Source organism: Pseudomonas sp. RA_105y_Pfl2_P56 (assembly GCF_963970845.1).
Classification (GTDB): domain Bacteria; phylum Pseudomonadota; class Gammaproteobacteria; order Pseudomonadales; family Pseudomonadaceae; genus Aquipseudomonas; species Aquipseudomonas baetica_A.
Genome location: NZ_CAXAPL010000047.1, coordinates 1 through 45,540, shown reverse-complemented (window position 1 = coordinate 45,540; position 45,540 = coordinate 1). Strand labels below are relative to the sequence as shown.

General features: G+C 57.6%; 36 protein-coding genes and 1 pseudogene. 9 read left to right on the top strand and 28 right to left on the bottom strand.

What is annotated here, in order from left to right; all coding sequences use genetic code 11:
• Positions 1-187: 187 nt before the first annotated feature.
• Positions 188-400, bottom strand: a complete 213-nt coding sequence (locus tag AACY11_RS24450; protein WP_339495906.1) for a hypothetical protein — start codon at positions 398-400, stop codon at positions 188-190.
• 193 nt (positions 401-593) lie between these two features.
• A complete protein-coding gene (locus tag AACY11_RS24445) occupies positions 594-905 on the bottom strand; it encodes a hypothetical protein (protein ID WP_339495904.1) in 312 nt (103 codons plus the stop codon).
• A 216-nt stretch (positions 906-1,121) separates the two neighbouring features.
• Between AACY11_RS24445 and AACY11_RS24440 the strand changes: the two are divergent.
• Positions 1,122-1,379 (top strand): annotated as a pseudogene (locus AACY11_RS24440) (AAA family ATPase); the annotation flags it as partial.
• 701 nt (positions 1,380-2,080) lie between these two features.
• Here AACY11_RS24440 and AACY11_RS24435 read toward each other — a convergent pair.
• The 9 genes from AACY11_RS24435 to AACY11_RS24395 all read right to left on the bottom strand — a co-directional run bounded on the left by AACY11_RS24435 (position 2,081) and on the right by AACY11_RS24395 (position 15,521).
• The gene (locus AACY11_RS24435; RefSeq protein ID WP_339495903.1) at positions 2,081-2,599 is read right to left on the bottom strand and encodes a DUF4303 domain-containing protein; all 519 of its coding nucleotides are present in this window, start codon (positions 2,597-2,599) and stop codon (positions 2,081-2,083) included.
• Between the two features lie 10 nt (positions 2,600-2,609).
• Positions 2,610-6,821: an RHS repeat-associated core domain-containing protein gene (locus tag AACY11_RS24430; RefSeq protein ID WP_339495901.1), complete on the bottom strand. Its 4,212-nt coding sequence runs from the start codon at positions 6,819-6,821 to the stop codon at positions 2,610-2,612.
• 42 nt (positions 6,822-6,863) lie between these two features.
• Positions 6,864-7,313, bottom strand: coding sequence for a DUF1795 domain-containing protein (locus AACY11_RS24425; RefSeq protein WP_339495899.1), 450 nt, complete (start codon positions 7,311-7,313; stop codon positions 6,864-6,866).
• A gap of 31 nt (positions 7,314-7,344) precedes the next feature.
• Positions 7,345-9,300: a type VI secretion system Vgr family protein gene (locus AACY11_RS24420; protein WP_339495897.1), complete on the bottom strand. Its 1,956-nt coding sequence runs from the start codon at positions 9,298-9,300 to the stop codon at positions 7,345-7,347.
• Positions 9,301-9,416: 116 nt separating this feature from the next.
• On the bottom strand, positions 9,417-9,932 hold the full coding sequence (locus AACY11_RS24415) for an Hcp family type VI secretion system effector (protein WP_007918282.1): 516 nt from the start codon (positions 9,930-9,932) through the stop codon (positions 9,417-9,419).
• Between the two features lie 994 nt (positions 9,933-10,926).
• The gene (locus tag AACY11_RS24410) at positions 10,927-12,081 is read right to left on the bottom strand and encodes a TniQ family protein (protein WP_339495895.1); all 1,155 of its coding nucleotides are present in this window, start codon (positions 12,079-12,081) and stop codon (positions 10,927-10,929) included.
• Positions 12,081-12,971, bottom strand: coding sequence for a TniB family NTP-binding protein (locus AACY11_RS24405; protein WP_339495894.1), 891 nt, complete (start codon positions 12,969-12,971; stop codon positions 12,081-12,083). The genes AACY11_RS24410 and AACY11_RS24405 overlap by 1 nt, the downstream gene beginning before the upstream one ends.
• Positions 12,968-14,860 carry a Mu transposase C-terminal domain-containing protein gene (locus AACY11_RS24400; RefSeq protein WP_339495893.1) on the bottom strand — a complete coding sequence of 631 codons (1,893 nt, stop codon included), beginning with the start codon at positions 14,858-14,860 and terminating at the stop codon, positions 12,968-12,970. Before AACY11_RS24400 ends, AACY11_RS24405 begins: the two co-directional genes overlap by 4 nt.
• A 1-nt stretch (position 14,861) precedes the next feature.
• Positions 14,862-15,521 (bottom strand): TnsA endonuclease N-terminal domain-containing protein, encoded by a 660-nt coding sequence (locus tag AACY11_RS24395; RefSeq protein WP_339495892.1) that lies wholly within the window; start codon positions 15,519-15,521, stop codon positions 14,862-14,864.
• A gap of 8 nt (positions 15,522-15,529) precedes the next feature.
• On the opposite strand from AACY11_RS24395, the gene AACY11_RS24390 reads away from it, so the two are divergent.
• Positions 15,530-16,231: an ATP-binding protein gene (locus AACY11_RS24390; protein WP_339495907.1), complete on the top strand. Its 702-nt coding sequence runs from the start codon at positions 15,530-15,532 to the stop codon at positions 16,229-16,231.
• On the opposite strand, the gene AACY11_RS24385 is transcribed toward AACY11_RS24390, so the two are convergent.
• The 3 genes from AACY11_RS24385 to AACY11_RS24375 form a co-directional block, all read right to left on the bottom strand.
• A complete protein-coding gene (locus AACY11_RS24385) occupies positions 16,228-17,442 on the bottom strand; it encodes an aldose 1-epimerase family protein (protein ID WP_339495891.1) in 1,215 nt (404 codons plus the stop codon). The genes AACY11_RS24390 and AACY11_RS24385 overlap by 4 nt on opposite strands.
• 210 nt (positions 17,443-17,652) lie before the next feature.
• Positions 17,653-19,629, bottom strand: coding sequence for a methyl-accepting chemotaxis protein (locus AACY11_RS24380; RefSeq protein WP_339495890.1), 1,977 nt, complete (start codon positions 19,627-19,629; stop codon positions 17,653-17,655).
• Positions 19,630-19,816: 187 nt separating this feature from the next.
• Positions 19,817-20,737 carry a LysR substrate-binding domain-containing protein gene (locus AACY11_RS24375; RefSeq protein WP_339434281.1) on the bottom strand — a complete coding sequence of 307 codons (921 nt, stop codon included), beginning with the start codon at positions 20,735-20,737 and terminating at the stop codon, positions 19,817-19,819.
• Between the two features lie 159 nt (positions 20,738-20,896).
• Here AACY11_RS24375 and AACY11_RS24370 point away from each other — a divergent pair, with 159 nt between their 5' ends.
• Positions 20,897-22,291 carry a NorM family multidrug efflux MATE transporter gene (locus tag AACY11_RS24370; protein WP_339464694.1) on the top strand — a complete coding sequence of 465 codons (1,395 nt, stop codon included), beginning with the start codon at positions 20,897-20,899 and terminating at the stop codon, positions 22,289-22,291.
• Positions 22,292-22,340: 49 nt separating this feature from the next.
• Here the strand turns inward: AACY11_RS24370 and AACY11_RS24365 are convergent, their stop codons facing one another.
• Positions 22,341-24,014 (bottom strand): putative bifunctional diguanylate cyclase/phosphodiesterase, encoded by a 1,674-nt coding sequence (locus AACY11_RS24365; RefSeq protein ID WP_339433768.1) that lies wholly within the window; start codon positions 24,012-24,014, stop codon positions 22,341-22,343.
• 262 nt (positions 24,015-24,276) lie between these two features.
• Between AACY11_RS24365 and rep the strand changes: the two genes are divergently transcribed.
• Together rep and AACY11_RS24355 are read left to right on the top strand one after the other, a co-directional pair.
• Complete coding sequence (gene rep / locus AACY11_RS24360) at positions 24,277-26,286, top strand: DNA helicase Rep (protein WP_339433769.1); 2,010 nt, start codon at positions 24,277-24,279, stop codon at positions 26,284-26,286.
• A gap of 59 nt (positions 26,287-26,345) precedes the next feature.
• Entirely contained in the window at positions 26,346-26,918 is a 573-nt protein-coding gene (locus tag AACY11_RS24355; RefSeq protein ID WP_003229440.1) for a xanthine phosphoribosyltransferase, read from the top strand.
• A gap of 125 nt (positions 26,919-27,043) precedes the next feature.
• On the opposite strand, the gene AACY11_RS24350 is transcribed toward AACY11_RS24355, so the two are convergent.
• The 6 genes from AACY11_RS24350 to dadA all read right to left on the bottom strand — a co-directional run bounded on the left by AACY11_RS24350 (position 27,044) and on the right by dadA (position 33,135).
• Positions 27,044-28,966 carry an acetyl-CoA hydrolase/transferase C-terminal domain-containing protein gene (locus tag AACY11_RS24350; protein WP_339433770.1) on the bottom strand — a complete coding sequence of 641 codons (1,923 nt, stop codon included), beginning with the start codon at positions 28,964-28,966 and terminating at the stop codon, positions 27,044-27,046.
• 135 nt (positions 28,967-29,101) lie between these two features.
• Positions 29,102-29,518 (bottom strand): c-type cytochrome, encoded by a 417-nt coding sequence (locus tag AACY11_RS24345; RefSeq protein WP_221730929.1) that lies wholly within the window; start codon positions 29,516-29,518, stop codon positions 29,102-29,104.
• A 182-nt stretch (positions 29,519-29,700) separates the two neighbouring features.
• Positions 29,701-30,249, bottom strand: a complete 549-nt coding sequence (locus AACY11_RS24340) for a cupin domain-containing protein (RefSeq protein WP_221730870.1) — start codon at positions 30,247-30,249, stop codon at positions 29,701-29,703.
• Between the two features lie 88 nt (positions 30,250-30,337).
• Positions 30,338-31,411, bottom strand: a complete 1,074-nt coding sequence (alr, locus tag AACY11_RS24335; RefSeq protein ID WP_339495888.1) for an alanine racemase — start codon at positions 31,409-31,411, stop codon at positions 30,338-30,340.
• Between the two features lie 94 nt (positions 31,412-31,505).
• Complete coding sequence (locus tag AACY11_RS24330; protein WP_339433772.1) at positions 31,506-31,859, bottom strand: RidA family protein; 354 nt, start codon at positions 31,857-31,859, stop codon at positions 31,506-31,508.
• A complete protein-coding gene (dadA, locus tag AACY11_RS24325; protein ID WP_339495887.1) occupies positions 31,831-33,135 on the bottom strand; it encodes a D-amino acid dehydrogenase in 1,305 nt (434 codons plus the stop codon). Before dadA ends, AACY11_RS24330 begins: the two co-directional genes overlap by 29 nt.
• 153 nt (positions 33,136-33,288) lie before the next feature.
• On the opposite strand from dadA, the gene AACY11_RS24320 reads away from it, so the two are divergent.
• Positions 33,289-33,777, top strand: a complete 489-nt coding sequence (locus AACY11_RS24320; protein WP_221730874.1) for an Lrp/AsnC ligand binding domain-containing protein — start codon at positions 33,289-33,291, stop codon at positions 33,775-33,777.
• 101 nt (positions 33,778-33,878) lie between these two features.
• Here the strand turns inward: AACY11_RS24320 and AACY11_RS24315 are convergent, their stop codons facing one another.
• On the bottom strand, positions 33,879-34,232 hold the full coding sequence (locus tag AACY11_RS24315) for a YkgJ family cysteine cluster protein (protein ID WP_221730875.1): 354 nt from the start codon (positions 34,230-34,232) through the stop codon (positions 33,879-33,881).
• 147 nt (positions 34,233-34,379) lie between these two features.
• Here AACY11_RS24315 and AACY11_RS24310 point away from each other — a divergent pair, with 147 nt between their 5' ends.
• Positions 34,380-35,690: an NAD(P)/FAD-dependent oxidoreductase gene (locus AACY11_RS24310; protein ID WP_339433774.1), complete on the top strand. Its 1,311-nt coding sequence runs from the start codon at positions 34,380-34,382 to the stop codon at positions 35,688-35,690.
• 104 nt (positions 35,691-35,794) lie between these two features.
• Here the strand turns inward: AACY11_RS24310 and AACY11_RS24305 are convergent, their stop codons facing one another.
• Positions 35,795-36,040, bottom strand: coding sequence for a DUF1127 domain-containing protein (locus AACY11_RS24305; RefSeq protein ID WP_339433775.1), 246 nt, complete (start codon positions 36,038-36,040; stop codon positions 35,795-35,797).
• 179 nt (positions 36,041-36,219) lie between these two features.
• Here AACY11_RS24305 and AACY11_RS24300 point away from each other — a divergent pair, with 179 nt between their 5' ends.
• The gene (locus AACY11_RS24300) at positions 36,220-37,644 is read left to right on the top strand and encodes an aminotransferase-like domain-containing protein (RefSeq protein ID WP_339433776.1); all 1,425 of its coding nucleotides are present in this window, start codon (positions 36,220-36,222) and stop codon (positions 37,642-37,644) included.
• Between the two features lie 126 nt (positions 37,645-37,770).
• Here the strand turns inward: AACY11_RS24300 and AACY11_RS24295 are convergent, their stop codons facing one another.
• From AACY11_RS24295 to AACY11_RS24280, 4 genes are all read right to left on the bottom strand, one after another.
• Complete coding sequence (locus tag AACY11_RS24295; RefSeq protein ID WP_339466467.1) at positions 37,771-38,310, bottom strand: hypothetical protein; 540 nt, start codon at positions 38,308-38,310, stop codon at positions 37,771-37,773.
• Positions 38,311-38,324: 14 nt separating this feature from the next.
• A complete protein-coding gene (locus AACY11_RS24290) occupies positions 38,325-40,766 on the bottom strand; it encodes a fimbria/pilus outer membrane usher protein (protein ID WP_339495886.1) in 2,442 nt (813 codons plus the stop codon).
• The gene (locus AACY11_RS24285) at positions 40,766-41,473 is read right to left on the bottom strand and encodes a fimbria/pilus chaperone family protein (protein ID WP_339433779.1); all 708 of its coding nucleotides are present in this window, start codon (positions 41,471-41,473) and stop codon (positions 40,766-40,768) included. Before AACY11_RS24285 ends, AACY11_RS24290 begins: the two co-directional genes overlap by 1 nt.
• Positions 41,474-41,636: 163 nt before the next feature.
• Positions 41,637-42,239 (bottom strand): DUF1120 domain-containing protein, encoded by a 603-nt coding sequence (locus AACY11_RS24280; protein WP_339466465.1) that lies wholly within the window; start codon positions 42,237-42,239, stop codon positions 41,637-41,639.
• A 388-nt stretch (positions 42,240-42,627) separates the two neighbouring features.
• Here AACY11_RS24280 and AACY11_RS24275 point away from each other — a divergent pair, with 388 nt between their 5' ends.
• Positions 42,628-44,196 carry a phospholipase D family protein gene (locus AACY11_RS24275; protein ID WP_339466463.1) on the top strand — a complete coding sequence of 523 codons (1,569 nt, stop codon included), beginning with the start codon at positions 42,628-42,630 and terminating at the stop codon, positions 44,194-44,196.
• Between the two features lie 29 nt (positions 44,197-44,225).
• On the opposite strand, the gene AACY11_RS24270 is transcribed toward AACY11_RS24275, so the two are convergent.
• Entirely contained in the window at positions 44,226-45,371 is a 1,146-nt protein-coding gene (locus tag AACY11_RS24270) for an MFS transporter (protein ID WP_339433782.1), read from the bottom strand.
• Between the last annotated feature and the right edge of the window lie 169 nt (positions 45,372-45,540).

Genomic DNA, 45,540 nt, shown 5'->3' with positions numbered 1-45,540 from the left:
GCCCGATGCGTCGTCAACCGGAACACTGCTGCTAAGCTTATCCACAATTGCTGTGGCAAAAATCAGCAATCCGTCCTGGGTCATTTTTCAATCGGCAGGGTGGGTCAGTTTTCAATCAGCGCCAACATCACGGGGACATCATCGTCACTCACCTGCATGCAGATGAATTGAGGCGACAATAGAAGGCTCAGAGCTTTTTGCTCCGCAGCTTCGCCAAGCCTTGCTTGATAAAGCCTGCATTTTCTCCAACCGTCCACATGGCTCCGCGAATGTTCTCGCCGACCTCGGTCGCACCTTGCTTTTCAACTTGAAGCGCCAGTTCCATGACTGCTGCTTCTAGCGCCAACTGATTTTTGTACATTCTCTCCAACACGTCGGATATTGAATATTCGTGAGACATGGCGCGACTCCATCCGCAAATACCTAGCATAGCAGCGCCTGAGGCGTGGTTTTATGTCCCAATTAATTTCCAAAATCCACAGAAATCATGCGCCGCTCAGGGTGAGGAACGGAGCGTTCTACAAAATATAGAGCTTGCGCTTCAGTTCTCCAAAACAGCCTCGCAGGCCGCGATCCAAGGTGAAGCTACCTTTTTATCGCGCAGAACATTGAGCCACTGACTTGTAAATGGGCGTCGCAATCGAGAGTCCTATCATTTCAAGGCTCATATTCGGAATGTGATTTGCGCTGGCTAGATAATCTTGCAAATTACTCAGCACCAGCTGTTTTGCCTGCTCCTTTGACACTGCTTGTCGATGAACCAACTCTGCAGATCTTGAAGCCAGAAATAGAACCACCCATTCATGCACGCAGCGAGTAGCAAAATCGAAAGCGCTTTCATCATCCAGTAATACTGACGTTCCGAGCGTGCCCAAGAGCTGCTGAACCAAATCGTTAACTGCCAAAACGAAGCCCTCGAACGACCTTTCCTGAAAGCTCACCTGCTCCCAAAATGCCTACGCTGCTCATGCCTAGTGTCACACAGCTGAAGCACACCAGAGTGGTTAATCAGATCTTGCAAGCATTCGAGCGTCAACGAGCTAAACCAAAAAAAACAGCGAGTGAAAGAGGGGCTTTTGTCTCATTAATTTCGAAAACGTCTCAATAATTTTGAAAGCCTACACATGATGCGCAACATTCTGGAGTACTACTTTAGCTTCGTGCATCAGGCGCCCACGCTGCGCCATGCGTTGATGGAGCTCAGTGAGGACAAGCCGGAGTTCAGAGCGCTTTACCGTTATATCAATCGCGAGTCACACACTGACTCGGTTAATCTCACTGACTTCGGCGAGATTGATCCGGCGACCTTCATCGATCGGTTCAGGGATGTTTTCGTCAAAACGAAATTCGAAGCCCATTTCGACAAGATGATGTCGTAAACAGGAGCAACTCAGGCTGGACGTGCCTTGAGGGATACGGTCAAAGGGGCGTGTTACGGGCTAGCCTTTCCATACTCGGCATCCGCTGATAGCATTGCGCCTGCAGCTACCACCCAAGGACTCTCCTTCCTGCCTGGCACTCAACTGCTCGCTTTGCACGTGGCGTGTAAAGGCTATCAGCGGCCCGCTGAGATCAGTTGGAGACTACGCCATGACCGATCATGGGAAAGTTGTCCTGGTTCGCCAGTACAACCGTTTCCGGTTTGGGCAATGGGAAACCGTGTGCATGCACATGCGCTCCCTTCCGCGCCGGTAATTGAACGTACCTAGGTGGTAGCTGTACTTCTTCAAATTCGCCTCTGCTTCTAGCCCCTCCCAACTGCCTATCCAGCGTTCCTTTCGAGTTGTCTCCAATGTCCTGCAGGCAAGCAAAACACTATAGGCGGCAGTCTCTCCAGAGAGCAACGCTCTCCGTGCGACGTCCCTTTTGATGCCAATCAACGCACCTAAGGATTCGGTGGTGACATCAATGTTAGTGGCGATTCACAGTTTACAATCAGCGCCCACAATGAGGGGGCTCGGAGTATCTTTTGGTGTCCTCAAAGGGTATGCCTCACTCAGTAACGACAACAGATACCCGACGAGCGAGGTCCCTCTGGTGGTAACCATTTACTCTCTAACAACATAGCACATTACAAAAGCTAATTCTGGGTAAGCCAGTCCTCAAACTCAGCCGCCTCCAGCGGAGAGTTTATTGCCTTTATCCAAAAAACTTCTTCTTGAGGAGAGCTATAGTCCGTAGCAGAAAAAACAAAAATTGACTCTTTCAGTTCGCTCTTGCGTAGCTCTTTTAGGGCATTGATACATACATCAAATACATTTTTCCGATGTTTTTTGAGGGCTTCTCCTTCTGGGGTCGATTCACTCAACTGCCTCAAAGCAAAGGAAATCTCAGTGAAAAACTCCTCCCCATAGCTTTCGTGACTCCATTCGTTCGGACTCCACTTAAAATAGACTGCGTCTTCAGGATATTCAGCTTGCAAACTTTCGAGATGATTCTTGCAATTAAACGCTGGTGCTAAAGATGACGCTTCAGAGTCGGAGTACAATGCCAAACCACAAATTTCAGATTGTGGCATCTGCTCTTTAATTTTTTTTATAGCCTTGGAAGTAGCCGTTATGATTTTTATGCGAAGGTCATCAGTATTTAGAGTAGTCATAGTATTAACTTTAAGGTAACAAATTAATTGTTTCATCAGCAAAGTGCTGACCCATTTTTCTCAACGCAGATACTACATCCGAGGTGCTACCAGTCCCCCCCGCATCGGCTTTAGCCAACGCTTCGTAAACTTTTTTAGCGTTGGCAGTACTATGGTTTTTATTGGGAGCCCAAATCAAGTTTTCTTTCCCCTTAAACCAGTCTATATCATGGCGCTCTAGAATTTCCTTGCTTTTTGCAAGGAAACCTTGCATGACTTTTCCTCGCCCTTCTTTGAATACAATATGGTGGGCGTGAGGGTTAACCATTCCAGCTGGTGGTTCTCCACCTCCGATTTTACGAAGATGTTGCCCCCACTTAACGTTATCTCCGCATAACCCCAAAGGGTCTACCCAGATTGTTGGGTTAACCGCATATTGATATAAGTTTTCACCACCATATAATCCAATCGGATCCTGCGTGGTAAACCTCCCCACCGCAGGATCGTAGTACCTGAACGTGTTGTAGTACAGCCCGCTTTCCCGGTCGTGGTACTGCCCTTGAAAGCGCAGGTTCTGTTCAATCAGATTCGGCGACAATGCCTCCAGCCCACCCCATGCCTTGTAATAGGCGCGCCACACCACTTGCCCCTCAGCGTTGGTCATTTCCTGCGGCGTACCGATCTGGTCGGTGTGGAAGTAGTAGTACTTGGCTTCTCGCTCCGGCAGTTCGGGATCGCTGTCGATACGGGCCAGCGGAGCGTAGCTGCCGGGTTCGTAGAGGTACAGGCTATGTAGTTGCGAATGCTTCTCCTGGAGAAGGCGAAAGCCTTGCCAGAGGAACGTTGTTTCTTGAGTCTGGTCGTCTTGCGTGACCTGTTTACCAATACGCCGGCCGAGGGCGTCGTAGTGGTAACGAGCCTCGCTGCTCAAGGTTGTACCCTGCCAGGTTTGCGCGCGGATCAGACGGTTTTCGCTGTCGTAGTGAAAGCGTTGCATGCCTCCGGCCGCACTGCTTTTCTCGCTGAGGTTGCCCCAGGTGTCGTAGCTGAAGCGCAAGTCCTTGAAGGCAACCAAGCGGTTGTCCGGCAGACGTTCAAATTGCCAGCGACCGCTACCACTGAGGTTGCCGGCGGGGTCGAAGGAGAAGTCTTCCGTCTGCAATTGCGGATGATCGGGTTGACGACTGCGCAGTTGGCCACTGGCGTCATACGTGAAGTTAGTCACCCCACGCTGTTTGTCGGTCACGCGCTGTACTTCGCCGCCCGGGCTGTAGTGGTAGCGACGGTGCAGGGATGTGGCCGGATGCTGTGGATGGCCGAGCAAGCTGTCGGTTTTTTCCTGAAGCTGGCTGAGTTGCTCGTGAGGAAGGTGGATTGCCGCCTGCCACAACTTGCGGCCCTTGGTGTCGTAGCCATAGCGACTGGTGAGCGAGCCCTGAGTACGCAGAGTCTCGCGGTGCAAGGCGTCACGCTCGAAATCGCTGATCAGTTGACCGTCGAGGTTGATCTGGTGCAGGTGGCCGCTACCATAGTAAAGGTGATTGACCTTACGCCCGTCAGGTAACGCCAAACAGTTGAGATTACCCAATTCGTCGTAGCTGTAACCGAGGTTGCCGGTGCTGCTGTCTTCACTCAATAGTTGGCCGGCGGCGTCGTAGCTGAATGCCAGATGATCACTACTGATTCCCAGGGCCTTGCCTGCTGCACTGGGCTGACGGTCGACGGCAATCAGGCGATCGACTTCATCGTAGAGGTAGTCCAGACGCGCATCGTCGGTGATGCAACTAACCAAGCGCCCGGCGGCGTCGTGCTCGAAGTATTGCTGGCGCGAAACCTCGCTGAAGCCCTGGCGGGCCAGCTCTTCCAACTGCGTGAGGGTACCGCTGAGGTTATAGCTAAAACGCCGGCGCAGACCATCGACTCGGACTTCTTCTTTCAGACGATCGCTGGCGTCATAGCTGAAGCGATAGGCTACCTTGTTCTCGTTGAGCAAACCGATCAGGCGTTGGCATTGATCGTATTCATAATGAACGTACTGACCGCGCGGGTCTTGGCGTTTGCTGAGCAAGCCACGGGGGGTACGGGTCACGTAGGTGGTGCGATCATCAGCATCCGTGTGGCTGAGCAATTGACCAAGGACGTTGTAGCTATAACTGTCTTGGCTACCATCAGGATGCTCGATGCGAGTCACTTCACCACTGGACTTGCGGGTCAATCGAGTCGTGCGCTCTAGGGCATCCGTAATGCTCGCCAGATGCAGCCTCTCATCGTAGGCATAGTGACTGCGATGACCAGAACAATCCTGATACTGCTCAATTTGGCCTAGCCCGTTCCACCACAGGCGGGTGGTATTCCCCTTTGGGTCGATACAGCTATGGGGCAGGCCATCATTGGTGTTGAAGTACCGGGTGATCTGACCCAGCGGGTCAATACTGTCAAGCAACGTACCGCTGCGGTCGTAGACCCAGCTTTGGCTGCTGCCATCAGGGCGCTGGATACTGGCTATCAGGCTGGTGTTAAGGTGGTAGCTGTAGCAGGTACTGCGACCCAGCGGATCGATCTCCTCGACCAGGCGAGAATAGTCGTCGTAGGCAAATGCCAGTTTGTTGCCATCGGGCAACTCCAGGCCAGTCATATTGCCCGAGGCGTCCAGCTCGAAGCCGTATTGCTCGCCACCGAAATCACGACTGGCAACCACCCGACGGCCTTCGCTGTATTGAATCTGGGCGACTCGGTCGAGTACGTCACGGATTTCAGTTTGCCGCTGGGCAAGGTCGTACTGGAAATGGTAACGCTCGCCGTCGCTGGTCCAGTGCTCGACTACACGAGGCTGATGATCGTCGAAGCGTGTTGACCAACGGTAATTACAAACCAGTCCCAGCGCATTTTCGTGAGCAACCATTAACCCGTGTTCGTAGGCGAAATTACGCACCCGGTCGCCGTTGCGATTGATGACTTTCTGGAGTTGTCCCGCGGCGTCGTAATGGTACTGAACCAGGGTTTCCACTGACCGGTTGTCCACCACCCGTTCAACTCGACTCAGGCGTCGTGCATGGTGGTCGTAACACAAGTGAAGGCGAATGCCGCCGGAAGCACAGACATCGCTCAGACGATCTTGTGTGTCGTAGTGGAACGTGAGGAAGTGACCCAGTGCATTCTCGATGCGGCGCAGCGGCGAGGATTGGCCGCTTTCGGATAACTCACCGAAATAGAAGAAGGTATTGTCGAGCGTCTGAATAAGGTAGTGCCCGCCTTCGGAGCGCACCAGAAACATCTGCTCGCTGGCCAGAAAAAACCGCTCCCCAGGCTCAAGGCCTGGCAGGTTCAGATCTCTCCCCTGGTTGTCGCGCAGGTAAAGCTGGTCATCTTCCAGGCGCAGGCTTTGCTCCCACGGCAGGGTCCAGCCACGCCCTAGCAGGCCTTCGTGACTGATGTCGCTCGCATAGAAACGCGACCAGACAATAGGCATGAGGCCCGGAAGAGCAAAGTCTGTTTCGCTCTCTTCCAGGAGCAATTTGCGCCCGCTGATTGCATCCACCGGGTTACCAAACAAGCCGCCGGCCACTCGGCTAATAGCCGGGCCGATGACAAACCGAGAAGCCAATTCACCCGCCACAAAACCAGCGGCGAATTGCAGTGCGCAGGGGGCCGCTTTTTTAAGACCCACCTGGCCAGCTTTGAGCGCTAACTGCCCAAGGCTGCCGGCAAGGCCAGCTACGATCATGAGGATATCAACCGTATTGCGCAGCCATTCGGGTACCTCATCGTCGATCGGTAGGTACTGTTCCTTTTCAGCACCGATAAAGACGTTCTCTGAACCGCTGTCGATCACACTGCCACAGGTCAGCTTGTCGCCCTTACGGGCAGCTGGCAGACCGTTGATAAATACCTTGCCAGAACCCTCCGCCACCATCGGTGGCGCCGGGTGTTTTTTGCAGATACCGAAACTGCCTTGCACGTAGGCAGCCTTGAGGCCATTGATACGGACGTTACTGGAACCACTCGTGATCCCTCCGGCGGGCGCCTTGCACATTCGCCCTATGGCTTCACCCGCCATCACCAGCCCGGAACCTCCCAGGCCCGCCAAAATCCCGACCAATAACCCGGCACCGAATCCACAGGTTGCAACAACAAAGATCGATGCAACCGCGACAAGTGCCAAGCCCAAGGCGGCGCCTACCAAAAAACCCAAGAGAGCGTTGGTATGAGCAACCTCATCATCAAACCGTGCTGCTTCAAACATCGGAAACTTCCATGTCTTGCCGACCTTTTATGTCGGGAGTCCTTAGGGTGTTGCGGTGACAGGAGAGTGCTGCTCAAAGCTTGCCAGAACGTTCACCCATAGCTGATTCAACTGATCGTCGAATGGCACCTGACTGGTGGCGGTAAAAATCAGCGCCCGGTCAGGTCCGACAAAGAAAGCGGCCTGGCGCTGGTAAACCGGGCGACCATCGCTTTGGTAGTGCGCATCGACTTGCAGGCCGGGTATCGGCGATTGCGCAGAAAGTTCGACATGGACGGTGCTCTGGCGTTGGTATTTGCGCAGCTTCGCCGCAATCAAACTGACCTGACGTTCGACGTAGTCGGGCAAGGCTTCGCTCGGAAGTGTGTTATCACGTGAGACGGTCAGGCTAAATGGCGCCGGCAGGGTGACACCCGGCACAAACATATTGACGCTGCGGTCCTGAAAGCCTGTTGGCAAAGTGAGTTTGCCTTCCTGAATAAAATAATCCATTTACTCGACTCTATTTTGTTGGGTTGCGGGATCAAGAGGCTGGTTGTGGCGGATTGGAGAAAACACTTTCGACCCTGCCATCGATGGTGCCTTTTGCGCCATCAGCACCAGGGTCCGTAGCGGCAGCCCCGCCAGGCATGTTGATATCGAGATTGCCCCCGGTATTGATCTGTGCATCGCCTGTTACGGAGAAGTTGAACTTCGTGCCATACAGATTGATCTCTCCACTGGCATTCATCTCGAAAACACTCTGGCCGCAGACCAGACGCAGTTGCATCCCAGCCTCCATCAGGTATTGAGTTCCGGCGCTGTCCTGTTTGGCGCCGCCAACTTGTAGCGTGTCATTGACCTTGACGAATCTGACGCGGTTTTGGCCTATGGTGATGGTTTCGTCCTGACCAACCGAATGAACCCGATTGACTCCGACCCAATGGCTTTCATTGTTTTCGACGGTGCAGTCCTGATCGCGCTGGGCATGGATGTAGATCTGTTCCTGTCCCTTGCGGTCCTCTACCCGAACCTCGTTGGAGCCGCCGCCCCCAAGACTGCTGTTGGTTTTGAAAACGCTCCGGGTTTTGTTTGCCGGTAGCGGATATGGCACAGGTGTGATTTTGTTCGGGACACAACCAGTAATTAACGGCTTGTCAGGATCGCCTTCCACGAAGGTGATGAATACCTCCATGCCGATGCGCGGAATCACCACTTGGCCAAAGCCCGGGCCCGCCCAACTGGATGCCACACGCACCCAGCAACTGCTGTTTTCATCGAAACGTCCCTCGCGGTCCCAATGGAACTGAACCTTGACTCTGCCGTACTGATCGCAATGTATTTCCTCACCCTCAGGTCCAGTTACTTTCGCCGTTTGGCTGGCCAGAACCGGTTTTCTGAGCGTCATGGAGGGGCGGAACAACGTGTCCCAGGGAGTGGCGGAGAAAGTGTTGCGATAGCCCTGCACAAAACCATCCGCAGGCTGCGCATTACTGGTGATCGACTCCTCGAGCACTTGTGGTTGCAGACCTTCGTGGCAGACCTCGGTCAGCAGCCAGAGATCGTTCCACGCGGTACGTGGATGGTTAGCCAGTGTCAGGAAGTGACCGCTGACCAGAGCCGGCTCGTCGCTGTTACCTCTCACCAGACGGTAATCCGTGCGATGACGCTCCAGTGCACGCTGACTCAGTAACTTGCCACGTTCACGACTGATGAATTGACCTGGGTAGTCATAGTCTTCAAGGTCTGGCTGCTGCGCCTGACCTTCAGTCTGGTGCTTTGCCTCCAGCAGCATGCTCGGTTTTTCAAAGTCATAGTCACGCCGCGTAGTACGGCTGGTACGAGCCTCCACCCGCAAATCAAACCCCTTGACCACTGGCTTGTCCGCGACCATACCGGTGCCGGCCTGATACTCGGTTGGCTGACTTAACTTGGGAAACACAGTCTGATCATCACCAAACACCAACAGGTGGCCCGTTTGATTGTGCTGATGGTGATAGTGAATACCTTCCTCACTGCACAGGCGCTGGACAAACTGCAGGTCTGACTCGTCGTACTGCACGCAGTAGTCGCGTTCGGGGTAAACCGTACTTAATTGGAGCTGATAGGCATTGCTCAAAATGCCGTGCTCTTCCAGTACCTGCGCGATGATCTTGTTGACCGGCAGGTGTTGAAAAATGCGCTGGTTGATTCGGTGACTCAAATAAGCAAGTTGCGGAACCAACGTCAGGCTGTAGCGGGCCAGACGTTTGCCGCTGGCGCCTTGTTCCACTCGATGGATGATCCCGTGAATTCCGTCCCCTCTATCACTGAAAGCGAGAAAAGCGGGCTTGTGGAGCAAGCTTTCAAGGTCCAGTTCGTGTCGCTCGCTGACCAGCTCCACATCGAAGGTATAGGGTGCGCTGATAGCCTCCTTGCCGGAAAAGGAGAGCACCTGGAGATCACTCTGAACCCCTTCGATAGTCAGGCTGAAGTGAGTCTGATTGGCTGAACTGAACATCCGTTGTTCCTCGTGCAGTGCTGCGGCGCGAGCCTCATCAGCAGATCAAAGATTCTTGAAGGGCAAAGCAACATCGACCAGCAGAGCTGGCCGATGTGTGAAGCGGCCAGCCGTAATTAAACGACTGGAGCACGCCAGTCATCGGAACCCGAAGTACCGGATACTTCGTGGGTCCAGGTGATTTTGCGGTAGGTGAACTGCACTTCTTCCAGGTGGGTGAAGTGCGAGTTGCCTGGATCCTGACAGTTGTGCATTTTGTTGTTGATGGCGACGATGATCGCGTCTTCCAGTTTGGTGGTGTAGTAGTGCTCTTGGGTGCCTTGAGCCGAAGTGCGGTACCACTGGATAACGATTTCGCTCATGCGCTCGCCGGAGGTCAGGGCAGCTTGCAGCAGAGGCGAAGCCTTGTCGTAGACCTTGGTGATCACAACAGGCTTGTGCACGCGCTGACCGGTTGGCTGACCGGATTGTGGGTCACGCGGGATGATCACGTCGTGGGTGAAAGCCTGAACCATGACCTGGTCTTCGTGGCCTTCCTGGTAGGTGTTGCCAACGGAGTCGGCTGTGAAGGCGCCGGCAGTGATCAGGCCTTGTTTTTCGCCGGTAACCGACATGTACGCTGGTGTTGCCATGGGGTGCTCTCCTTGCGGATAAATTTAAGGTGCCCGGGAGGCGAAATCGCCCGGTGGGTGCCGAAGACATATCAAGTAGCGTGCCAGGTTTTGCGAAGTGCCCGGGAGCCGGGAGTTAAGCTGCACCTGATCGGGTTTTTGACTGTTTTTCGTGCGGATTTGAGGTCTCAAGTGCGCAACTTCTTGCGCAGTAGTGCGCAAGAAGTTGCGCACTCGTCTGTACAGAAGGGATTACGTGGGCTGTAGGGATGTGTCCACACGGTTATCCACATTTGAGTGCGCAAGAAGTTGCGCATAAAGGCAAAAGGCCATTATCCGATTGAATCTCAAATCTGTGGCGTGTAATGGGGAAGCCTGCAGAATTCGGAAAAACTTACACTAATACTTTGGGCCGCTAGCGGCGGGCGATATTCAAGGCTGTCATGACCGTGTCGATAGGGGCTCCAGAATTGCTTTCCTATCTTCGAAACGACCGCCGGTATAGTCAAGCCGCCCTGATGGGTGCGCTGCAACATAGTGCTTCCCGGTTCTCCACCTCGACATGGTGCAGGTGTTAAGCGACGGAGCCGTCTCTAGCTCAGCCTCAACTGCGGCGTTTTAAGCTGCCCGACGCGCGACGACAAAAGCTTTGAAATCAGGTAGTGACTCCTCTATCCTCACATCACACTCATGACTGGACGGCACATCACGCACGTCTATCAACTTCAGGTTGACCACTACAAGGCAAGCCGCCCAATCTCCGGGTGAAGAAGATTTTTAGACAAATGCGGAGCTCGGGCAGCCTAGTAACCCGATCACTGGTCAAGTCGAATGCAACTGGGTGGTCAAGTCCATGCAATTACGCAGCTGATAGCAACCGCAGACTGTACAGGCAGGCATCTTGTACACGTTCTAGTAGCGAATAGAGGGCATGAGTCCCGTCTAATTCCAATCACGCATTAAGCATTTCAATCAGACCAAGAGATCATCGTGCTTAACTGCCAAACGCCTGGAGCTAGAGGACACGTCTGTGGTTGTCCTTCCAGAGTCCAACCGCCCTACGAGCAACATCCCTTTTGATGCCCATCAATGTACCTAAGGAGTCAGTGGTGACATCAATGTTGGTGATGAGTAGGTGATTAGCAGCCGCCTCCACCTCCTCGTACGACGGAAGGTATGGCCTGGTATCCAGATGAAGTGCAACTTGACGTTGCAGCCAATACGGATACATCCGAAGGCTGTCGTCAAAGCGTGACCGAGTGAAATGCGCCTCCTTGAAAACCTCTAGAAAACGCAATGGCCAGTCCCAAATCAGCCACAAACCAGCTGCCAGCAGGTTAAAGCGTCTAATCGTGGTCTGGTACTCAAAGTCTCGATTCGACTCGATGTCGAAGCTCACGTCCAGGCGCTCACTAAGAGCCGCCCGGACCCTTTCGCCATGACGCCCTCCAATGACGCCGAGCAAAATTCGCAGTCCGTTGAAGAAAGAGAGGCTGGAGCAAATAGAAAGCGGCCACCCGCTCCACTCGTTTGCTTCGAGCATATTCAGCATGCCGCACATGAGTTCGCGGGACTGAGCATAGGGCCATTTAACTTTTGTAGGCTCGGCCGTCCCCAGATCAAAACCACAGTGGTGGCACAAACGAAGTGAAAACGGCGCAGGGGATTTGAGCCATCCCATTCCATGGCGGTGAAATGCCACTGGAGACTCACAGTAAGGGCAGTGCCGCAACATCAGACAATGATGCTCTCGGCAGATAGTGCAAAACGCGAGGCGCCAAGCACGCCGATAGTAGGGCTCCGTATCACCTAAAAGACACAAAGGACAGAATTGCATACCCTCCCGGCGTCGAGTCCGATGATAGATGCCCGCCGGCAACAACCAGATTGCATCGCCAAAGACCGGTAGCGTCTCAAACAGCATTCCCTCGTAGTAGCTAAGGGTCAGGGATTGAATAGCAAGCTCCGACTGGTGGGTGTGACTCTTCAAAACTTCCAGTAGCGCTAACGGAGGGTGCCGGTCGATATCCCGACTCCAAATCGGCGCCTTGTACTCCAGCAGACTGAAATAGAAGGTGTGTAGCGCAAATACGTTTGAAAACGCCAACCTCACCATCCAGGACGAGAGCAGTTCGCCCTGACGTGGCTGAGGATGAACAGGGAGTATCATCAGACCCTCGAAGCTAATCGGGTTCGCTCATCCGGCGGGATGTAGCGACACTCGTTCATGACCTCCATCGTAATCTGCTCGGTGCCTGTCACGATGGCATACTCAGTGGCAGCGTTAAGCAGTAATGAGAGTTCACCAATGGTGCCGCCACTCATTGCCAGCGCCTTAGCCGCTAGACGACTCTCATGCAAACCAGAAGGTTTACGCAAGGGAAGCAACCGCTCGAACGATGCCAGCAATTGCCTGAACTCTTTGTTCATTTCCCACTTTGGCAAAAATTCTGGATGAAAGCGGTTCTGGATCTGAGGATCGATACTCACAGCTCGCAGAAGATCACCCGTCCCACAACCAACAATTGAGATTTGCAGCTCATTGCTCAAATATTTAAGCATGTTGAGATATTGCTGCTGCTTTACGGACGAACCCGCTAACATATTGTGCAAGTCATCAATAATCAAAATCTTGAGCTGTACTCTTCTCATTATCCTAATTGCGCGCAGGCGTTTAACATCTAGTGATGAGCGCGGCACACTCTCAAACAAGTGAACAAGTATTTCAGAGTACACGCTTGCTTCCGACGGAGTCGACGGCGACTCAATTCTCAAAACCGGACAAATAATGTTTTCACCACCCGGGTTCTCTTGAGGGCGGTTCTGGCCATAAAAATAGTTAATTAAATTTGATTTTCCATTATTACTACCCCCAATCAAAAGCATGTTCGGCATTCGTGTTTGCCGAGGAAAGTTCAACAAGCGCTCCAACTTATTCAACGTTTCTAGCGCACGGGGATAACCAATCCAGCGAGGCTGATCAAGCCAACGAAGGCGAGACGGCGCGTCAAGCTCGATACACCCCAGAGTGTTAGGGTGTAGGTGGGAGTAAGTAGTCATCCTGAAAACTTCTCAACTTCAATATTTTCGAATGGTTTTATATTTTCTTCAGAATAATCTGATTCGATAACTTCGTCAGCTACTAAATTCACCGGTGCTCGGCCTTGCTGGACAACAGTCCAACTTTTCATCCTTTCTTTACGCCTTAAGCTTCTTTTTTCGGACGTGCGCCTCTGTTTGGCCAAACGGGTTCTTTCGATAGCCTCATCAATCATATCTCGCATGATTTTGACGCCTTTGAATATCATGTCTTCATTGATATGTGCATGCGGATTTTCCTTTTCCTTTTTTACAACCGCCTTCAACTCCCAAAGACTTATAGCCGCGTGTGCGCTATTAAGATACGGAATCTGCACATATGCATGCGTATCAGGATCAAGAAAATAAACTGAGCTAATATCCCTAGGATCGTAAGCAAATATGAATTTACGGGATCTCTTTGTAACCGGATCTATAATACCAATCCATTTGCGCAAAACAGGAGAGTAGTAATTTATATAATTGATCAAAACCCCGTTTTGCTGAACCGTCCTCTCTAAGTAAGGAGTGAAATCGAGTCGGAATTTCTCCTCATCCTGCACAGGAGCTGGCAAGCCCACTCCAAGCTGAGTATCCGTACCGTGGACAAATTGGTTATAAAGATTTATCGGAGGGATATCATTTATACCGGCGTGAGTCTTATGATGATATCGATATACGACAAATACGGCAAACCACAGCTCGAGCTCCTCTAACGTCATACAAGCGCGGCCTTCAGAATCGTACTTCAATTTCGACTGGACATTAGAGAAAGTCGTGCCCGGTATAGTATGGGCCTCTTGCATAAACGTTCTGAATGCACGCTCCACATGCGGGCCATAGTTTGGCTGTTTTTTAGGCCTAAACTCAAGGATGATATTATGTTGATCACAAGCTCGCTTGAGCATGTTACCTTGAAATTCCTTAGCATTATCTACGTGAATTTTAGTCATTTTCCCGTAAATAGGCCAATCAGCAAAGATATCTCTTTTGGCTAGCCAGTGTTCCTTTCTCAAAACAGCATGAGCAATACACAAACCAGCGGACATAGCACTTGGGCTTTCGAGGGTTAAATAAAATCCTGTAAGCATTTTAGTCGCCACATCGATCGCAATTGTTAAATACGGACGACCGATCGGCAATCGATGTTCTTCATCAACAACAATGACATCCATTGGTGAATGGTCGATTTGAACAACTGCGTTGGGATAATCCCCGCCAGGAAAACCACCGCGATGTGGTATAAGATCATCCCTAACTTTTTCGTAGCCAAAACGCTCTCGGGTCAGCGTTTCCTTGTCGATATTTTTGACTCTAAAATATATAGTATTCAAATGTGGAGACGGCAACCCAGCTGCACGACAAGCTACACCTATCTCATTACACAGATCTGGTACTCTCGGTCTTTCTTTCGTAAGGTAAAAATTCTGAATTTTATCTTGTATAACAGCTTCGACTTTTTCACCCAAACGCTGCCCGCCTTTATCCGTGCGTTCCGCACGAGCTAAGGAAGACACCAATTCTTGATCGTTATATTTTTTTAACCATCGATAAATCGTGGGAACACTGACACCGGAGGCGTCTGCAACTTTTTTAACATCCGCAGCTACTCGCCCATTACTATTCAAAAGAGGGCGTATTATCTCAAATCGTCGAACAATTCTATTCCATTCTTCATTTTTATTCAGCAACAGGGGCGACTTTACTGATCTTGCGCTTGGCAGGCTAAGTGATAAATCACTCACTCGAACTAGCTCAGTTGCTCCAGATTCTATAATGCGGACAACTGCCTCGGTGAGCCCCTTGATCTCTACCAGCACCGCTGCATCTGTAAGCCGGTACACCAGTTGCCCAGGGACGAGAGTCTTCATATCAATCCTCCAGCTTCCAAATTCTGGAAGCCATGCATAACGGCGTTTCCAGATCGCACCCTATTTTGTTTACGGAAATCAGATGCCATAGAACCGGTATTAGCTCAACTCTACGAGCTACGCTTTCTGCAAGATGGGTCAATATAGATTCAGGGGTGGCCTCTCCCAGCTTTTCTAGAGCGGAGATCAATCGGTCCGACGCGCTCGCAGAAGGAATCCGATCCAAAAATGGCCAGAGAAATTTTATGTTCGTGAGGTAGGGGGTTCTGATTTCACGTTCGGTGAAGACCTGAAAACGCCACCCTCGCAGATCACAATAAGCTTTGGCTGCGCGAAATTTGGGCATCAGGATTTTCCATTGCTTACGAAAATCACTTCTGAACTTAACTTCGTAAAGCACGGATGGCTCTAGTGATTTACCCTCTTTGAAATGGATGAGCCCATCTGGCGTAAATTTGCGTTTCTCGCCCTCAGCAGTTCTATATTCGATGGTTAGAGGCTGGGCAAGGAAGCTGTGAACGCTCGGATTAAATCGAATGAGCTCCATCAAATCGCGTTCCAACGTGGACTCATACTGTCCCATTTTAGGAACAGTACCCCTAACGCTCCGCTGCCTCACCCCGATGTCCCGTACAGGCTGATTGTTGACTTCGCGCTTCATTCGCAGATATCTCTAGAATTTCCTACATATTCTCATTTATTTATGGGTTTTACAGTGGCAGCTCCAAACCGCAGCCCGGCGAAATCACCCTCGCCCACCATGGCGTGCTGTTCCTCGATGAGTTGCCCGAGTTCGACCGAAAGGTACTGGAGGTACTGCGCGAGCCATTGGAGTCCGGGCATATCGTGATTGCGCGGGCCAAGGATCGCGTGCGTTTCCCGGCGCGGTTTCAGTTGGTGGCGGCGATGAATCCGTGCCCCTGTGGATATCTTGGCGAGCCGAGCGGCAAGTGTTCGTGCACACCGGACATGGTGCAGCGTTATCGCAATAAACTGTCGGGGCCGTTGCTGGATCGGATCGATTTGCACCTGACGGTGGCGCGGGAAGCAACGGCGCTGAACCCACAGGTGAAGCCGGGAGAGGACAGTGCCAGCGCAGCGGCGTTGGTGGCCGAGGCGCGTGAACGACAGCAAAAGCGTCAAGGCTGCGCCAATGCATTTCTTGATCTTCCGGGCCTGAAGAGGCACTGCACGTTATCCACAGCCGACGAATCCTGGCTGGAATCAGCTTGTGAACGGCTGACGCTATCGCTGCGCTCGGCCCATCGGTTACTCAAGGTCGCCAGAACCCTGGCTGACCTTGAGCAAGTCGATGCAATCAGGCGTGAACACCTCGCCGAAGCGCTGCAATACCGGCCGGCGACGCCTTAATGCTCGGTCAGATCAACCAGCGGTGTCTGCCGTACTTCGGTTGCACGCCCGGCCTGAATCTCGGTCACGCGTTTCAAGGCGTTATCCACAGCCCCTTTGTCCGCCAGCAGGCTGTAGCTGATCTGGAACTGTTTGTGTTCCTTCGGCGCAATGGTCGGCACCAGACTCAGCGGGCGCTGATAGCGGCGGTTGTAGGAGAAACTGGTGCCTGGCTCCAGCCCCGTGACATAGCCCTGCCCTTGGGTGTCAGTGTTTTTCCACAGGGAAAACACCGGCAATTGCTGGGTATTGAAGCCGACGGAGACACCAAGGCTGCCGGCCTTGTTGTGCAAAACGGCCAGGGTCTCGCCTTTGGCGTCGGCATAGGGCACGACATTGTAGACGGTTTCGTCGTAGTCCTTGGTTGGTGCGCGATACGTCTGCCAACTCGCCAATTCATCCTTGGCCTTGTCGTTGAACGGCGACACCTGTTTTACCGGCGCAGCAAAACGTGCGCCCTGTTCGAGGAACGGCGTGCTGAAGTTGCTGTGATACAGCGCCTGGTATTCCTTCGGATAATCGCCGTTGTTGGTCAGCGTATCGTTGAGTGCGAAACGCACGCTGCCGGGCTCGGTGACCAGTTCGGTGGCTACAGAGAAATCGACTTTCTTGAACGCCTGCTCTTTCAACTCGCCACGCAGGCTGATGGCGTAAGGCGGTTTTTCGTCGATGTGCAGCGTAACGGTACTGGCCGGAATGTTGGCAGCGCGTCCGTGCAGGGTCAGCAACTCACCCTTGTCCATGCCGGGATGGCCGACCCATTCGTAGCCGCAGCGGGTCACCAGTTCATTGAAACCTTCCAGCCAGCCCAATCCGCCGCGGCCATTGAGTTCGATGAATGCCGGGTTGACCACCTCCTTGACCGGCGAGTCCCACCCCATGCGCACGTTGCCAACGGAGGCGTGCAGGACATTCATGCCACGGGTCGGCACCACCGAGAGTTTCATCGTGCCATTGTCGATATCAACGATGCTGACACCTTCCTGCCGCCCGCCATGGAGGGTACGCAAGCTGACGGAGAAGGGTTTGTCGGTTTTCACACCGAGCTGTTCACTGGTGATGCTCCAGTTTTGCGCGGGCTTATTGGTATCGAGGAGCACGTAATCCCAAGCCATGGCGTGGGAAGCAGCGGACAGCGCGCCGAGTGCGGCAACGAGTTTGAGCAGGGTCATGGCAGCAGCCTTTATTGGAGTTGTGCCATTTTTATAGCGCTGCGGAAACGATTCAGCAAGTGTAATGACGGAAGTAGAGCTGCGATTGATCCGCGCAAGCAATTGCGGGCAAGTCCGCTCCCGCACGGTTCAACGGCGAGCACAATTTTTGCGCACAACCGATATACCTGTGGGAGCGGGCTTGCCCGCGATGGCTGTTTCAGAGGCGCATCAACGAAAACGATCAACCTCGGAACGCAAGTCCGCCGCCAATTTCTCAAGCTCTTTAGCCGTCACCGCAAGGTTGGAAACAACCTCACGCTGTTCACTGTTGGCCAACGCGATGCTCTGCAAGTTGCTGCTCAGCAAGGTCGCCGTGCTGCTCTGCTCCTGGGTTGCGGTGGTAATCGCGGCAAACTGTTGCCCGGCCGAGCGACTCTGCTCATCGATCCGCGCCAGTGCCGAAGCGACATTGGCGTTGCGCGACAAACCTTCCTGCATCAGCACATTGCCTTGTTCCATCGTGCTGATCGCATTACCGGTTTCCTGCTGAATGCTGTGGATCATGCTGGAAATTTCATCGGTGGCCTGACGCGTGCGCGAGGCCAGGCTACGCACTTCATCAGCCACCACGGCAAAGCCGCGACCTTGTTCACCGGCGCGGGCAGCTTCAATCGCCGCGTTGAGCGCCAGCAGGTTGGTCTGTTCGGCAATCGAGGTAATCACGCCGACAATGCCACCGATTTCCTGGGAGCGCTGGCCGAGGGTGTTGATCACCGTGGCGGTGCTGTTCAGGGCGCCCGCGATTTGCTCAAGCGACGACGAAGCCTCTTCCATCGAGCTGCGACCAATCTGCGTTTGCTGGGCATTTTCCTGAGCCAGACGCTGAGTGGCACCCATGTTGTCGGCGATGTCCAGCGAGGTTGCGCTGAACTCTTCAACCGCGCCGGCCATGCTGGTGATTTCGCCGGACTGCTGTTCCATGCCGTCGTATGCGCCACCGGACAGGCCGGAAAGTGCCTGCGCACGGCTGTTGACCTCTTCCGAGGCACGGCGGATGTGCTCGACCATGGTCGACAGCGCCTGGCTCATCTGGTTGAACGCGCGAGACAGCTGACCGATTTCATCATTGCTGGACACATTCAAACGCACGCTCAGATCACCGGCGCCCAGGGCTTCAGCCTGACGTACCAGGTCGCTCAATGGCGCGAGTTTGCTGCGCAGCAACCAGACCACGGAACCGACCGCCAACAACATCGCCAGCAGGCTGCCGATTGCCAGTTGGGTGCCGACGCTCCAGGACACCGCGCGAATCTCGGCTTTCGGCATGCTTGCCACCACCGACCACGGCCCGCCGTCGAACGGCACCGATACGCTGTAGAAGTCTTCAGCCTTGTCGCTCCAGAACTGGCCCTTGCCCGGCGTCTTGGCCAAACCGCTGATCACTGCAATCGCTTGATCCTGCGCCTGCACGCCGGCTGGCGGAACCAGCCATTTGTTATGCTCATCCAGCAATGCCAGCGAGCCCGTCTGGCCGATGCGGAAGCGCTTGAGGTTTTCAAATTGGGCGTTTTGCGCGTCGGTGTAGTCGAAACCGACGAACAGCACCGCAATCACCTTGCCGCTGCCGTCGCGCACCGGGGTGTATTGGGTCATATAGGAGCGATCGAACAGCACGGCACGACCCACGTAGCCCTGCCCTGCCATCAACTTCGCATAGGCCGGGTGAGTGTGATCAAGCAAAGTACCGATGGCGCGCGTGCCGTCCTGTTTGGTCAACGAGGTGCTGACCCGCACGAAATCTTCGCCGCTGCGCACAAACAGCGTGGCGACGCCGGCGGTCATCTGCTGGAACTCGTCAACTTCCTTGAAGTTGTTGTTCATCACTTCGCCGCCCAGGTGCAGGCCCGGCGTCTGGGTGCCGGCAACGGTCACCGGCTCACTCGGGTGAATGCTCAAACCTGTGCTGAATCGCTTTTCGAACAACCCGCTCAGGCGCTGCGTGCTTTCACGCAAGGTGCCGTGGAAAGTGCTCAGTTGGTCAGCCAGCAGGCGGGCCTCACTGGCCAGATGCTCTTCACGAGTGGCGAGGTTGGCGGTATCCAGCGAACGCAGGGCGAAAACCGTACTGCCGCTGATGACAATCGCCAATATCACAGCGAGCGCGAGGCCCAGTTGTGAGGCGATCCGGGCGCGAGGTTGAGACATGGATAGCTCCTGGCCGAGCCACCGGATCCTCCTTGATCGCAGCACTTGCTCGGAAAATTCTAAGAATGGGGTGAATCGCGGACACCGGCACGACGGTTCCACAAGCACGTATTCGGCGGAAAAACCCAATACTTGAGCAATTAGCAAGGTTATGGCACAAGGCCGGCATTGTGAGGGCTCGAACGTTTCAGCTCAAGCGAACGACGGTCGGCAATTCCATGGCGCGGACTTCACCTTGCAGAAAATCACTCAGACGGCGCAAACGTTCACCTCCCGGACGGGTTTTGGGCCAGACCAGGTAATAGTTGAGTCCACTGGCAACCGCGGTCGGCCACGGCAAACTCAAGCGACCTTGCGCGACATCTTCGGCGACCATCAGCAGATCCCCCATCGACACGCCATAACCCCGAGCCGCCGCGATCATGCCAAGCTCCAGCGTATCGAACACCTGCCCGCCCTTGAGCGACACCTGATCGGACAGCCCCATGCACTCCAGCCAACTGCGCCAATCGCGTCGATCCGGGGTCGGGTGCAATAACTCGGTGGACGCCAGTCGCGCGACGTCCCACGGCTGGTCGTTGAGAAGATTGGGGGCGCCCACCGGGATCAGCTCTTCGGGAAACAGCAGACTGGCTTCCCAGTCCGGCGGGAAATGGCCGTCGCTCAGCAGCACGGCACAGTCAAAGGGCTCATCGTTGAAATCCACCGAATCCACATCCATCCAGGCACTGGTCAGTTGCACCTCGTTGCCCGGTTGCAAATGGCGGAAGCGACTGAGCCGTGCCAGCAGCCAGCGCATGGTCAGTGTTGACGGGGCTTTCATGCGCAGGATGTCGTCCTCGGCGCGCAAGGTGTTGCAGGCCCGCTCAAGGGCGGTAAAACCTTCACGGATGCCCGGCAACAACATGCGCGCCGACTCGGTGAGTTGCAGGTGGCGCCCGCTGCGGTGAAACAAGCGGCAGGCAAAATGATCCTCAAGCGTGCGAATGTGCCGACTCACTGCACTTTGGGTGATCGACAGCTCTTCAGCGGCGCGCGTAAACGAGCTATGCCGCGCCGCCGCTTCAAATGCGCGCAGGGCATACAAAGGAGGAAGACGACGAGACATTCATAAAGCTCCTATAGCGGGACGAGAGCAACTTAGCAGAATCCGCTCAGGATGAGTTTTAATCATGCCACCCATCCTTTTTATCCCTTTGTGCAATCGCGTGCATGCGCCGAGAATCGACGGTCTCCAGTTCCCTCTGTCAATCGAGTGGTGATGACCATGCAGCATCCTGTGCGTACCGAACTCTGGGCCATCCTGCGGCTGGCAGGGCCGCTGATTGCTTCACAGTTGGCACACATGCTGATGGTGCTGACCGACACCTTGATGATGGCGCGCTTGAGTCCCGAGGCTCTGGCTGGCGGCGGTCTCGGCGCGGCGACTTACTCGTTCGTGTCGATTTTCTGCATCGGCGTTATCGCTGCGGTCGGTACGCTGGTGGCGATCCGCAAGGGCGCGGGCGACATCATCGGTGCCGCACGCCTGACCCAGGCCGGGTTATGGCTGGCGTGGCTGATGGCACTGGGCGCCGGGCTGCTGCTCTGGAACCTCAAACCGGTGCTGCTGCTGTTCGGCCAGACCGAAACCAACGTCAACGCTGCGGGCCAGTTCCTGATTGCGCTGCCATTCGCCCTGCCCGGCTATTTGAGTTTCATGGCCCTGCGCGGCTTCACCAGCGCGATTGGCCGGGCGACCCCGGTCATGGTCATCAGTCTGGCCGGCACTGTGGCCAACTTCCTGCTCAATTACGCACTGATCACTGGCATGTTCGGCCTGCCGAAACTCGGGCTGATGGGCATCGGTCTGGTCACGGCGATTGTTGCCAACTGCATGGCGCTGGCACTGGCCTGGCACATTCGTCGGCACCCGGCCTATGACGCTTATCCGTTGCGCGCCGGCCTGTCGCGGCCTAACCGCCAATACCTCAAAGAGCTGTGGCGCCTCGGCCTGCCGATTGGCGGCACCTATGCGGTGGAAGTCGGGTTGTTCGCCTTCGCAGCGCTGTGCATGGGCACCATGGGCAGTACGCAATTGGGCGCGCATCAGATCGCTCTGCAGATCGTTTCGGTGGCGTTCATGGTGCCGGCGGGATTGTCATACGCGATCACCATGCGCATCGGCCAGCATTACGGCGCCGGGCAACTGAACGATGCGCGGATGTCCGGGCGGGTCGGGATCGTGTTCGGCGCGGTGGCCATGCTCGGGTTTGCGATGGTCTTCTGGCTGCTGCCAAATCAGTTGGTGGGCCTGTTCCTGGATCACAATGATCCGGCGTTCGCCGAGGTGATCAGGCTGGCGGTGAGCCTGCTGGCAGTGGCGGCGTGGTTCGAGCTGTTCGACGGCACCCAGACGATTGCCATGGGCTGCATTCGCGGCTTGAAGGACGCGAAGACTACATTTCTGGTCGGGCTCGGTTGCTATTGGTTGATCGGTGCGCCGGCTGCGTGGTGGATGGCGTTTCACCTGAACTGGGGACCGACGGGCGTCTGGTGGGGCCTGGCGCTGGGCTTGGCGTGTGCGGCAGTGAGCCTGACACTGGCGTTTGAGTGGAAGATGAAGCGGATGATTCGGCGCGAGCCTCAATCGCAAGGCTTCAATATCGCTCAGGCTGAATAAAATTCCCCTGTGGGAGCGGGCTTGCTCGCTCCCACATTGGGTTTTGTGTTCAGCTCACGATTTCCATTACTGGCTGTTGGCTGGAACCGAACGTCAGGTACTCAACCAACTCCGCCAACGGCAGCGGCCGGCTGATCAGATAACCCTGCACCTGATCGCAAGCAAAGCCGCGCAGCAACTCCAGCTGTTCCGGGGTTTCCACCCCTTCGGCCACCACTTCCAGATGCAGGTTGTGCGCGAGGTTGATCATTGCGTGCACCAGTTTGCGGTTCTCTTCGCGCTGCTCCATGCCGCCGACAAAACTCTTGTCAATCTTCAGCAAGGTGATCGGCAGGCTGTTGAGGTGCACAAACGACGAAAAACCGGTGCCGAAATCATCCAGCGAGAAGCGCACGCCGAGGCGACCGAGGGCGTCCATGGTCTGTTTGACCAGATCGCTGCGGCGCATGACGGCCGTTTCGGTGAGTTCGAATTCCAGCCACTGCGCCTCGACACCACGTTCGGCGATCAAACGGCTGAGGGTCGGCAGCAACTGACTGTCCTGAAACTGCCGGAACGACAGATTGATCGCCATGTGCAGCGCTGGCAGTCCGCGCTCGCGCAGCGCCTGCATGTCCCGCAGCGCCCGGGAAATCACCCAGTAACCGAGCGGCACGATCAGACCGCTCTGCTCAGCCAGCGGCACGAATTCGCTGGGCGGCAACAGACCACGCTCGCCATGACGCCAGCGCACCAGAGCTTCGAGGCCGACGATCTGCCCGTCTGCAAGATTCAAACGTGGCTGGTAATGCAGCTCCAGTTCATCGCGGCGCAAAGCCCGGCGCAACTCGCTTTCCAGGTCAGCCATGCTTCGCGCGTTGCGGTTGATGCGCTCGTTGAAGATATGAAAGGTGCAGCCCTGGGTACTCTTGGCTTGCTGCATGGCGATGTGCGCGTGCCACATCAGCGGATCGGCGCCGCCCTGGGCGCGGGCATGTGCAATACCAAGGCTGGAGCCGATCAGCAGGCTTTCGCCATCGACCCAATACGGTTCGGCCAAGGCTTCGGTGATCCGTTCGGCCATCCACTCGGCGCGTTGCGGGGCCCGGCGGGTGTCGATCAATAAGGCAAATTCGTCGCTGCCCAACCGCGCCAACTGATCGCCGGCCTCCAGCTGATTCTTCAGCCGCGACACCACTTGCAGGATCAAGCGGTCGCCGGCCTGATGGCCGAGGGCGTCGTTGGCGTGGCGGAAGTTGTCGAGATCGAGATGCCCGAGCGCCAGACCACGGCCGTCGTTTTCCGCGAGGCGCGCCGCGAGCAAGGTCTGAAAACCCTGACGATTGGCGATACCGGTCAGCGGATCCTGTTCGGCGAGGCGTTGCAGGGTGTTTTCCAGCAGGCCGCGTTCGCGCACATGGCGCAGGCAACGACGCAGCATGCCGGCGTCAAGGGCATCGAACACCAGCCAGTCGCTGACGCCAACGGGCGCGGTGGCTGGCTCTTGGTCCAGCAACAATACCGTCGGCAGGCAGCAACGACCGGGGAGCGGTTGCAACGCGGGAACGGTCAACAGCACCGCGTGGCGGTTGTCTTCGAACAAACGGCGGACCGACTCCCAGCTCGGCGCGCTGATCAGCACCGCCGCGCTCCCCATCGGAGCCAGACACTCACGCAATAACGCTGTCCACGCTGGCTCTTCGGCCAGTAGCAGCAAACGCAAGGGTTCGACAGGCGTAGACAAGCTAGCTCCCTAGACTCTGCAATGATGTGGGCGGGGCATTATGCCGTTGCGCCGTTCAATGACCAAATGACAACGGTTATCAGAACGTTATTTTTTGTCACGAATGAGAACATTAGCCGCAAAATCTCCGCGCATCCTGCGTGAAAGTAACAAAACCGGCAAATTCGAATCGCGTGGTGCGTCACAAGTCGGACAGAGCAGCACAAATCGCTGAGCCTGTTAAAATGCCGGCCCATTTCGTCAACGACTCCCGAATTTTCGTATGTCCCGACTCAATCCCCGGCAGCAAGAAGCCGTGAACTACGTCGGCGGCCCTCTATTGGTGCTCGCCGGTGCTGGCTCCGGCAAGACCAGCGTGATCACGCGCAAAATTGCGCACCTGATCCAGAACTGCGGCATCCGCGCCCAGTACATCGTCGCCATGACCTTTACCAACAAGGCCGCGCGCGAGATGAAGGAACGGGTCGGCACCCTGCTGCGTGCCGGTGAAGGTCGCGGCCTGACGGTCTGCACCTTCCACAACCTGGGCCTGAATATCATCCGCAAGGAACATGCGCGGCTGGGCTACAAACCCGGTTTCTCGATTTTCGACGAGACCGACGTCAAAGCCCTGATGACCGACATCATGCAGAAGGAATACGCAGGCGACGACGGCGTCGACGAGATCAAGAACATGATCGGCGCCTGGAAAAACGACCTGATCCTGCCGCCCCAGGCGCTGGAGAACGCACGTAATCCCAAGGAGCAGACCGCCGCCATCGTCTACACCCACTATCAGCGCACGCTCAAGGCGTTCAACGCGGTGGACTTCGACGACCTGATTCTGCTGCCGGTGAAGCTCTTCGAAGAGCACGCCGACATTCTCGAAAAGTGGCAGAACAAGGTGCGTTACCTGCTGGTCGACGAATACCAGGACACCAACGCCAGCCAGTACCTGCTGGTGAAAATGCTCATCGGCAAGCGTAACCAGTTCACCGTGGTGGGCGACGACGACCAGTCGATCTACGCCTGGCGCGGTGCGCGCCCGGAAAACCTGATGCTGCTCAAGGACGACTATCCGTCCCTGAAAGTGGTGATGCTGGAGCAGAACTACCGCTCCACCAGCCGCATTCTGCGTTGCGCCAACGTGCTGATCTCGAACAACCCGCACGAATTCGAAAAACAACTGTGGAGTGAGATGGGCCACGGCGACGAGATCCGCGTAATCCGCTGCCGCAACGAGGACGCCGAGGCCGAGCGCGTGGCCATGGAAATCCTCAGCCTGCACTTGCGCACCGACCGGCCCTACAGCGATTTCGCGATCCTCTATCGCGGTAACTATCAGGCCAAACTGATCGAACTGAAGTTGCAGCACCATCAGGTGCCTTACCGCTTGAGCGGCGGCAACAGCTTCTTCGGCCGCCAGGAAGTGAAAGACCTGATGGCCTACTTCCGGCTGATCGTGAACCCGGATGACGACAACGCCTTCCTGAGGGTGATCAACGTGCCGCGCCGCGAAATCGGCTCGACCACCCTGGAAAAACTCGGCAACTACGCCACCGAACGCAAGATCTCGATGTACGCGGCCACCGACGAAATCGGTCTGGGCGAACATCTCGACAGCCGCTTCACCGATCGCCTGTCGCGTTTCAAGCGTTTCATGGACAAGGTGCGCGAGCAGTGCGCCGGCGAAGACCCGATCTCAGCCCTGCGCAGCATGGTCATGGACATCGACTACGAGAACTGGCTGCGCACCAACAGCTCCAGCGACAAGGCGGCCGACTACCGGATGGGCAACGTCTGGTTCCTGATCGAGGCGTTGAAAAACACCCTCGAGAAGGACGAAGAAGGCGAAATGACCGTCGAGGACGCCATCGGCAAACTGGTCCTGCGCGACATGCTCGAACGTCAGCAGGAAGAGGAGGATGGCGCCGAAGGCGTGCAGATGATGACGCTGCATGCGTCCAAGGGTCTGGAATTCCCTTACGTGTTCATCATGGGCATGGAAGAGGAAATCCTCCCGCACCGCTCCAGCATCGAAGCCGACACCATCGAAGAAGAACGCCGTCTGGCCTACGTGGGTATCACTCGTGCTCGTCAGACCCTGGCCTTCACCTTCGCCGCCAAGCGCAAGCAGTACGGCGAAATCATCGATTGTGCGCCCAGCCGCTTCCTCGATGAGCTGCCACCGGACGATCTGGCGTGGGAAGGCAACGACGACACACCGACCGAAGTCAAAGCCGTGCGGGGCAACAACGCATTGGCCGATATACGCGCGATGCTAAAGCGCTAGAATTGACCACTTTTTTTACTAGACCTTCGGCGCACAAAACGCCAAATGAGGACAGCTTCATGGAAGCATTGCACCAGAAAATCCGCGAACAAGGCATCGTGCTTTCCGACCAGGTCCTGAAGGTCGACGCCTTCCTGAACCACCAGATCGACCCGGCCCTGATGAAGCTGATTGGCGACGAGTTCGCCACGCTGTTCAAGGATTCGGGCATCACCAAAATCGTCACCATCGAAGCCTCGGGCATTGCCCCGGCGATCATGACCGGTCTGAACCTCGGCGTGCCGGTGATCTTCGCCCGCAAGCAACAGTCCCTGACCCTGACCGAAAACCTGCTGTCGGCGACCGTTTACTCGTTCACCAAAAAGACCGAAAGCACCGTGGCCATCTCCCCGCGTCACCTGACCAGCAGCGACCGCGTGCTGATCATCGACGACTTTTTGGCCAACGGTAAGGCGTCGCAAGCGCTGATCTCGATCATCAAGCAGGCAGGCGCCACCGTCGCCGGCCTGGGCATCGTCATCGAGAAGTCGTTCCAGGGCGGCCGTGCCGAGCTGGATTCGCAGGGCTATCGCGTTGAGTCGCTGGCTCGCGTTAAATCGCTGAAGGACGGCGTTGTAACCTTCATCGAATAAAGCCACACCGCCCCCTGTGGGAGCGGGCTTGCTCGCGAATGAGTAGTGTCAGTCGAGATCCTGGTTGACTGATTTACCGCTTTCGCGAGCAAGCCCGCTCCCACAGTTGGTTTTGCAGCAGGCCGTTAGTTCGCAGTGGCTTTGAGGCCCGTGAGCAGCAGGCGCTGGAACAGGTCATCCTTTAACCCTTCCGGATTCTTGAGCTGCATCCGCTCCAGGTGTTCAGGGAATGTTGAAGCGTCTGGCGCATCCAGCGCGGCCTTGCCCAGTTCCAGAATCTCAGTCAGCTTGAACTTGCTCTTCAACCAGTTCAGCGCCCGCAACAGATCCCGCTCGATCATCGTGAAATCACAGCCCAACGGATACTCCGGAAACAGGTTCGGGTGTCGCGCGGCAATCGCCTGCAAGCGTTGCGGCGTGTTATCGGCAAATCGTGGATCAATGCGGAAATCCTTCGGCAGTTTGCCGACTGTCTGCGCCTGTTCGATCAGCCCCGCCTGGAAGCGCGAATCGCTGATATTGAGCAACGCCTCGATCACCGCTGCGTCGGTCTTGCCGCGCAGATCGGCAATGCCGTACTCGGTGACGACGATATCGCGCAGATGCCGTGGAATCGTGCAGTGGCCGTATTCCCAGACGATGTTGGAGCTGACGTCGCCCCCCGATTCGCGCCAGCTGCGCAGGATCAGAATCGAGCGTGCATCGTGCAACGCGTGGGCCTGGGCGACAAAATTGTATTGCCCGCCGACCCCGCTGAGCACCCGTCCGTCTTCGAGCTGATCCGACACGCCGGCGCCAAGCAGGGTCATGGTGAAGACGGTGTTGATAAACCGTGCATCAAGACGCTGCAAACGCTTGAGTTCTTCCTGCCCATACAACTCGTTGATGTAGCTGATGCGGGTCATGTTGAATTCGAGGCGCTTGCTCTGCGGCAACTCGCGCAGACGCTGGTAAAAACTGCGCGGGCCAAGGAAGAAGCCGCCGTGCACCGAGATGCCGTCAGGCTGCGCGGCCTCATCGAGGGTGCCGGCGTTGGCCTGCTCTTGCGTGTGGACATCGGGGTAGACCTTGCGCCGGATAATCCCCGCATCCGCTAGCACCAGCAAGCCGTTGACGAACATTTCGCTGCAACCGTAAAGGCCTTTGGCGAACGGTGCGGTGCCGCCCTCACGTTCGATCAATTGCGCCCACTGGCTGACATTCACGTCTGCCAGCAATGCCCGATATCCTGCGTTATCCGCCTGGCGTGCCAGCAACGCAGCCGTCAGTGCATCGCCCATAGAACCAATGCCGACCTGCAACGTTCCGCCGTCACGCACCAGCGTACTGGCATGCAGGCCGATGAAATGATCCTGAAAGCCAACCGGCATGTTCGGCGTGGAAAACAACGTGGTGCTGTCCTTCTCGTCAATCAAAAAGTCGAAGGTATCGATATCAACCTCGGCATCGCCGGGCATGTACGGCAAATCGGTATGCACTTGGCCGACCAGCAAAATCGTCTCCCCCGCCGCGCGACGCTTGGCGATCATCGGCAACAGGTCGAGGGTGATGTCCGGGTTGCAACTCAGGCTCAAGCGGTCGGGATGCTCACTGCTGCTGGCGAGCAACTGCGCGACCAGGTTCAGGCCGGCGGCGTTGATGTCGCGGGCGGCGTGGCTGTAATTACTGCTGACGTAGTCCTGCTGGGCCGGGGGACTATTGAGCAGGCTGCCGGGCTGCATGAAAAACTGTTCGATGCGGATGTTGGCGGGCAGGCTGTCGCGGTGCAGGTCAGCGAGGAAATCGAATTCCGGGTAATCGCCGAAGACGCGGTCTACGAAGGGCTCGATGAAGCGTTTCTGCAAGCCATCGCCAAGGCTCGGCCGCCCCAGGCACAGGGCGGTGTAGATCGTCAGTTGCCGCTCGGGCAGCCCTTTGATTCGCCGGTATAGCGCGTTGACGAAATGATTGGGTTTGCCCAGCCCCAGCGGCAAACCCATTTGAATATGCGCCGGCAACCGCGTGAGCACGTCGTCCACTGCCTGTTCGATTGAACACAACTGCACCATCTGAAGCCTCCCGCCCTTTGCGTGAATAGAGGTAGACCGAGCTTGCCGCTACTTTGCTGCAATGAACAGCCCAGGGTCAGAATCGCAGGCACAAAAAAACCGTCCGAAGACGGTTTTTTTCATCAAAAGAGCGCCTTACTTCAGGCCGGACATCTTCTGGATAGCGCCCTTGAGCTCGTCATCCGTGCAATCAGCGCAGGTGCCTTTCGGCGGCATCGAGTTAATGCCCGTGATGGCTTTGGCCAGGATGCCGTCGAGGCCGCCCTGGTGATCGGCGCGTTCTTTCCAGGCGGCGGTGTCACCGATTTTCGGTGCGCCCAGCAGACCTGTGCCATGGCAAGCGTTGCAATGTTTGGCAATCACTTCGTCCGGGGTTTTCGCCCCGCCGCCACCGCCGGCGGTCGCTGCCACTTCCATCCCTTTGCATTCCTGACCTTGTACACACACCTGGCCTACGGGCTCCAGGCGCTTGGCAATGTCGTCATTCGTCGCAGCTTGAGCGCTGACAGCCCAGAGGGCCAGTACGGTTGCTGGTGCAGCCAGCATTTTCATAATTAGGTTCACGCGTTCACCCTCAATGGTGGCTATTCACGCCTGCGGCCACGGTTCGCAGGCGGGCGCAAGTATAGCGGGTAGCCCGCCACACTGAAACAACCCCAAAGTTAAAGGGGTCTTGTTGCACATCGCTAAAACGGTTCGGGTGCCTTCGCCATAGTGGCCTGGCGCCTCTTTGTTTAAAAATTCGCCGGCGTGGCTGCGCTGATTAGTCGCGCGGGCAAGTCGAACGGATTGCGGAAACGATGGGGCTTGGTACTTTCAAAATAGTAGCTGTCGCCGGCTTCGAGAATAAAAGTTTCGAGGCCCACCACCAGTTCCAGACGACCTTCCACCAGAATCCCGGTTTCCTCACCCTCGTGGGTGAGCATTTCTTCGCCGGTGTCGGCGCCCGGTGGGTAGATTTCGTTGAGGAATGCGATGGCCCGGCTCGGGTGTGCACGGCCGACCAGTTTCATGGTCACGGCGCCGTCGGAAATGTCGATCAGCTCGTTGGCTTTGTAGACGATCTGAGTCGGTTGTTCCTGCAGGATTTCTTCGGAGAAGAATTCGACCATCGACATGGGAATGCCGCCCAGAACCTTCCTCAGCGAACTGATCGAAGGGCTGACGCTGTTCTTTTCGATCATCGAAATGGTGCTGTTGGTGACGCCCGCGCGCTTGGCGAGTTCACGCTGGGAAAGCCCTTTGAGCTTGCGGATCGATTGCAGTCGTTCACCGACGTCCAAGGCTGGAGCCTCCTGATGTTGTAAGAATATTGAGCGTTATCATGGCGACAGCGTTCAGTATTTACAACACTTGGGCCCCGCAGCTGCCTCAACCCTCGGAATAGAGCCTTGGCACCCGACGCAGGTTGCAGAAGATCTGGTAAGGAATGGTGTCGGCCCACTTCGCGACGTCGCTGGCGAGGATGTTTTTGCCCCACAACTCGACAGTTGAACCCAGCCCGGCTTCCGGCACATCCGTCAGGTCGATGCACAGCATGTCCATCGATACCCGACCGAGTAGGCGACTGTGCTTGCCGGCCACCAGCACAGGTGTGCCGGTCGGTGCCTGACGCGGGTAGCCATCGGCGTAACCCATGGCGACCACGCCGATGCGCATCGGTTTATCCGTGACGAATTTGGCGCCGTAGCCAATGGGTTCGCCGACCGGCAATTCGCGTACGCAGATAACTTTTGATTCGAGAGTCATCACCGGTTGCAGGCGCTCGGCCACAGCGTTGGCTTCTTCGAACGGCGTGGCGCCGTAAAGCATGATGCCCGGGCGTACCCAGTCGCTGTGGATCTGCGGCCAACCGAGTACAGCGGGCGAATTGCGCAGGCTGACTTCGGCGGCGAGGCCCTGGCGCGCGGCCTCGAAGACCGCCACCTGATCAGCACTGGTCTGCGCATGCAGTTCATCGGCACGGGCGAAGTGGCTCATCAGCACGATCTTCGCGACTTTGCCGCTGGCCAGCAGTCGCTGGTAGGCCGCCGGGTAATCCTTGGGATGCAGACCGACACGGTGCATGCCCGAGTCGAGCTTCAGCCACACGGTGATCGGTTTGCTCAACGCGGCCTGCTCGATCACTTCGAGCTGCCACAGCGAATGCACCACGCACCAGAAATCATGCTCAACGATCATCGCCAGCTCATCGGCCTCGAAAATCCCTTCAAGCAACAACACCGGGGCACGAATGCCGGCGGCGCGCAGTTCCAAAGCCTCTTCGATGCACGCGACGGCAAAACCGTCAGCCTCAGCTTCCAGCGCCTGGGCGCAACGAACCGCGCCGTGGCCGTAAGCATCTGCCTTGATCACCGCGAGCGCCTTGGCGCCGGTGACTTCGCGGGCAATTCGGTAGTTGTGACGCAGGGCTTGAAGGTCGATCAGGGCACGGGCAGGACGCATGGCGGCAGACTTCTAGGCGGTCATGGGAATAAAAACCGGCGCTGGCTGACGGCGTGAACCGCCAACAACACCGGGAGAGGGATCTTTGAAACGATTACGGCAACGCAGCGACGATGGATATCTCGACCAGGATGCTCGGCTTGGCCATCTTCGCCTCGACAGTGGCACGGGCCGGGGCGGCGCCTTTGGGCAACCACTGATCCCACACGGAGTTCATTGCGGCAAAGTGTGCTTCGATGTCGTTCAGGTAGATCGTCGCCGACAGCAGATGCCGTTTGTCGGTCCCGGCCAGATCCAGCAAGCGCTCGATGTTGGCGAGGACATCGCGGGTCTGTTGTTCAATCCCGGCATCGAAATCGTCGCCGACCTGCCCGGCCAAAAACACGGTGCCGTTGTGGCTGACGATCTGACTCATGCGCTCATTGGTGAGCTGGCGATGGATTGACATGCTGGGTCGACTCCTGGGATTTGTTGCCATAACGGGAAATATCGAGGCCTTCGGCACTGATCTGCGGCTTTTTCTTCGCCATCAGGTCGGCCAACAGACGACCGGAACCGCACGCCATGGTCCAGCCGAGCGTGCCGTGACCGGTGTTGAGGAACAGGTTCTTGAACGGCGTGGCGCCCACAATCGGCGTGCCGTCCGGCGTGGTCGGACGCAGGCCGGTCCAGAAACTCGCCTCGGCCAGATTGCCGCCCTGAGGATAAAGGTCGTTGACGATCATCTCCAGGGTTTCGCGTCGACGCGGGTTCAGCGACAGGTCAAAACCGGCAATCTCGGCCATGCCGCCGACGCGGATGCGGTTGTCGAAACGGGTGATTGCGACCTTGTAGGTCTCGTCGAGAATGGTCGAGGTCGGGGCCATTGCCGGGTTGGTGATCGGCACGGTCAGCGAGTAACCCTTGAGCGGGTAAACAGGCGCCTTGATGCCCAACGGCTTGAGCAACTGCGGCGAGTAGCTGCCGAGCGCCAGAACGTAGCGGTCGGCGGTTTCCAGCTTGCCGTCGATCCACACGCCGTTGATGCGATCACCGGCGTAGTCGAGCTTCTGGATGTCCTGGTCGAAACGGAATTCAACACCCAGCTTCACAGCCATTTCGGCGAGACGGGTGGTGAACATCTGGCAGTCGCCGGTCTGGTCGTTCGGCAGGCGCAGCGCGCCGGCGAGGATGTCGGTAACGCCAGCCAGCGCTGGCTCGACCCGGGCGATGCCGGCGCGATCCAGGACTTCGAACGGCACACCGGACTCTTTCAGCACGGCGATGTCTTTGGCGGCGCCGTCGAGTTGTGCCTGGGTGCGGAACAATTGGGTGGTGCCGAGGCTTCGGCCTTCGTAAGCGATGCCGGTTTCAGCGCGTAATTCGTCGAGGCAATCGCGGCTGTACTCGGACAGACGCACCATGCGCTCTTTGTTCACCGCGTATCGGCTGGCGGTGCAGTTGCGCAGCATTTGCGCCATCCACAGGTATTGGTCGATGTCGGCGGTGGCCTTGATCGCCAGCGGTGCGTGGCGTTGCAGCAGCCATTTGATGGCCTTGAGCGGCACACCCGGCGCGGCCCACGGCGAGGCATAACCCGGCGACACCTGGCCGGCGTTGGCGAAACTGGTCTCCATGGCCGCGGCGGGCTGCCGGTCGACCACCACCACTTCAAACCCGGCACGGGCCAGATAATAAGCACTGGCGGTACCGATGACGCCGCTACCCAAGACCATGACGCGCATTTTTGTATCCCTCATCGCGGCTGACCGCCGACGTGTTGTTAGAGCAATGATGAGCGCAGTGTAAAAAATAAATGCCAGTGCTTTTCACTATATAAGCGCCTATATTTGGCGACAATTCTCGGCAAAAACCCTTTTCACGGAGGCGCATCCCCTATGCGTACCAACACTCAGACCAAACGTGAGCTGGACAAGATCGACCGCAACATCTTGCGGATCCTGCAGGCGGATGGGCGGATTTCCTTTACCGAACTCGGGGAAAAAGTCGGCCTCTCCACCACGCCGTGCACCGAACGGGTACGACGTCTGGAGCGCGAAGGGATCATCATGAGCTACAACGCCCGGCTCAATCCTCAGCACTTGAAGGGTAGTCTTTTGGTCTTCGTCGAGATCAGCCTCGACTACAAATCCGGCGATACTTTCGAAGAGTTCCGACGTGCGGTGCTGAAATTGCCCCATGTGCTGGAATGTCATTTGGTATCAGGGGATTTCGATTATCTGGTGAAAGCGCGAATTTCCGAGATGGCCTCGTATCGCAAGTTGCTCGGCGACATCCTGCTCAAGCTGCCGCATGTGCGGGAGTCGAAGAGCTATATCGTGATGGAAGAGGTGAAGGAGAGTTTGAGCCTGCCGGTTCCGGACTGAATTTGACGGTGCCTGTACCGGCCTCTTCGCGAGCAAGCCCGCGCTGGAATGCACTCCAAATGTGCGGGCGGGCTTGCTCGACCAGGTCAACAGTGAACCCGTTAAACCAGAACCTGCCGATTCGCCGCCATGTACTCGAAGATTTGCTTTTCAGCGCGCGGATGAATCAACTCGACCGGCCCCCGTCCATTCGGGCATGGCAAGGTCTTCGTCGTCCCAAACAACCGACAAATCAGCGGCCGCTCGCCATACACCGTGCAGCCATTCGGCCCCAGGTGCACACAGTTCAGTTCTTCCATCGCCGCATCCTGCTCGGCGCGGGTCTTGCGCGGCAGGCGGGCCATCTCTTCGGGTGACGTGGTCACTGGCCCGCAGCAGTCATGGCAGCCCGGCACGCACTCGAACGTGGGGATCTGCTGACGCAGGGTGCGGATTTTCTGGCTGTTGCAACTCATCGAAACAGTGACCTACGGAGAATAGGCGGCAATTGTGCCGCAAAAGCCGTGATCCAGACAGCAACGGGCGACCCGTGTTGCCCGTCTTCGGGCGGGCGGCTTATGCTCCGTCAAATTTTCTCGACACTTAGCCGTTGGATGATGCCCATGAATGCCCGCGCCCGAAACCTCGCGAGCCAACCCCACGTTGCCTCCTACTATGCCGCCAGCAGCCTGCCGCAGCCCGATCACCCAAGACTGCAAGGCGAAGTGATTGCCGACGTGTGCGTGGTGGGCGGCGGGTTTTCCGGGCTGAACACGGCGCTGGAACTGGCCGAACGCGGTCTGCGCGTGGTGTTGCTGGAGGCGCACAGGATTGGCTGGGGCGCCAGTGGTCGTAACGGCGGGCAGTTGATTCGCGGGGTCGGCCACGGTCTCGATCAATTTGCCAATGTCATCGGCGCCGACGGCGTGCGGCAGATGAAGCTCATGGGCCTGGAAGCGGTGGAAATCGTCCGCCAGCGCGTCGAGCGTTTCCAGATCCAGTGCGACCTGACCTGGGGCTACTGCGACCTCGCCAACAAACCCGCCGACCTCGAAGGCTTTGCCCAAGACGCCGAAGAACTGCGCGGTCTGGGCTATCGCTACGAAACCCGTTTGCTGCAAGCCAATGAAATGCACACCGTGGTCGGTTCCAAACGCTACGTTGGCGGGCTGATCGACATGGGTTCCGGGCATCTTCACCCATTGAATCTGGCGTTGGGTGAAGCGGCAGCGGCGCAGCAACTGGGGGTGCAACTGTTCGAGCATTCGGCGGTGACCCGCATCGACTACGGCTCTGAAGTGAAGGTGCACACAGCGCAGGGTTCGGTACGCGCGAAAACGCTGGTGCTCGGTTGCAACGCCTACCTCAACAACCTCAACCCACAACTGAGCGGCAAAGTTTTGCCCGCCGGCAGCTACATCATCGCTACCGAGCCTTTGACTGAGGAGCAGGCGCACAACTTGCTGCCGCAGAACATGGCGGTCTGTGATCAGCGGGTAGCGCTGGATTACTACCGCCTCTCGGCCGATCGCCGTCTACTGTTCGGCGGCGCCTGCCATTACTCGGGGCGCGATCCGAAGGACATCACCGCCTACATGCAGCCGAAGATGCTCGACGTCTTTCCGCAACTGGCCGGGGTGAAGATCGATTATCAGTGGGGCGGGATGATCGGCATCGGTGCCAACCGTCTGCCGCAGATTGGCCGGCTCAATGACCAGCCGAATGTGTATTACGCCCAGGCCTATTCCGGCCACGGGGTGAATGCCACGCACCTGGCGGGCAAACTGCTGGCAGAGGCGATCAGCGGGCAGCACAGCGATGGCTTCGATCTGTTTGCCAAGGTGCCGCACATCACTTTCCCGGGCGGCAAGCATCTGCGTTCGCCGCTGCTGGCGCTGGGGATGTTGTGGCATCGGCTTAAAGAGCTGGTCTGATCTTTTTATAAGCCTTCGCGAGCAAGCCCGCTCCCACACCAGGACTGCAATTCCCTGTGGGAGCGGGCTTGCTCGCGAAGAGGCCCGCAAAAACAATACAGATTTCAGATTCGCCAGAACGGCTTCAACCCTTCTTCCTGCGCCTGCTCGCGGGTCAGCCCCACATCCTTGAGTTGCTCCGGCGTCAGGCCGAGCAACACCTTGCGCGTGTGCAGACGATGCCAGAACAGACCCCAGCGACTCAGGCCTGACGGCGCGTTGCGCATGGCCGCATTCCACGTACTGTCCTCCTGCCCAGCCACCAGTTCCTGACTGTGTAACGTCAGCCGCACATCGCTCAAGCCGTTCATTTTTGTCGCTCCTGTTTACTTGGGTCGCCAGAGATTCCATGATGCGCGGGCCGGCAAAAGCATTACAGATCCAAACAACCTGCATTAAATCCATACAGATTTGCTGTTTCTGCCACTGAATTGTCGATTTACGCCGCATCTGTACTGGTTTATCGAATCATCTGCATCGAGGCAGTGTCATGACGCTATATGTGAATCTCGCCGAACTGCTCGGCACGCGCATCGAACAAGGCTTCTACCGTCCGGGTGATCGCCTGCCGTCGGTACGCGCCTTGAGCGTAGAACATGGCGTGAGTCTCAGCACGGTGCAGCAGGCTTATCGCGTGCTCGAGGACAGTGGCCTGGCCACACCAAAACCCAAGTCCGGGTATTTCGTGCCGGTCGGTCGCGAGTTGCCGGAGCTGCCCGCCGTCGGGCGTCCGGCGCAGCGCCCGGTGGAGATCTCGCAGTGGGATCAGGTGCTGGAATTGATTCGCGCGGTGCCGCGCAAGGATGTGGTGCAACTCGGACGCGGGATGCCCGACGTCACAACGCCGACCATGAAACCGCTACTGCGCGGACTGGCGCAGATCAGTCGCCGCCAGGACATGCCCGGTCTGTATTACGACAACATCCACGGCACCCTCGAACTGCGTGAACAGATCGCTCGGCTGATGCTCGACTCGGGTTGCCAGTTGAACGCCAGCGACCTCGTCATCACGACCGGTTGTCACGAGGCGCTGTCCACCAGCATCCGCGCGATCTGTGAACCCGCAGACATCGTCGCGGTGGATTCGCCGAGCTTTCACGGCGCCATGCAGACCCTCAAAGGCCTGGGCATGAAAGCCCTGGAAATCCCCACCGACCCGCTCACCGGCATCAGCCTCCAAGCCCTGGAACTGGCGCTGGAGCAATGGCCGATCAAAGCCATCCAGATCACCCCAAACTGCAACAACCCGCTGGGCTACATCATGCCGGAGTCGCGCAAACGTGCGTTGTTGACGCTGGCGCAACGCTTTGACGTGGCGATCATCGAGGACGATGTATATGGCGAACTGGCCTATACCTACCCGCGTCCGCGCACCATCAAATCCTTCGACGAAGACGGCCGCGTGCTGTTGTGCAGTTCATTTTCCAAGACACTGGCACCCGGGCTGCGTATTGGCTGGGTGGCGCCCGGTCGTTATCTGGAACGGGTGCTGCACATGAAATACATCAGCACTGGCTCCACCGCGACGCAACCACAGATTGCCATTGCCGAGTTTCTCAAAGCAGGCCACTTCGAACCGCATTTGCGCAGGATGCGTGCACAATACCAGCGCAGTCGCGACGTAATGATTGACTGGGTCACGCGCTACTTTCCGGCAGGTACTCGCGCCAGTCGCCCGCAAGGCAGCTTCATTCTTTGGGTCGAATTGCCGGAAGGTTTTGACACGCTGAAACTCAATCGTGCCTTGCATGATCAGAACGTGCAGATTGCGGTCGGCAGCATTTTTTCCGCCTCGGGCAAGTACCGCAATTGCCTGCGAATGAACTACGCTGCCAAACCAACACCGCAGATCGAAGAGGCGGTGCGCAAGGTCGGCGCAGCGGCCACCAGGCTGCTCGCCGAGGACGGCAACTGACACACAGGCTGTGGCGAGGGACCTTGCGCCCACTGGGCCCTCTGGTTCTCCGTAAAAGCGCGAGCACGCCCCCTCACCACACCTGACGTTTCACTTCCCCCCATTTTTCAACCTGACAGCATGGCCTTACTGACGAAAACTCAGCCGGGTTTCAAATCGGGTCAGGTCGCTGACCCGGGTGGCTGCCGAGGTGACGTGCGCTTCCAGTTCCAGTTCGACTTCCAGGCTTCGGCCTTCAATACCCATTCCCGCGACCGCCGGTATCAGGCTGACGCCAGGTTGCAGAGTGCGCGCATCCGCCGCGGGAGCCTGCCCGTCACTGATCCAGTCGACCGTTTTACCGTCCACCCGCACGGTCAGCACCCGCACGCTGAGCGTGCCCGCACCAAAGCGGTATTGCCCGGCATAAGCCGCTGGCGCGACCAGCGTCAGGCGCAACGGGCCTGGTTGTTCGCATTGGACGTTGGCCTGAGCACGACGCAATCCGAAACTCAATGGATCACCCGGCGGTGACTGCGCCAGCAATTGCCCGCGTGTCGTGCGGCCAAAATCGACGACGGCCGGGCCCAGTCTGACGCTGCAGTCGGGCCGGGCCTGCGCCCAGCCCATGTGCGTCAACAGGCACAGCCATACAACGCCTGCCACCCGATTTTTGATGCCGTGCATGGTGCTTTCCTTTTTCAGACAGTCCGGCAGAGGGCCTGCGCGGTTTCGTACAGCGCATAAGGGTCACGCGCCTCGCTCATGGCGAACTCCAGTCGACAGCGCTGACCGCCCGCAAGCCGCAGATACAGTTCGAGGTCAGGCTGTACGTCGGACAGGAAAATCTGTCCGGCACCCAGCACGCTGGTGATGTATTGCTCCTGTGCGTCGAACACGCCGAGCCCCTTGTCGACCAACACGTTATCCACCGTGCGCACCTCTAACAGCACCCGCCGAGCCGTGACCATGTCGAACGCCAGACGCGGCACCGCGCCGCGTCCAGCCTCGACCTCCTGATAGGCGTTATGCACATCGACGTTGTGTCCCAGGCTGGCGGTGTCGATCTCCACCCGGCCCTTGCTGTAGGCCGGCAGGCTGGCTGCCACCGCATGGCCGGAACGGTCGGTCCAGACCGGGCCTCGCGGGGTGATCAGGCGCACCCCGGCGCTGTCGCCCGCCTTGAGCAATGCGAAGGTCTCGCGCAGCGGATAAGGCGACAGCGTCACGCCGGCGTCATGCACCAGCGCACCGCCGCGCAGGCCGACGTCATAGCTCTCGTCGCCGCTACCGCTGCGCGAGTAACCCGCATCCAGCTGACTGTATCGGGGCAACAGATTGACCCGCCCGTTGAAACCCGATTGGCCACTATCCGGCCGCTCCGCACCGAGGCTGTAGGCCAGGGTATCGCTGACTTGTTCGTTGAATCGCAGGCCGCTGCGCGTGCCGCCGACCGAGTCATTGCGCACGTAACCGCGCAACGTCCGCTGCGATCCCAGCGGCACACTCACGCTCAGATATGCTGCCGTACCTCGGGCATCGTCCGCTACCCCGGCGATATCCCGCTCCAGGGTGAAAGAAACATTGGCCCGACGAATCATCTGCGACCAGGCAACGGCGACCCGTGAGGTCACCGTCCCGTCGAACATTGAGAACCGCGAGTAACTCCCAGAGAAACCACCCAGAGTCAGACTGCCCGCACTGAGGCTCGCACTCAGTTGATTGCGCACGCGCTGGAACGGCTGGTCATCGCGCGGATTCCACGCGATGTCCGACAGCGTGCGGAAATCCCGGGTCTGCTGAGTCAGCGCCAGACTGGCCGATAGCCTTTCGCCTAACAAACCATTCGCCGCCCACTGTACCTGGGTGCCGGACAGTGCTTGATCCTGGGCCCGCGACATCACCTGCCGACCGCTCAGTACGAGGCGCTCACCGACCACGCCCTGCATCGCCCAGCCCAACGATTGATAGCCGTTGCCGAACATCGCACCGGCCGTGGCTTGCCAGCGCGGGCTCAGGCGCCAGTCCTTGCTGGCGGCAGCAAACGACGGTGCATCACGCTCGTCGCCGGCGTAACGCCGCACCTTTCCCGCGGCCAGTCCATAGCCCGCCACCCTGCCCGGCAACGTGCTAAGCAGTTGCGTCGCCGGGACAATAAAGCGCCGCTGCTGACCGTCCTCTTCGTGCACCGTGACCTCAAGATCCACGCTCTGACTGAGCAGCGGCAAACCCACCAGGGTGAAGGGGCCGCTGGGCACTAGGGTGGTATAGATCAGCGCACCGTTCTGGTTGACCTCGATTCTCGCGGCGGAGTAGGCAATGCCCTCGACTCTGGCACCGGCGCTGTCCTCGTCCAGTTCCATCAGTGCCATTTCGGGCTGCAACTGAAAACCGTTGAATGCCTCACCGGAAAACAGCGGCGAGACCATGTTCAATTGCCCCAATTGAAGGTTGGCCTGATAGCGTTCCGAGGTGTGTGAAGCGTAGGCATACAGGTGTTCGAGGCTGCCCTGTCCGGCGAATTCGCTGTAAGCCTGGCGGCTGCGAAAGGACCAGTCAGCCGTGTTCAAACCCAGTTCACTGTTGAGGCTGCGGTACTGGCTGGATTGCCCGGCGAACCGACTGCCGAGCAGCAAGGCATCGTAGTTGAACAGCCCCGCCGTACCGCCGTTGAAGAAACGCCGTTGCGCCGGATGATCGGGCAGCAGCGTATCGGTCGGCATCAGCAGATCGATGTGTTGCCGAGAAGGATCGGCTTGCACCACGGCTTGCGGAAACCGTCGGGCAAACAGTTCGCATCCCGAACCGGGCTCCGACTCGACGTGATCTGCCCTGATGCCGCCACGCTCCAGCAAAGGCGGCGCGAAACACAGATCACCTGCAGCATCGAACGTCACCCGCAACCGCCCCTTGGGCACACCATTGACCGCCAGCGTTACGGTTTGCGCACCCTCGCGAAAACGCGGTACCTGGCTGAAATACTCGGCCAGATGCGGATCCAGCCCGCGAGACCTGAGCACATCCTGATTGAACTGCACCGCGGCCGGCACTGCCCGGGTGTCACTTGAAACGGCATGACTGTGCATCGGCGGACAAACCCAAGTGATGACCAGCAAAACGCCAGCCCAGCGCCTCCCGTGCATCAGTCCGGCACCAACGGCGCGTCAACGTGCCCGATGGCAAATCCGTAAGTGGTCACCGGGAACAATCGCACTTGTGTCGGCCGACGGCCCGGGTCGACGGCACCGCTCAACGTCAGTTGCTCACCGGGCAACACGTACGTGCGCCCCAGATCGATCTCCTGCTCTCCCGGCAGCAAATTCACCGCGTGGCCAAGACGCACGACATACGGACTGGGGTTACGCACCTGGACCACGCTGCCCTGGCGCGTCCAGACCAGATGCTTCCAGGGTTCGCGGTCGACCGGTAATTTGGCCGGACGCAGGATGACGGGAATGTTCTGCCGCACGCTCAGGCTTACCTGGGCTTTGCCGGTCGAGTCTTGCGGCGCGATGCCCTCGAACACCACACGCTTGAGGCGCTCGGTTTGCAGCGGTTCGGCGCTGCGCAGGATGAACCGCACACGCTGCGTGGTCCCGGGTTCGACGCGCGCCACCGGCGGCGTCAGTAATAACAGTGACTCAGTGTCTTGCGGCACGTCTTCGATGGAAGTGTGCAGCAGCGCCGGATGTGACTCGCTGTTGAGCACATTGATCCCTGCTTCACCGACGCCTTCATCGAGCACGACGACGGGCGTTTCGGGAACCATCCCCGCCGCCCGAACAGGATCGGGCCCCCACAAAGAAACCAGCAGCATGCTGGCGATGGTGTTGCGCACAAAGGCGTTCATGTAAGGCTCCACAGACAAGCACGCAGACGCCAGCAGCGCCGGACAACGAGCCAGCCGATTGTGTTGATTGGAAATGACAAGCCTGGACGCCACCCAAACCCGTCGAGGGGTTCTGCGGCTCATGCGGCACTGCCCGACCACGGTTCGCGGCAGTGCCTTGTCCTCAGAGGTAGAGCAGTTCGAACGTCGCCGAACCGTTGAGTGAAATGTCAGAGGTAATCGGCAGACTCGACGTCGGGCCTATGACGGGCACCAGCGTTATGGGGAAGGTATGCACCATTCCGGGCAGAGGGCCTGCGGCCGTACTGCGCCCCCAGGAATAACGCAGGTTGCCCTCATAGTTTTTACCCAGGAGCGTGGCAGTATCCGGCTCGCTCCAATTGGCGCTGGTACCTTGCTTGTACATCACACTCGACAACTCGCCATCGACAGAGGGTTTGCCGAATCGCAAGCCATAGCCGCCGATCTTGTTGCCGCCCACCTCACCGATTCCGAAGATGTACATTTTCCAATCGGTGCCATCGACAACGATGCCCGGCCGTTGAGTATGGGCCTGGTTGTCATGCACCTTGATGGCCATCGGCGCGGACGCCGAGCAACTGACGCTCAAGGTGATATTGCGGTTGGTCAGTTCGGTCTGATAATCGCGGTTCAGCGATGCGGCAGAGATGTTGCCCAGGTCTACCAAGTTGCCGCCGGAAAAAGCGGGGGTGCAGGAGGTCGGGATGATCGTCCCGGTAATGGTCAGATCTGTTGAGTCAGCCATGACCAGCGCTGGACAGAGCGCGCTTGCAACAGCCATTGCACGAAAGGTATTACGCATGAAAATTCTCACTCCATAAGAATCGAAAGATGACATTCATCTGCGCTTTTTCTGAGTAAAAACAGGAAAGATCCTGCATCAGAATCAGCGCCGTCATTATTCCGATTGCTGTATAGGAGTGATGTAAGGCGAAGTAACAATCGACACCGGAAAATTCGCTACAAGACGTAGCTGATGTGAGCCGGAAAATTCCTCAATCTGTTGAAGAACTTCCCTCCTGCCGACAGTCATAGGCTACAAGCCGCTCTAGTCGGCGCGTCGGCTCCGCCGAATAACCCGTCACGCCCGCCGTGCCATACTCCAGGCCCGCCCACATTCGGAAACATCTGACTTGAGTTCCAGACACGCCCTTACGCTTGCACTGCTGGTCGTCCTGCCGCTGAGCGGGTGCACCACGCTCGATGCTCCCCGGACGCCAAGCCAGGCCCTGCCGGCGAAGGAGTCTGCGTTCGGTCGTTCAATTCAGGCGCAGGCAGCGCCCCATCAGGGACAGTCCGGTTTCCGCCTGTTGTCCAACAGCACCGAAGCGTTCACCGCACGCGCCGAACTGATCCGCCACGCGCAAACCAGTCTCGACTTGCAGTACTACATCGTCCACGACGGCATCAGCACGCGGATGCTGGTTGAGGAACTGCTCAAGGCTGCCGACCGTGGCGTGCGCGTACGAATCCTGCTTGACGACACCACCAGCGACGGCCTGGACCAGATCATCGCCACGCTGGCGGCGCATCCGCAGATCCAGATTCGCTTGTTCAACCCGCTGAATCTGGGGCGCAGCACGGGCGTGACCCGGGCGGCCGGGCGCCTGTTCAATCTGTCGCTGCAACACCGGCGAATGCACAACAAACTGTGGCTGGCGGACAACAGCGCGGCCATCGTGGGTGGGCGCAATCTGGGCGACGAGTATTTCGATGCCGAGCCAAACCTGAATTTCACCGACATCGACATGCTCAGCATGGGGCCCGTGGCTGAGCAACTCGGGCACAGCTTCGATCAGTACTGGAACAGCGCGCTGAGCAAACCGATCGAAGCATTTCTAACCAGCAAACCCTCAGCCAAGGATCTGCAGAACACCCGCACACGCCTGGAAGAATCGCTGGAGGACACCCGCAAGCAGAATCACGCGCTGTATCAGCAGTTGATGAAGTTCAAGACCGAACCACGCATGGACATCTGGCGCACAGAGCTGATCTGGGCCTGGAACCAGGCGCTGTGGGATGCGCCGAGCAAGGTGCTGGCCAAAGCTGAGCCTGATCCGCAATTGTTGCTGACCACGCAACTGGCGCCGGAGCTGAAGGGCGTCAGCAAAGAACTGATCATGGTTTCGGCGTACTTCGTACCCGGCCAGCCGGGGCTGGTGTACCTGACCGGACGCGCCGACGCGGGCGTTTCAGTGACCCTGCTGACCAATTCGCTGGAAGCCACCGATGTGCCGGCCGTGCACGGCGGCTATGCCCCCTATCGCAAAGCGTTGCTGGAGCATGGCGTGAAACTGTTCGAGCTGCGTCGCCAGCCCGGTGATGGCGGCGGCAGCGGCCCGCATATTTTTTACAGCAAATCGTTTCGCGGCTCGGACTCCAGCCTGCACAGCAAAGCGATGATCTTCGACCGACAGAAGTCGTTCATCGGCTCATTCAACTTCGACCCGCGCTCAGTGCTTTGGAACACCGAAGTCGGGGTGTTGGTGGACAGCCCCGAACTCGCCGGGCATGTGCGCGAACTGGCCCTGCAAGGCATGGCACCGGCACTGAGTTACGAGGCAACGCTTGAGAACGGGCAGATTGTCTGGGTGACCGAGGACAACGGCCAGATGCACACCCTGACCAAAGAACCGGGGAGTTGGTGGCGACGGTTCAATGCGTGGTTCAGCACCACCGTCGGTCTTGAGCGAATGCTGTAGCCCGGCCAGAGGTATTCCCCCGCACGCATTCAGGCAGGCTCGGCCACCGCGCCAAACGCGCCTTGGCGCGACACCAGAATCACCAGACCAAACGCCCCTGCCGCCATCAACAACGGCAGCGCATGACCACTGATCCACTGACTGCCCGCCCCCGCCGCCAATGGCCCGACCAGGCAGCCAACGCCCCACAGTTGCGCGATGTGCGCATTGGCACGCACCAGCGCATCGTCGCGATAACGTTCACCGATGAGGATCAACGACAGCGTGAACAGTCCGCCAGCACTGGCGCCGAACAGCACCCACAACGGCCAGATCAGCAGCGTATCGATCAGCAACGGAATTGCCAGGCTCGACAGCAGCAACACCACGGCGCACCCGGTAAACAGCGTCCTGCGGGATAAACGGTCGGCCAACGCACCAATCGGCAATTGCAGTAACGCATCGCCAACCACCACGGTACTGACCATCGCCAGGGCGATTTCTGCGGTGAAGCCTTGGCGCAGACAGTAAACAGGCAGCAGTGTCAGGATCATCGCCTCGAACGCCGCAAACAACGACACCGCCCAGGCAATCGCCGGCAGCTCACGGGCGAAGCGCCACAGGTCACTGAACGTCACGCTGCTTGCTTCACTGCTCGGCGCACCACTGCGGCCCAGCAACAGCAAGGGCGAAATCGTCAGTAACGCCACACCGACCCAGAAACCGTAATCGTGATCGGTGCCGAGCGCTCCCAGCAGCAAAGGGCCAGACAATTGGCTCAGCGCATAGCTGCTGCCATACAGCGCCACCAGCCGTCCGCGCCATTGCTCGACCACCAGTTGGTTGATCCAGCTCTCGCCGAGGATGAAAACAATGGTCAGGATTACGCCGATCATCAGCCGCAACACCAGCCAGATCGGATAGCTGGGCAACAACGCCAGCAAACCGATCGACAGCGCCCCGGCCCACAGACACAGGCGCATGAGATTGGCCGTACCGAAGCGCGCCGCCAGATGACTGGAGATCTTCGCCCCCAACAGCACGCCAATCGCCGGCATCGCCGCCATCACGCCGATGGCGAAGGCGCCATAACCCCACCCCTCCAGACGCAACGACACCAGCGGCATGCTGACCCCCAGGGCCAGACCGACACTCAAGACAGACGCCAACACGGCGAAATACGTCGCCCAACGCATGTTCCACGCTCCTGTGGATATTCTTGTTTTCACCACAAAACCAATGTGGGAGATTCTATGGTTCATGCCTAGCCCCTAAACCGCTTTAGGTGAGTATTCGCTCTGGTTTTTCAACAGAGCAAATACCACCCGGGCAAGCTTGCGGGCTAGTGCGACCAGTGCTTGGGTA

Excerpts from the sequence above, each read along its gene's own strand:
- AACY11_RS24450 (WP_339495906.1), bottom strand. The coding sequence starts at position 400 with ATGTCTCACGAATATTCAATATCCGACGTGTTGGAGAGAATGTACAAA.
- AACY11_RS24435 (WP_339495903.1), bottom strand. The coding sequence starts at position 2,599 with ATGACTACTCTAAATACTGATGACCTTCGCATAAAAATCATAACGGCT.
- AACY11_RS24430 (WP_339495901.1), bottom strand. The coding sequence starts at position 6,821 with ATGTTTGAAGCAGCACGGTTTGATGATGAGGTTGCTCATACCAACGCT.
- AACY11_RS24425 (WP_339495899.1), bottom strand. The coding sequence starts at position 7,313 with ATGGATTATTTTATTCAGGAAGGCAAACTCACTTTGCCAACAGGCTTT.
- AACY11_RS24420 (WP_339495897.1), bottom strand. The coding sequence starts at position 9,300 with ATGTTCAGTTCAGCCAATCAGACTCACTTCAGCCTGACTATCGAAGGG.
- AACY11_RS24415 (WP_007918282.1), bottom strand. The coding sequence starts at position 9,932 with ATGGCAACACCAGCGTACATGTCGGTTACCGGCGAAAAACAAGGCCTG.
- AACY11_RS24410 (WP_339495895.1), bottom strand. The coding sequence starts at position 12,081 with ATGATACTCCCTGTTCATCCTCAGCCACGTCAGGGCGAACTGCTCTCG.
- AACY11_RS24405 (WP_339495894.1), bottom strand. The coding sequence starts at position 12,971 with ATGACTACTTACTCCCACCTACACCCTAACACTCTGGGGTGTATCGAG.
- AACY11_RS24400 (WP_339495893.1), bottom strand. The coding sequence starts at position 14,860 with ATGAAGACTCTCGTCCCTGGGCAACTGGTGTACCGGCTTACAGATGCA.
- AACY11_RS24395 (WP_339495892.1), bottom strand. The coding sequence starts at position 15,521 with ATGAAGCGCGAAGTCAACAATCAGCCTGTACGGGACATCGGGGTGAGG.
- AACY11_RS24385 (WP_339495891.1), bottom strand. The coding sequence starts at position 17,442 with ATGACCCTGCTCAAACTCGTTGCCGCACTCGGCGCGCTGTCCGCTGCT.
- AACY11_RS24380 (WP_339495890.1), bottom strand. The coding sequence starts at position 19,629 with ATGTCTCAACCTCGCGCCCGGATCGCCTCACAACTGGGCCTCGCGCTC.
- AACY11_RS24375 (WP_339434281.1), bottom strand. The coding sequence starts at position 20,737 with ATGTCTCGTCGTCTTCCTCCTTTGTATGCCCTGCGCGCATTTGAAGCG.
- AACY11_RS24370 (WP_339464694.1), top strand. The coding sequence starts at position 20,897 with ATGCAGCATCCTGTGCGTACCGAACTCTGGGCCATCCTGCGGCTGGCA.
- rep (WP_339433769.1), top strand. The coding sequence starts at position 24,277 with ATGTCCCGACTCAATCCCCGGCAGCAAGAAGCCGTGAACTACGTCGGC.
- AACY11_RS24355 (WP_003229440.1), top strand. The coding sequence starts at position 26,346 with ATGGAAGCATTGCACCAGAAAATCCGCGAACAAGGCATCGTGCTTTCC.
- AACY11_RS24350 (WP_339433770.1), bottom strand. The coding sequence starts at position 28,966 with ATGGTGCAGTTGTGTTCAATCGAACAGGCAGTGGACGACGTGCTCACG.
- AACY11_RS24345 (WP_221730929.1), bottom strand. The coding sequence starts at position 29,518 with ATGAAAATGCTGGCTGCACCAGCAACCGTACTGGCCCTCTGGGCTGTC.
- alr (WP_339495888.1), bottom strand. The coding sequence starts at position 31,411 with ATGCGTCCTGCCCGTGCCCTGATCGACCTTCAAGCCCTGCGTCACAAC.
- AACY11_RS24330 (WP_339433772.1), bottom strand. The coding sequence starts at position 31,859 with ATGTCAATCCATCGCCAGCTCACCAATGAGCGCATGAGTCAGATCGTC.
- dadA (WP_339495887.1), bottom strand. The coding sequence starts at position 33,135 with ATGCGCGTCATGGTCTTGGGTAGCGGCGTCATCGGTACCGCCAGTGCT.
- AACY11_RS24320 (WP_221730874.1), top strand. The coding sequence starts at position 33,289 with ATGCGTACCAACACTCAGACCAAACGTGAGCTGGACAAGATCGACCGC.
- AACY11_RS24315 (WP_221730875.1), bottom strand. The coding sequence starts at position 34,232 with ATGAGTTGCAACAGCCAGAAAATCCGCACCCTGCGTCAGCAGATCCCC.
- AACY11_RS24310 (WP_339433774.1), top strand. The coding sequence starts at position 34,380 with ATGAATGCCCGCGCCCGAAACCTCGCGAGCCAACCCCACGTTGCCTCC.
- AACY11_RS24305 (WP_339433775.1), bottom strand. The coding sequence starts at position 36,040 with ATGAACGGCTTGAGCGATGTGCGGCTGACGTTACACAGTCAGGAACTG.
- AACY11_RS24300 (WP_339433776.1), top strand. The coding sequence starts at position 36,220 with ATGACGCTATATGTGAATCTCGCCGAACTGCTCGGCACGCGCATCGAA.
- AACY11_RS24295 (WP_339466467.1), bottom strand. The coding sequence starts at position 38,310 with ATGCACGGCATCAAAAATCGGGTGGCAGGCGTTGTATGGCTGTGCCTG.
- AACY11_RS24290 (WP_339495886.1), bottom strand. The coding sequence starts at position 40,766 with ATGCACGGGAGGCGCTGGGCTGGCGTTTTGCTGGTCATCACTTGGGTT.
- AACY11_RS24285 (WP_339433779.1), bottom strand. The coding sequence starts at position 41,473 with ATGAACGCCTTTGTGCGCAACACCATCGCCAGCATGCTGCTGGTTTCT.
- AACY11_RS24280 (WP_339466465.1), bottom strand. The coding sequence starts at position 42,239 with ATGGCTGACTCAACAGATCTGACCATTACCGGGACGATCATCCCGACC.
- AACY11_RS24270 (WP_339433782.1), bottom strand. The coding sequence starts at position 45,371 with ATGCGTTGGGCGACGTATTTCGCCGTGTTGGCGTCTGTCTTGAGTGTC.